The 55,722-nt window shown below is 72.3% G+C and carries 53 protein-coding genes and 1 pseudogene (2 of these 54 cut by a window edge); 26 read left to right on the top strand and 28 right to left on the bottom strand.

Features of this window, described 5'->3' with window-relative positions:
• A protein-coding gene (locus tag ACFY5B_RS28605; protein WP_389974489.1) for an aldehyde dehydrogenase family protein crosses the window boundary here: on the bottom strand, positions 1–165 show its 5' end (the start). 1,290 nt of this gene lie to the left of the window's left edge; 165 of the gene's 1,455 nt are visible here — the first part of the coding sequence; it begins with the start codon at positions 163–165; its stop codon lies off the left edge, out of view.
• Positions 166–277: 112 nt separating this feature from the next.
• Here ACFY5B_RS28605 and ACFY5B_RS28600 point away from each other — a divergent pair, with 112 nt between their 5' ends.
• The 4 genes from ACFY5B_RS28600 (at position 278) to ACFY5B_RS28585 (ending at position 2,857) form a co-directional block, all read left to right on the top strand.
• Positions 278–715: a MarR family winged helix-turn-helix transcriptional regulator gene (locus tag ACFY5B_RS28600; RefSeq protein ID WP_389974486.1), complete on the top strand. Its 438-nt coding sequence runs from the start codon at positions 278–280 to the stop codon at positions 713–715.
• Between the two features lie 227 nt (positions 716–942).
• Positions 943–1,320: an anti-sigma factor antagonist gene (locus tag ACFY5B_RS28595; protein WP_389974483.1), complete on the top strand. Its 378-nt coding sequence runs from the start codon at positions 943–945 to the stop codon at positions 1,318–1,320.
• Positions 1,321–1,425: 105 nt separating this feature from the next.
• Positions 1,426–2,088: a DUF4230 domain-containing protein gene (locus tag ACFY5B_RS28590; protein ID WP_389974480.1), complete on the top strand. Its 663-nt coding sequence runs from the start codon at positions 1,426–1,428 to the stop codon at positions 2,086–2,088.
• Positions 2,089–2,311: 223 nt separating this feature from the next.
• Positions 2,312–2,857, top strand: coding sequence for a VanZ family protein (locus ACFY5B_RS28585; protein WP_389974477.1), 546 nt, complete (start codon positions 2,312–2,314; stop codon positions 2,855–2,857).
• Between the two features lie 88 nt (positions 2,858–2,945).
• Here the strand turns inward: ACFY5B_RS28585 and ACFY5B_RS28580 are convergent, their stop codons facing one another.
• Both ACFY5B_RS28580 and ACFY5B_RS28575 read right to left on the bottom strand, forming a co-directional pair.
• Positions 2,946–3,182 carry a hypothetical protein gene (locus ACFY5B_RS28580; RefSeq protein WP_104784418.1) on the bottom strand — a complete coding sequence of 79 codons (237 nt, stop codon included), beginning with the start codon at positions 3,180–3,182 and terminating at the stop codon, positions 2,946–2,948.
• 65 nt (positions 3,183–3,247) lie between these two features.
• On the bottom strand, positions 3,248–4,057 hold the full coding sequence (locus ACFY5B_RS28575) for an SDR family oxidoreductase (protein ID WP_389974474.1): 810 nt from the start codon (positions 4,055–4,057) through the stop codon (positions 3,248–3,250).
• 122 nt (positions 4,058–4,179) lie between these two features.
• On the opposite strand from ACFY5B_RS28575, the gene ACFY5B_RS28570 reads away from it, so the two are divergent.
• The 3 genes from ACFY5B_RS28570 (at position 4,180) to ACFY5B_RS28560 (ending at position 7,273) form a co-directional block, all read left to right on the top strand.
• Entirely contained in the window at positions 4,180–5,220 is a 1,041-nt protein-coding gene (locus ACFY5B_RS28570; protein ID WP_389974470.1) for a PHP domain-containing protein, read from the top strand.
• Between the two features lie 39 nt (positions 5,221–5,259).
• Entirely contained in the window at positions 5,260–5,925 is a 666-nt protein-coding gene (locus tag ACFY5B_RS28565) for an HAD family hydrolase (RefSeq protein WP_389974466.1), read from the top strand.
• A 196-nt stretch (positions 5,926–6,121) separates the two neighbouring features.
• The gene (locus ACFY5B_RS28560) at positions 6,122–7,273 is read left to right on the top strand and encodes an aromatic acid exporter family protein (RefSeq protein WP_389974463.1); all 1,152 of its coding nucleotides are present in this window, start codon (positions 6,122–6,124) and stop codon (positions 7,271–7,273) included.
• A gap of 43 nt (positions 7,274–7,316) precedes the next feature.
• On the opposite strand, the gene ACFY5B_RS28555 is transcribed toward ACFY5B_RS28560, so the two are convergent.
• Positions 7,317–7,466, bottom strand: a complete 150-nt coding sequence (locus ACFY5B_RS28555) for a hypothetical protein (protein ID WP_389974460.1) — start codon at positions 7,464–7,466, stop codon at positions 7,317–7,319.
• A gap of 59 nt (positions 7,467–7,525) precedes the next feature.
• Between ACFY5B_RS28555 and ACFY5B_RS28550 the strand changes: the two genes are divergently transcribed.
• The gene (locus ACFY5B_RS28550; RefSeq protein WP_389974457.1) at positions 7,526–8,386 is read left to right on the top strand and encodes a MerR family transcriptional regulator; all 861 of its coding nucleotides are present in this window, start codon (positions 7,526–7,528) and stop codon (positions 8,384–8,386) included.
• 245 nt (positions 8,387–8,631) lie between these two features.
• Entirely contained in the window at positions 8,632–9,660 is a 1,029-nt protein-coding gene (locus ACFY5B_RS28545; protein WP_389974454.1) for an SDR family oxidoreductase, read from the top strand.
• A 228-nt stretch (positions 9,661–9,888) separates the two neighbouring features.
• Here the strand turns inward: ACFY5B_RS28545 and ACFY5B_RS28540 are convergent, their stop codons facing one another.
• The 4 genes from ACFY5B_RS28540 to ACFY5B_RS28525 form a co-directional block, all read right to left on the bottom strand.
• Entirely contained in the window at positions 9,889–10,164 is a 276-nt protein-coding gene (locus tag ACFY5B_RS28540) for a hypothetical protein (RefSeq protein WP_389974451.1), read from the bottom strand.
• Positions 10,165–10,225: 61 nt separating this feature from the next.
• Entirely contained in the window at positions 10,226–11,515 is a 1,290-nt protein-coding gene (locus ACFY5B_RS28535; RefSeq protein ID WP_389974449.1) for an ROK family protein, read from the bottom strand.
• 128 nt (positions 11,516–11,643) lie between these two features.
• Positions 11,644–12,606, bottom strand: a complete 963-nt coding sequence (locus ACFY5B_RS28530) for a phosphotransferase family protein (protein WP_389974446.1) — start codon at positions 12,604–12,606, stop codon at positions 11,644–11,646.
• Between the two features lie 30 nt (positions 12,607–12,636).
• Positions 12,637–15,819 (bottom strand): cytochrome P450, encoded by a 3,183-nt coding sequence (locus ACFY5B_RS28525; protein WP_389974443.1) that lies wholly within the window; start codon positions 15,817–15,819, stop codon positions 12,637–12,639.
• Between the two features lie 152 nt (positions 15,820–15,971).
• Here ACFY5B_RS28525 and ACFY5B_RS28520 point away from each other — a divergent pair, with 152 nt between their 5' ends.
• From ACFY5B_RS28520 to ACFY5B_RS28500, 5 genes are all read left to right on the top strand, one after another.
• Positions 15,972–16,619: a helix-turn-helix transcriptional regulator gene (locus ACFY5B_RS28520; RefSeq protein WP_389974705.1), complete on the top strand. Its 648-nt coding sequence runs from the start codon at positions 15,972–15,974 to the stop codon at positions 16,617–16,619.
• Positions 16,620–16,719: 100 nt separating this feature from the next.
• Complete coding sequence (locus ACFY5B_RS28515; protein WP_389974440.1) at positions 16,720–17,214, top strand: FBP domain-containing protein; 495 nt, start codon at positions 16,720–16,722, stop codon at positions 17,212–17,214.
• A gap of 111 nt (positions 17,215–17,325) precedes the next feature.
• Positions 17,326–18,579 (top strand): FUSC family protein, encoded by a 1,254-nt coding sequence (locus ACFY5B_RS28510; RefSeq protein WP_389974437.1) that lies wholly within the window; start codon positions 17,326–17,328, stop codon positions 18,577–18,579.
• 45 nt (positions 18,580–18,624) lie between these two features.
• A complete protein-coding gene (locus ACFY5B_RS28505) occupies positions 18,625–19,788 on the top strand; it encodes a hypothetical protein (protein WP_389974433.1) in 1,164 nt (387 codons plus the stop codon).
• A gap of 320 nt (positions 19,789–20,108) precedes the next feature.
• Positions 20,109–21,302 (top strand): lactonase family protein, encoded by a 1,194-nt coding sequence (locus ACFY5B_RS28500; protein ID WP_389974430.1) that lies wholly within the window; start codon positions 20,109–20,111, stop codon positions 21,300–21,302.
• Here the strand turns inward: ACFY5B_RS28500 and ACFY5B_RS28495 are convergent.
• Positions 21,270–21,998, bottom strand: a complete 729-nt coding sequence (locus ACFY5B_RS28495; RefSeq protein ID WP_389974427.1) for a DUF2470 domain-containing protein — start codon at positions 21,996–21,998, stop codon at positions 21,270–21,272. The two genes, ACFY5B_RS28500 and ACFY5B_RS28495, sit on opposite strands and share 33 nt — an antisense overlap.
• Positions 21,999–22,083: 85 nt before the next feature.
• Entirely contained in the window at positions 22,084–22,692 is a 609-nt protein-coding gene (locus ACFY5B_RS28490; protein WP_389974425.1) for a TetR/AcrR family transcriptional regulator, read from the bottom strand.
• A gap of 109 nt (positions 22,693–22,801) precedes the next feature.
• Between ACFY5B_RS28490 and ACFY5B_RS28485 the strand changes: the two genes are divergently transcribed.
• A complete protein-coding gene (locus tag ACFY5B_RS28485) occupies positions 22,802–24,298 on the top strand; it encodes a cytochrome P450 (RefSeq protein WP_389974422.1) in 1,497 nt (498 codons plus the stop codon).
• On the opposite strand, the gene ACFY5B_RS28480 is transcribed toward ACFY5B_RS28485, so the two are convergent.
• The 11 genes from ACFY5B_RS28480 to ACFY5B_RS28430 all read right to left on the bottom strand — a co-directional run bounded on the left by ACFY5B_RS28480 (position 24,260) and on the right by ACFY5B_RS28430 (position 35,896).
• Positions 24,260–25,102 (bottom strand): pentapeptide repeat-containing protein, encoded by an 843-nt coding sequence (locus ACFY5B_RS28480; RefSeq protein WP_389974419.1) that lies wholly within the window; start codon positions 25,100–25,102, stop codon positions 24,260–24,262. The two genes, ACFY5B_RS28485 and ACFY5B_RS28480, sit on opposite strands and share 39 nt — an antisense overlap.
• A 30-nt stretch (positions 25,103–25,132) precedes the next feature.
• On the bottom strand, positions 25,133–26,044 hold the full coding sequence (sigJ, locus tag ACFY5B_RS28475) for an RNA polymerase sigma factor SigJ (protein WP_389974416.1): 912 nt from the start codon (positions 26,042–26,044) through the stop codon (positions 25,133–25,135).
• A gap of 30 nt (positions 26,045–26,074) precedes the next feature.
• Positions 26,075–26,809, bottom strand: a complete 735-nt coding sequence (locus tag ACFY5B_RS28470; RefSeq protein ID WP_389974413.1) for a PIG-L deacetylase family protein — start codon at positions 26,807–26,809, stop codon at positions 26,075–26,077.
• An 81-nt stretch (positions 26,810–26,890) separates the two neighbouring features.
• On the bottom strand, positions 26,891–28,192 hold the full coding sequence (locus ACFY5B_RS28465; protein WP_389974410.1) for an alpha/beta fold hydrolase: 1,302 nt from the start codon (positions 28,190–28,192) through the stop codon (positions 26,891–26,893).
• A gap of 108 nt (positions 28,193–28,300) precedes the next feature.
• The gene (locus ACFY5B_RS28460) at positions 28,301–29,326 is read right to left on the bottom strand and encodes a LacI family DNA-binding transcriptional regulator (protein WP_389974407.1); all 1,026 of its coding nucleotides are present in this window, start codon (positions 29,324–29,326) and stop codon (positions 28,301–28,303) included.
• Between the two features lie 85 nt (positions 29,327–29,411).
• Positions 29,412–30,836 (bottom strand): BNR repeat-containing protein, encoded by a 1,425-nt coding sequence (locus ACFY5B_RS28455; RefSeq protein WP_389974404.1) that lies wholly within the window; start codon positions 30,834–30,836, stop codon positions 29,412–29,414.
• A 16-nt stretch (positions 30,837–30,852) separates the two neighbouring features.
• On the bottom strand, positions 30,853–31,173 hold the full coding sequence (locus ACFY5B_RS28450) for an L-rhamnose mutarotase (protein WP_062930800.1): 321 nt from the start codon (positions 31,171–31,173) through the stop codon (positions 30,853–30,855).
• A gap of 17 nt (positions 31,174–31,190) precedes the next feature.
• Positions 31,191–32,273 carry a rhamnose ABC transporter substrate-binding protein gene (rhaS, locus tag ACFY5B_RS28445; protein ID WP_359630442.1) on the bottom strand — a complete coding sequence of 361 codons (1,083 nt, stop codon included), beginning with the start codon at positions 32,271–32,273 and terminating at the stop codon, positions 31,191–31,193.
• Between the two features lie 83 nt (positions 32,274–32,356).
• Entirely contained in the window at positions 32,357–33,349 is a 993-nt protein-coding gene (locus ACFY5B_RS28440) for an ABC transporter permease (RefSeq protein ID WP_389974399.1), read from the bottom strand.
• Entirely contained in the window at positions 33,342–34,382 is a 1,041-nt protein-coding gene (locus tag ACFY5B_RS28435; protein ID WP_389974396.1) for an ABC transporter permease, read from the bottom strand. The genes ACFY5B_RS28440 and ACFY5B_RS28435 overlap by 8 nt, the downstream gene beginning before the upstream one ends.
• On the bottom strand, positions 34,379–35,896 hold the full coding sequence (locus tag ACFY5B_RS28430; RefSeq protein ID WP_389974393.1) for a sugar ABC transporter ATP-binding protein: 1,518 nt from the start codon (positions 35,894–35,896) through the stop codon (positions 34,379–34,381). The genes ACFY5B_RS28435 and ACFY5B_RS28430 overlap by 4 nt, the downstream gene beginning before the upstream one ends.
• A gap of 261 nt (positions 35,897–36,157) precedes the next feature.
• Here ACFY5B_RS28430 and rhaI point away from each other — a divergent pair, with 261 nt between their 5' ends.
• The 6 genes from rhaI (at position 36,158) to ACFY5B_RS28400 (ending at position 43,863) form a co-directional block, all read left to right on the top strand.
• Positions 36,158–37,318 (top strand): L-rhamnose isomerase, encoded by a 1,161-nt coding sequence (gene rhaI / locus ACFY5B_RS28425; protein ID WP_389974390.1) that lies wholly within the window; start codon positions 36,158–36,160, stop codon positions 37,316–37,318.
• Positions 37,319–37,430: 112 nt separating this feature from the next.
• Positions 37,431–39,470, top strand: a complete 2,040-nt coding sequence (locus tag ACFY5B_RS28420; RefSeq protein WP_389974387.1) for a bifunctional aldolase/short-chain dehydrogenase — start codon at positions 37,431–37,433, stop codon at positions 39,468–39,470.
• A complete protein-coding gene (locus ACFY5B_RS28415; RefSeq protein ID WP_389974384.1) occupies positions 39,467–40,930 on the top strand; it encodes a rhamnulokinase family protein in 1,464 nt (487 codons plus the stop codon). Before ACFY5B_RS28420 ends, ACFY5B_RS28415 begins: the two co-directional genes overlap by 4 nt.
• 70 nt (positions 40,931–41,000) lie before the next feature.
• A complete protein-coding gene (locus tag ACFY5B_RS28410; protein ID WP_389974382.1) occupies positions 41,001–41,756 on the top strand; it encodes a (Fe-S)-binding protein in 756 nt (251 codons plus the stop codon).
• Positions 41,753–43,231 (top strand): LutB/LldF family L-lactate oxidation iron-sulfur protein, encoded by a 1,479-nt coding sequence (locus ACFY5B_RS28405; protein ID WP_389974379.1) that lies wholly within the window; start codon positions 41,753–41,755, stop codon positions 43,229–43,231. Before ACFY5B_RS28410 ends, ACFY5B_RS28405 begins: the two co-directional genes overlap by 4 nt.
• Complete coding sequence (locus ACFY5B_RS28400; protein ID WP_389974377.1) at positions 43,228–43,863, top strand: lactate utilization protein C; 636 nt, start codon at positions 43,228–43,230, stop codon at positions 43,861–43,863. The genes ACFY5B_RS28405 and ACFY5B_RS28400 overlap by 4 nt, the downstream gene beginning before the upstream one ends.
• Positions 43,864–43,879: 16 nt before the next feature.
• On the opposite strand, the pseudogene ACFY5B_RS28395 reads toward ACFY5B_RS28400, so the two are convergent.
• A pseudogene (locus ACFY5B_RS28395) lies at positions 43,880–44,035 on the bottom strand (oxidoreductase); the annotation flags it as partial.
• Positions 44,036–44,133: 98 nt separating this feature from the next.
• On the opposite strand from ACFY5B_RS28395, the gene ACFY5B_RS28390 reads away from it, so the two are divergent.
• Together ACFY5B_RS28390 and ACFY5B_RS28385 are read left to right on the top strand one after the other, a co-directional pair.
• On the top strand, positions 44,134–44,991 hold the full coding sequence (locus tag ACFY5B_RS28390) for an AAA family ATPase (RefSeq protein ID WP_389974375.1): 858 nt from the start codon (positions 44,134–44,136) through the stop codon (positions 44,989–44,991).
• A complete protein-coding gene (locus tag ACFY5B_RS28385; protein WP_389974373.1) occupies positions 44,988–46,346 on the top strand; it encodes a VWA domain-containing protein in 1,359 nt (452 codons plus the stop codon). Before ACFY5B_RS28390 ends, ACFY5B_RS28385 begins: the two co-directional genes overlap by 4 nt.
• A gap of 107 nt (positions 46,347–46,453) precedes the next feature.
• On the opposite strand, the gene ACFY5B_RS28380 is transcribed toward ACFY5B_RS28385, so the two are convergent.
• Genes ACFY5B_RS28380 through ACFY5B_RS28370 form a run of 3 tightly spaced genes read right to left on the bottom strand, consistent with a single transcriptional unit; the run spans position 46,454 to position 48,531 of the window.
• Positions 46,454–46,813, bottom strand: a complete 360-nt coding sequence (locus ACFY5B_RS28380; RefSeq protein ID WP_389974371.1) for a cupin domain-containing protein — start codon at positions 46,811–46,813, stop codon at positions 46,454–46,456.
• 60 nt (positions 46,814–46,873) lie between these two features.
• Positions 46,874–47,851 (bottom strand): threo-3-hydroxy-L-aspartate ammonia-lyase, encoded by a 978-nt coding sequence (locus ACFY5B_RS28375; RefSeq protein WP_389974369.1) that lies wholly within the window; start codon positions 47,849–47,851, stop codon positions 46,874–46,876.
• On the bottom strand, positions 47,848–48,531 hold the full coding sequence (locus ACFY5B_RS28370) for a transcriptional regulator (RefSeq protein ID WP_389974367.1): 684 nt from the start codon (positions 48,529–48,531) through the stop codon (positions 47,848–47,850). The genes ACFY5B_RS28375 and ACFY5B_RS28370 overlap by 4 nt, the downstream gene beginning before the upstream one ends.
• Positions 48,532–48,716: 185 nt before the next feature.
• On the opposite strand from ACFY5B_RS28370, the gene ACFY5B_RS28365 reads away from it, so the two are divergent.
• The 3 genes from ACFY5B_RS28365 to ACFY5B_RS28355 are packed head-to-tail and all read left to right on the top strand — an operon-like array spanning position 48,717 to position 51,396.
• Positions 48,717–49,649 carry a metal ABC transporter solute-binding protein, Zn/Mn family gene (locus ACFY5B_RS28365; RefSeq protein ID WP_389974365.1) on the top strand — a complete coding sequence of 311 codons (933 nt, stop codon included), beginning with the start codon at positions 48,717–48,719 and terminating at the stop codon, positions 49,647–49,649.
• Positions 49,646–50,494: a metal ABC transporter ATP-binding protein gene (locus tag ACFY5B_RS28360; RefSeq protein WP_389974363.1), complete on the top strand. Its 849-nt coding sequence runs from the start codon at positions 49,646–49,648 to the stop codon at positions 50,492–50,494. The genes ACFY5B_RS28365 and ACFY5B_RS28360 overlap by 4 nt, the downstream gene beginning before the upstream one ends.
• On the top strand, positions 50,491–51,396 hold the full coding sequence (locus ACFY5B_RS28355; RefSeq protein ID WP_389974360.1) for a metal ABC transporter permease: 906 nt from the start codon (positions 50,491–50,493) through the stop codon (positions 51,394–51,396). The genes ACFY5B_RS28360 and ACFY5B_RS28355 overlap by 4 nt, the downstream gene beginning before the upstream one ends.
• 31 nt (positions 51,397–51,427) lie before the next feature.
• Here the strand turns inward: ACFY5B_RS28355 and ACFY5B_RS28350 are convergent, their stop codons facing one another.
• The 3 genes in view from ACFY5B_RS28350 to ACFY5B_RS28340 are tightly spaced (at most 29 nt apart) and all read right to left on the bottom strand, a layout consistent with a single transcriptional unit that may run on beyond the window.
• Positions 51,428–53,125 carry an amidohydrolase gene (locus ACFY5B_RS28350; protein WP_389974357.1) on the bottom strand — a complete coding sequence of 566 codons (1,698 nt, stop codon included), beginning with the start codon at positions 53,123–53,125 and terminating at the stop codon, positions 51,428–51,430.
• A 29-nt stretch (positions 53,126–53,154) separates the two neighbouring features.
• Complete coding sequence (locus tag ACFY5B_RS28345; RefSeq protein WP_389974354.1) at positions 53,155–54,141, bottom strand: ABC transporter permease; 987 nt, start codon at positions 54,139–54,141, stop codon at positions 53,155–53,157.
• Positions 54,138–55,722, bottom strand: partial view of a sugar ABC transporter ATP-binding protein gene (locus ACFY5B_RS28340; protein ID WP_389974351.1) — the 3' portion only. 11 nt of this gene lie beyond the right edge of the window; only the last 1,585 of its 1,596 coding nucleotides appear in the window; its start codon lies off the right edge, out of view; its stop codon occupies positions 54,138–54,140. Before ACFY5B_RS28340 ends, ACFY5B_RS28345 begins: the two co-directional genes overlap by 4 nt.

Genomic DNA, 55,722 nt, shown 5'->3' with positions numbered 1-55,722 from the left:
GGCGGCGCGTACGGCAGCGTCGACGTCGGCGGGGCCCGCCTCGGCGACGGTGGTGACGACCGTGCCCCGGGACGGGTCGATCACCTCGGCGCGTGCCCCGTCGGCGGCCTCGCGCCATCGGCCACCGATGAACAGCTGCCCGGGTGTGCTCTCGAAGGTGGTCATCGCCACTCCTCAGCGTCGTCGCCACGTTTTACTAAGTTTCAACAAACAGGATTCCTGTCTGTGCGCAGTCTCATGAGAGACAGGAATCCTGTCAATGCTCTAGCCTGCCTCCATGCTGGACGCACAGGTGACCAAGGCACCCCCCTCCCTGCTCTACATGGTCAAGCAGGTGGAGCTCGTCGTGCGCTCCCATCTGGACGAGCTGGTCAGACCCTCCGGGATCACCGCGCTTCAGTACACGGCACTGACCGTGCTGGAACGACACGACGGACTGTCCGCGGCCCAGCTGGCGCGCGACTCCTTCGTCACCGCCCAGTCCATCGCGGACCTGGTCCGCTCCCTCGAAGGCCGCGGACTGGTGCGCCGGGAGCGCAACCCGCGCAATCGCCGGGAGCTGCTGATCCTGCTCACCGACTCCGGCCGCGAACTGCTCGCCCGGCACTCCGGGCCGGTCCGGGAGCTGGAGGAGCGGATGGTGCGCGACCTCACCACGCGTCAGGCCGAGCAGTTCCGCCAGGCACTCACCCAGGCCTGGCACGCCCTGTCGTAGCCCCGCCGGGGCTTCGGGGCGCGCCCTGGAACCACGCCCGCGCACGCCCCCGGAACCACGCCCGCGCACGCCCCGGCGCGAACCTCGGCCAACTCGGCGGGAATTCGCAGACATATGTCAATCGAACATGCTCAAATTCACTCGTTGGAGGGTAACTTGCAGGGCGGGGAACGGTGTTGAGGCCGTAACCCCTCCCCACGCACGAGCAGGCTGGAGGCGATCTCGTCGTGCGGCAGGAACCTGCACCGCTCACCCGGCATCTGCGCGTGCGCCGGGAACGGGGACACACGGTGCTGGAGTTCCGCGGCGAGATCGATCTCGCCGCGGCCTCGGAGATCGCCCCGCACCTGGACCGGGAGACGGACCGCCCGGCCGCCCGGGTCGTCATCGACCTCAGCCAGATCGACTTCTTCGACTGTTCCGGACTGCGGCTGCTGTACCGCGCCCGCAGCCGGGTGCTCGAACGGCGGGGCCAGGTGCTCCTCGTCTGCGCGCACCCGCTGACGCTGCGGGTCCTGCGGATCACCGGCCTGTCCCGGCTCCTGCCTCCGCAGCCGACGCTGGACGCGGCGCTGGAGCAGCCGGGGGCGACGTCCCGCCCGTGACGGGTATGCGCCCCGCGTGCTTCGGCCTGGGTCGTCCCATCCTGAACTCGGCGGTCTGGCAGGGGGTGTGGCGGGCATCCGGTCAGTAGGAAGGAGGGCCGTCGCATGACGACTCCCGTCAAGCGCCTCCCCGGGCGCATGCCCGGATGGGCGAAGGTGGTGACCGCGCTCGTGCTGCTGCTCGTCGTGTTCTTCGCCGGGCTCCGGCTGAGCGTGATCCCGGGCCTGAAGGACCTGTTCGGCACCGAGACCCAGGACCGGTCCGGCCCCGCGCTGCTGAAGTCCATCCAGGACATCAGCCGCTACGACGCCGCCTCCGGCAACTTCCAGGTCGTCGTGGACCTGGAGAAGGACGCCAAGCTCCTGCCCGACGCGATCCGCGGCACCCGCACCCTGTACGTCGGCGCGGGCACCGTCGACGCCTACGTCGACCTGGGCAAGGTCGGCGAGAACGACGTGCAGGTCAACGGCGACCGCACATCCGCCAGGCTGCGGCTGCCCCACGCGCAGCTGGGCAGGCCCGCCCTCGACCCCGACCGCTCCTACGCGGTCTCCAAGCAACGCGGTCTCTTCGACCGCCTCGGCGACCTCTTCTCGGACAACCCCAACGGCGAACAGGCCGTACAGAGGCTGGCGGTGCGGCACATCGGCGACGCGGCGAAGGAGAGCGAGCTGACCGCACGCGCCGAGTCGAACACCACCGGCATGCTCGAAGGACTGCTGCGCTCCCTGGGCTTCAAGGAGGTGCGCGTCTCGTACGGGAACTGACCGGCTTGCCGGGCGCAGGGCCGGTGCGCCCGGCGGCGTCGCGCTCATCGGGGGCCACGAACGGTGGGAGTGCCCGGGCGCAACGCGGGGCAACCGAGGGTGGGAACGGTCCCGGGCGACACCGCCCGGGACCGTGGCCCGGAACGACCCCCCACGGCATCGTCGGCGCACCCGGGGGTAACCGCCTTGTCACGCAGGGAAATCGGAGAGTGGAGGACCCCCCATGGCCAGTGCTGCCTCACGTCCCCGGACCACCGGGCCCGGGAGCGAGCGACGCCCGCTCCCGTTGCCCGTACGGCTGCTGGCGATGCTGTGCGCGTTCATCTTCATGGTCGCCTTCGCCGTCGTGCTGGCCCGGCTGACCCTGCAGCCCTCGCCCGCCTCGGAGGCCCTGACCCATAGCAATCTGCAACCGGGCAGCTCCCTGAAGGCCTATCTCGACCAGCCCGAACTGCGGGACGCGTTCAAGCAGATCGGCGGCAACATCCTGCTCGGCATTCCCTTCGGCATCCTGGTGCCCGTGGTCGCCCCCCGCACCCGCGGCATCCTGCGCGTGCTGCTCCTGACCGCGATCGTGATGCTCCTGGTGGAGTTCGCCCAAGGGGCCCTCGTCACCGGCCGCGCCTTCGACATCGACGACGTCATCCTCAACACGACGGGCGCGCTCATCGGTTACCTGCTCCTGGGGCGCCGCCTCAGCCGGGCCGTCCACGCACGCAGGCCCCGCCCGGCCCGGGCGGAGCAGAAGCCGTCGGCCGGCAAGGTCTAGGCCTGTCCTTCGGATCGGGGCGCGGACGCGGGGCCTGGCACCCGCGTCCGCGGCGTCGCCGTCGGTCACCGACGCGCCGCTCGCGGCACTAGTGCACTGTCCAGGTGAACTTGTCTCCGCCCACCCAGCGCACCACGTCCGGATCGTCCATGTCGTGCACGGGGATGCCGAACGCGGCCGCGGCCGCCAGCACGTCGGTGACGGCCCGGGCCTCCCCGACCACCTGGCCGTCGATCTGCACGATCCGGAACGGCGGTGTGCCCGGCTGTACCCCGAGCACCAGGATCCGCGGGTGCGATATGTACGGGCTCGCGCTTTCGGTCATGCATCGAGCCTAGAACGCAACCGGCGCCGGCGCGGGTCCAGCCGCCCGCCGGGCCGTCCGGCCGCTCAGGGGCGGCGCCAGTCGTCGCCGGTCAGGTGAGATCCGGCCTGCGGGCCCATCCGCAGCATGCCGCCGTCGACGGTCCAGGACGCGCCGGTGACGTACGAGGCGTCCGGACCGGCGAGGAAGGCGATGACCGCGGCGACCTCCCGGGCGTCGCCGGGCCGGCCGAGCGGGATGCCGGGGCGGCTCTCGGTGTGCGGGTCGGTGTCCTCCTGCCCGGTCATGGGCGTGGAGATCTCGCCCGGGGCGACGGCGTTGACGGTGATGCGGTGCTCGGCCAGTTCGAGTGCCATGACCTGGGTGAGCAGCCCGAGACCGCCCTTGGCCGCGCAGTACGGGGCGGCACCCACCCGCGGCTGGTGCTCGTGGACGGACGTGACGTTGATGATCCGGCCGCCCTCGCCGTGCCCGATCATGTGCCGGGCCGCCTTCTGCCCGCACAGGAAGGGCCCCACGAGATCCACGTCGAGGACCTCACGCACGTCCGACAGCTCCAGGTCGAGGAAGGGTGTCATGGTGCCGGTGCCGGCGTTGTTGACCAGCACGTCGATGCGGCCCAGCCGCTCGCACAGCTCGTCGACGGTGTCGGCGGCGTCGGGCAGCCGGGTGAGGTCCATCCGGGCGACCTCGGCCCGCTGCCCGTGCGCACGCACCTCGTCGGCCGTCTCCTGCGCCCCCTTGCGGTCGGTGTGGTAGGTGATGCCGACGTCCATGCCCGCCTGCGCCAGGTGGACCGCGGTGGCGCGGCCGATGCCGGAGTCGGCGCCGGTGATCACGGCGACTTTGCTGGTGGGCGCGGTGGGGTCGGACATGACAGGTCTCCTCGTCGAGAGGCGGGGGCGAGGCACCGCAGTACCCGGGGGGCCACCGGGCAAACCCGCCGCCCGTCGTGCGGCCCGCCGGGCGCTGGGCAACCCTTGAGGTGGAGGTGGTGATGGATCCCGTCGAGGCACTGGACCGGATCGCCTTTCTGCTGGAGCGGTCCCTGGCGCCGACCTACCGCGTGCGCGCCTTCCGTACGGCGGCCCGCGTACTGAAGGACCTGGGCGGGGACGAGCTGCGCCGGCGGGCGGCGGACGGGTCGCTGGAGAAGCTCAAGGGCGTGGGCCCGAAGACCGCCCAGGTGGTGCGGGAGGCGCTGGCCGGTGAGGTCCCGGGCTATCTGGACAAGCTGGAGCGGGAGGCGGAAGAACAGCCTGCCGTGCGGGGCGGGGAGAAGTTGCGGGCGCTGTTGCGCGGGGACTGCCATCTGCACTCCGACTGGTCGGACGGCGGCAGCCCGATCGAGGAGATGGGGCGGGCCGCAGCGGAGCTGGGCCACGACTGGGCGGCGCTCACCGATCACTCGCCGCGCCTGACGGTGGCGCGCGGGCTGTCGCCCGAGCGGCTGCGGGAGCAGCTGGACGTGGTGGCGGAGCTGAACGAGACCTGGGCACCGTTCCGGCTGCTGACCGGCATCGAGTGCGACATCCTCGAGGACGGGACGCTCGACCAGGAACCGGAGCTGCTGGACCGGCTCGACGTGGTGGTGGTGTCGGTGCACTCCAAGCTGCGCATGGACGCCCGGTCGATGACCCGGCGGATGGTGGCCGCCGTACGCGATCCGCACTCGGACGTGCTCGGGCACTGCACGGGGCGGCTGGTGACCGGGCGGGGGCGGCCGGAGTCGGAGTTCGACGCGGACGAGGTGTTCGCCGCGCTCGCGGAGACGGGCACGGCCCTGGAGATCAACAGCAGGCCGGAGCGGCTGGATCCGCCGCGGCGGCTGCTGCGCCGTGCCGTGGACGCCGGGGTGCTGTTCTCCATCGACACCGACGCGCACGCGCCGGGGCAGCTGGACTGGCAGATCAACGGGTGCGCACGGGCGGAGGAGTGCGGGGTGCCGCCCGAGCGGGTGGTGACCACGTGGTCCCTCGACGAACTCCTGGCCTGGACCCGTGAGCGTCGGGTGCCGTCCGGCGTGGCGGGCGGCTGACGTGGTACCCGCGCGGTCGGAGAGAAAGGGACTGCACTCATGGGAAGCGCGGGACGGGCGGCCGTGTTCGACGTCGACGGCACGTTGGCCGACACCAACCATCTGCACGTCGTGACCTGGTGGGAGGCCTTCCGGCAGGCGGGCCACCAGGTGCCGATGCACGCCATCCACCGGGCCGTCGGCCTGCCGTCGACCGACCTGGTCGCCCATCTGCTGGGCGACGACCGGGACACCGACCAGGACGCCGACATCAGCGCCGGTCACAAGGCGCTGTACGGGCAGTACTTCGACCGGCTGCCCGCGCTGCCGGAGGCCGGAGCGCTGCTGCGGCGGCTGCACGGGGACGGCTGGACGGTCGTGCTGGCCACCTCGGCGGGCGGCGCGGAGCTGAGCGCGCTGCGCCGGGCGATCGACGCGGACGAGGCCATCGCCGCGACGGCGAGCGCCGACGACGTCGACGAGGGCAAGCCCGCCCCCGAGCCGGTCGAGCACGCCCTGGAACTGGCCGGGGTGCCGGCGGAGCGGGCGGTGTTCGTCGGCGACACCGTGTGGGACATGCGGGCGGGCAGCAGGGCCGGGGTGCGCTGTGTGGGCGTCCTGTGCGGCGGCATCCCGCGCGCCGACCTGGCGGAGCCCGGCGCGGACGCGGTCTACGCCGACCCGGCGCACCTGCTGTCGGCCCTGGGCGACAGCCCACTGGCATGAAGGAACGTGAAACCGCCGGTCAGGCGGATACCCGCAGCGCATGACGCGTGTGACGAGTGCGGTACGGCGGAGGGCGGGAGTCCTCCGGGGGCGGAGGAACATGAAAGCGGACACGGGGGAGGCCTCGGACGCACCGTCCGGGGGAGCACCCACGGCTCAGGGGCGGATCGAGAGTCTGCAGCAGAGAACGCGATCCGTGCGTCCGGTGGATGCCGTGCGGCGGGAGTCGCGGTCGGCCTGGGAGGCCGTGCGGGCGGCGTGGCGAGGGCCCGGGCGGGAGCGGGATCTGTTCGTCCAGTCGCTGAAGGCGGCCGGGGCGGCCGTGCTCGCCTGGCTGGTGGGTGGCGTCTGGATGGGCGATCCGCTGGCGCTGATGGCGCCCTGGGTGGCGCTGGTGCTGGTGCAGGCCACCGTCTTCAGCTCGGTGGTGCAGGGGGCGCGGCAGTTCGGGGCCATCTGCGTCGGCACCCTGCTGGCCTCGGGGGCCCAGGCGGTCACCGACGACACGACCGGCGCGCTCGCCCTGTCCGTGCCGGTGCTGATGCTGCTCGCGAACTGGCCCCGCTTCGGCGACCAGGGCATCTACGCGGCCACCACGGCCCTGTTCACCATCTCCTCGGGCATGGTGAGCCTGTCGGCCGTCGGGCACCGGGTGGAGCAGGCCGCGATCGGCGCCGTCATCGGCGTCGCCGTCAACGCGCTCGTCCTGCCCCCGATCCACCTGCGGGACGTACGGGAGAACCTGGCGGCACTCGCCCGGGAGACGGGAGAAGTGCTGCACACCGTCGCCGGCGATCTGCAAGAGGGCGAGTGGGACGCGCAGACCGCCGCCGGCTGGGTCAGTGCCTCGAACCGGCTGGACCACCGCCTGAAAGCGCTGCGTTCGGCGCGCCGGTGGAGCCAGGAGAGCCTGCGCCTGACCTACGCCCCGCTGCGCGCCCTGCACCGCGTACCGCACGACGGTGCGCTGCCGGCGGTGGACGAGGACGAGCGGCTCGGCCGGGTCACCGGGCACGTCGCCACGCTCACCCGGGCCCTGGCGGTGTCCGTGGACGACAACCGGTCTCCCGCCCCGCCGGAGGGCCCGGCCCTGCGCTCGTACGCGCGTCTGCTGGAGCTGGTCGGGGACGCCCTGTGCGCCGAGGCAGACGGTCTGCTCGACGGCGGCGTGACCGCCCAGCCGGACGAGGAGACCCAGAAGGCGATGCGGGAACTACAGGAGGAATTGCAGGAGAAGCTGCGCCGGCACGCCGGGGAGGGGGCCGCCCACACGGCGGTCCTGGGCACGCTGCTGCTCCAGGCGGAGAACCTCTGGGCGGAGACCGTCCCGGGCGACGAGGGGCAGTGAGCCCTCACCAACCTGAAACTGCGGGTAAAGGGACGGTGTGACGCTACTCCGAGATGCCCGTGCTGGTCATGGGCGGCTGTCCACGGCGCAGATCGTCTCCGCTCATCTGGGACGTCTTCGCTACCTGTGCAGCGGCCCGTACGACCTTGATGGTGCGGGAGTACGGGCGCGTCCACGGCAGAGGGGTTTGCATGTGCCGTAGCGGCATGTGGTCCAGTAGGCGGCGAGCACGACATCGAGAGGTTCCCTCGCATGCCCCTTCCTGCGATTCCCCGCCGGGTCAAGATCGGCGATGCCGCCGCGTTCGCCGGGACCACACCCCGCGCCATCCGCCACTACCACGCCATCGGGCTCCTCGCCGAACCGGAACGCGGCAGCGATGACCGCCGCCGCTACGGATACGACGACATGATCCGCCTGCTGTGGATCCGCAGGATGGCCGAAGCGGGTATCTCCCTGGATGACATCCACGCCGCCTTCGAGGGCGCCACCGGCATCGAGCAGTCCCTGGCCCGCCTGGAGGAGTCCCTCGCTTCCAAGGCGGCCGCCATCGAGGCCCAGCGGGCCGCCGTGAACCGTCTCCGCGAGGTGGGCAGCCCCCTGGGCCTGCTCTCACCGCTGGTCACTGGCCGCCTCCGTGATCTACCGCCCGGAGCCCTGCGCTCCGCCGACCTCGATACCCTCCTGGTCACGGAGCGCGTCTTCGGCCCTCTGGGCGCCGCTGTCCAGGCCGACCGGTTCATCGTCCTGGCCACCCACCCCGAGCTGCGGGCCGAGGAGGACCGTCTGGCCGAGGCCGAGGCGGCCCTGGACGACACCATGTCCCCCGACGACCCCCGCGTCGAAGACCTGGCCGCCCAGCGATGTGATCACGAGACCGCCCTTGCAGCCGCCATGGAAAGATCCGGCCTGGACGAGGCCCTCGACGTCCTCCTGGACCGGGAGGACGAGCACCCCGGCGAGGAAGGAGACGGGGCGAGGATGAGCGTGATGGAGGCCATCGGCACGATGCCGTACGACTTCTCCCCGGCCCGCGTCCGGTACGAGGAACGTGTCATCGAACTGTTTCACTCGGCCGATCAGGACGGCGACAGGGACCCACGGACCTGCTGACTGGCGTCGGCGCCCGAAGCGGGCCCGACAAGAGCGGCCCGGAGTCACCGGACAGGGGCCCGGGCTCGGAACACCCGGGGTTGGTTGCCCGTTGAACAGGGTGTGGGTCCGGACAGGATCCGCCCCTGAGCCGCCCCGGCCGTGATTCCCCCGTCCGGCCGGGGCTCTCCTCTCCCCACGTGCAATCCCCGCGTCCCGGGTACTCGGTCACCTCTCGTTGGACCAGCGGCGGAGAGGAGCACGAAGTGAGCAGCGGAACGGGTATGAGGGTCGTTGTCACGGGTGCCACCGGCAACGTCGGCACGAGCGTGGTGCGCCTGCTGTCGGAGGATCCGGAGGTCGCCTCGGTGCTGGGTCTGGCCCGGCGGATCCCCGACTGGTCGCCGCCGAAGACGGACTGGGCCGCCGTCGACCTGGCGTCCGAGCGGTCCGATCTGGTGGAGCGGTTCACGGACGCGGACGCGGTGGTCCATCTGGCATGGGCCTTCCAGCCGACGCACGACCCGGCCGCTACCTGGCGCACCAATGTGCTCGGCAGCATGCGGGTCTTCGAGGCGGTGGCCGCGGCGGGCGTGCCCGCGCTGGTGCACGCCTCGTCGGTCGGCGCGTACTCGCCCGGCCCCAAGGACGAGACGGTGGACGAGTCGTGGCCGACACACGGCTGGCCGGACGCCGCGTACTGCCGGGAGAAGGCCTATCTGGAGCGTGCGCTGGACACCTTCGAGCGCGACCACCCCCAGACGCGGGTGGTGCGGATGCGGCCCGCGTTCCTCTTCCAGCGGGAGTCCGCGAGCGAGCAGCGCCGCATCTTCGGCGGCCGGTTCCTGCCCGGCCCGCTGGCCCGCCCGGAGCTGCTGCCGTTCCTGCCGGACGTCCCGGGGCTGCGGATGCAGGCGCTGCACACGGACGACGCGGCGAACGCGTACCGGCTGGCGCTGCGCTCCGATGTCCGGGGCGCCTTCAACCTGGCGGCCGACCCGCCCGTCGACGTGCGGCTGCTGGGCGAGATGTTCGACGCGCGTCCGGTGCGGCTGCCGCGCAGCGCGGCCCGGTCGGCGATCGCCGCCGCCTGGGGCCTGCATCTGCTGCCCGCCTCCCCGCACCTGTTCGACGCGGTGCTGCGACTGCCGCTCATGGACTGCACCCGTGCGCGGACGGAGCTGGGCTGGCGGCCGGAGCACACGGCTCCCGAGGTGCTGGAGGAGTTCCTGCTGGGCCTGCAGCAGGGGGCGGGGGCGCCGACGGAGCCGCTGCGGGGACGCAAGGTGGGCTGATTCCGGCGAGCCGCGGTCGAGCCGTGCACGAGGTGCACGACCTGGCGAGCGGCCCTGACACCGTGACCTGCCTGTGCACCGCCCGGCGGGGGCCCTGGCCACACCGAGCCTTGGGCATGGCCGGGGCCTGCCTTGGGCATGCCGAGCTCCGCGCATGCCGAGGGAGACATGCGCGAGGGCCGCAGCCGACCCCCACAGCCGGCTGCGGCCCTCGGTGGGATGCCCTCCTCAGGCGGAGGGCTCGTCCGGCACCGGGTGCTCGGGGTGAACCGTTCCCGAGTGCGGTGCTCCCTGCCGGCCCGTCCCCGCTTCGTCCGTGTCGGGGACGTCACCGGTGGGCTCGTCGGTCTCGTCGTCGCTCTTCTGTTCGCCGTCCTTGCCGGTGCCCGTGAAGCGCGGGGCGACCTCCCACGGGTCCTCGCCGTCGTCGGCCTGCTGGTCCGGCATGTCCCGCGGGATGGGCTCACCGTTCTCGCCGGGTCCTTCGAGGCGGTGGTCGGTCACGGCGTGCTCCCTTCTGTGGTCCGGGCGCCACGCGAGTACCTCCGCGGTGATCGGCGAAACCTCAGCGCGGGGTCCGCTCCTGAAGTGCGGTGCGCCAGGCGGGGAGCGGATACTCCGGTGCCGGGTCGGGGCGCCGTCCGCCGCGTGCGAAGAAGTCGGCGAGCGGCAGGATCGCGGCGCCGACCGTGACCGCGTCGGGTCCGAGCCGTCCGAGGTCGACGGTCACCTTCCCGGCCGGGTGGCGCAGCGCGTACGACATGGCGTGACGGCGCACGGCCGGCAGGAAGCGCGAGCCTAGCGCCAGGCCCGCCCAGCCGCCGATGAGGATGCGCTCGGGCTGGAAGAGGTTGATCAGGTCGGACAGGCCGGCCCCGAGGTACTCGGCGGTCTCCTCCAGGACGGCCAGCGCGACGGGGTCGGCCGCACCGTCCTCGGGCGGGTAGGCCGCGGCGAGCATCGCCGTGAGGGCGGTCTCCTCGTCGGCGCCGTCCGGGACCCGGCCGCCCTCCTCCCGCCAGCGGGCCAGCAGCGACTCGGCTCCCGCGTACGCCTCCAGGCAGCCTAGTGCGCCGCACCGGCAGCGGCGGCCCCGGACCCGGACGGTCAGGTGCCCCCACTCGACCGCGCGGCCCTGCTCCACGTCCGGGGTGACGAGGCTCGCGCCGACGCCGGAGCCGAACAGCACGACGACGGCGTTGTGGGCGCCGCGTCCGGCGCCGAACCACATCTCGGCCTGACCCAGCGTCTTGGCGCCGTTGTCGATGAAGTACGGGACGGTGTCCGGCAGCGGGGATCCGGCGCGGAGCAGGGCCTCCAGCGGGACGGTGTCCCAGCCGATGGTCTGCCCGTGCACGAGCGCGCCACGGTCCGCGGTGCGCTCGACGATGCCGGGGACGCCGATGCCGACGCCGAGGAGCCGCTCGGGCGCGAGGCCGGCGGTGTCCAGCACTTCGGCGACGCCCTGGCGGATGTGGCCGACGATGGCCTCGACCTCGTAGCGCTGCGGCGCCAGCGGGTGCTCGGCGCGGGCGAGTTCGGTGAGGGTGAGGTCGAAGAGCTCGACCCGGACCCGGGTCTCGCCGACATCGACCCCGATCATGTGGCCGCTGCCGGGTGCGACGCGCAGCAGGATGCGGGGGCGGCCGCCGTCGGAGTCGACGCTGCCGGCCTCCTCGACCAGCCCGTCGGCGACCAGGTCCGCGACGACGTTGCTGACGGAACCCGAGCTCAGGCCGGTCGCCGGGCCGAGTTCGAAGCGGCTGAGCGGGCCGTCGAAGTAGATCCTCTGCAGCACGGCCGTACGGTTGGCCCGCCTGAGATCGCGCACCGTGCGCCCGTTCCGCGCAGCCATGTGGCTCCCCTCGCGTCCCCTGTCCGACCTGCAACATACCGTCGGGGACGGCCCGGTGCGACAGCCCGGTGCGACATTCCTCCAACCCTTATTTCATGGTGTGAGCCAACCGTGTCCGGTCGGCGGGTTCAGGTGGTCTCCTCGATCTCGTCAAGGGCCGCGACGAGTTCGGGGGCGACCGTCTCCCGCACCCAGCGCCGCTGCTCCTCGCCGGCCTCGCGGGGAATCGTCTCGGTGAGCATGATCAGGTACAGGTACGCCCGGTACAGGGCCAGTCGCAGACGGGCCGGGGCGTCGAAGCGGGCCCGGCCGCCGGCCTCCCGGTAGCCGGCCAGGAAGTCCTCGTCCTTCCTGATGTCCCCGAGCAGCGCCAAGGAGACGAAGTCGGCCAGGGGGTCGCCCCAGAACATGCGCTCCCCGTCGATGAGGCCGCCGATGCGGGCCCGACCGTCCGCACGGTCGACGAGGATGTTGCCCCGCCACAGATCGAAGTGGACGAGGCGGGGCTGGGTCACCTCGTCGAGCGCGCCGTACGCGGACGCTGCGGTCCGGGCCACGGAGTCGACGGGGCGGGGCAGCCGGGCCCCGTAGCGCCTGGCGTCGTCGAGGACGGCGTCGAACATCGCCGTGAACGCCGTCCGCCAGTCGGGGGCGAGCGGGCCGAGCGCGCCGGAGGGGTAGCCGTAGCCTGGGCCGGTCACCTCGTGCAGCCGGGCCACCTGGCGCCCCAGTTCCGTGCGCAGAGCGGTCTGTTCCGGATCGGTGAGCGTGCCGTCCCACGGGTCGCCCGGTACGGCCGTCATGAGGAGATAGTCCTCCCCCGCGCACACCTCCTGCGGCACGGGGACACCGACGCGGGCGGCCCGGCGGTAGAACTCGGCCTCCGAGACGAGCAGCCGCTTCTCGTGCCGCAGTCCGGGAACGGCCGCGGCGGGCGGGATCTTCAGCACGTAGCGGCTGCCGTCGGTGAGGCGGAGTTCCTCGACGGTGTTGTAGGTGCCGCCGGTCAGTGGGGCGAGGTGGGCGAGGCCGCCGGGGTCCAGGCCCGCTGCCGCCAAGACGTGCCGGGCCCGTTCCCAGGAGTCCACCACCGTGTGCCCACCCCTCCCCTGCCGCATCGGTCAGCCGGCCGCGTACACGTCCTCGACGTAACGCCCGTCCGCGACCAGTCCGTCGAGCCATTGCCCGGCGGCCGTCTCGTCGGCGCCCGGCGTGTGCTTCCGGTACAGGGTACGGAACGCCTCCCGCACCCCGGGGGCCATCCGGGAACCGTCACCGCAGACGTACACCCGCGCTCCGGAGTCCAGCAGGCTCCAGACCTCCTCGGCCTCGGCGGCGATCCGGTGCTGCACGAACCGCACCTCGCCCTCGGGCGTCTCGCTGAAGGCGGGGCGCAGGGAGACGGCGCCGGCGGTCTCGGCGGCGCGCAGTTCCTCGGCGTGCAGGAAGTCCGCGTCGGGGGCGTCGCAGCCGAAGTAGCAGAGGGCCGGGGCGAGTTCGGTGCCGGCCGTGAGGGCGGCCGTACGGTCGGCGATGGTGCCGCGGAACGGGGCGAGGCCGGTGCCCGCCGCGACCATGACGACTGGTGCCGCGTCACCGGTGACGTCGATCCGGAAGGCCTCCCGGCAGGGCTGCACGCGCGCGTACACCGTGTCGCCGGGCTCGACGGTGGCGAGGTGGCCGGAGCCGGTACCCCGGTAGACGCCCTTGCCGGAGCGGGCGGGTGCCTCCAGCAGCGACACCATCAGGTCCACGTGGCCGGGGTCGAGGGCCGGCGAGGAGGAGATGGAGTAGTGGCGCGGGCGCAGCGGGGTGAGGAGGCCGAGGAGCTGCGGCCAGTCCAGGGCGCCGCGCAGGGCCGGGTGGTCCTCCAGGATCTCCACGAGGGTGCGCGGGTCGTCGGTGAGGGCGGCCAGGGCGATGCGCTCCGGCGGGCACGGGTTGGCGGCGGCGAGCGCGGCCAGCTGCCCGGCGCTCGGCCGCTCCTGCAGCTCCACGTGGTGGGTGAGGAGCTGCCGTACCGTCACGGGGCGGTCCACGGCGATGCCGTCGCGGCGCGGGCGGGTGGCGCGGATGTCCAGGACGGTGTCGAGGTCGGCGCCGAGCGCGGTGGCCGCCCGCGTGACGAGGTCCGGGGCGTTGGCGGGGAGCACGGTGAGGTGGTCGGCCGTGCGGTAGGTGACGCCGTCCGGCAGGGCGACGCGGAGGAACCGCTTGCGCCGGGCGTAGCCGGGGGCGGTGAGGTCGCGCGCCTCGGTGACGCGCATGGGGACGAGGCCGTGCCGTTCGGCGAGGGCGTCCAGCGGTCCGCCGGTCAGGGTGCGGACCTCGTAGGCGCTCAGGGGCTCGGGGCCCGGCGTCGTGGCGTCCGGGTCGCCGTAGCGCTCCAGGAGGGCGGTGCGCAGGGACGCGGTGAAGGCGCGGACGGTGCCGGTGAGGTCGCCGGAGGCGTCGGCGGCGGCGCGCTCCACCAGCCGGGCGGCGCCGGACTCGGCGAGCCGCTCGTCGATGCGGGTGGGGACGTGCTGGTAGGTGGCGGCCCAGTTGCGGTCGCCGACGCCGAGGACGGCGTAGGCCACGCCCGACAGGTCGTGGGTCTCCTCCAGCCGGGCGGCGAAGGCGGTGGCGTCGTCGGTGGGGCGGCCGTTGTAGGAGGCGGCGGTGATGACGACGGGCCGGTCGGTGGGCAGGCCGCCCGCGTAGGCGTCGAGGGGGGCCACCTCGGTGGCGCACCCGATGGCGGCGGCCTCGTCGGCGAGCTGGGCCGCGAACTCACGGCAGGTGCCGTAGTTGCTGCCGTGCAGGAAGAGGGCGGCGGTGCCGGGACGGACGCGGGCAGGCAGGTCCTGCGGCTCGGCCGAGGCGGTCTCCCGTGCCGGGGCGGCTCCGGGCAGCGGGCTGTGAACGCGGTCGGCGGACGTGCGCGGCTTCAGGGCGAGGGTGAAGCCCTCGGGCTTGAGGGTGAGGGTCTCCTTGACGTCGAGCCGGTAGTCGGCGTGGTCGCTCAGCCGGTAGCGGTGGACGAGCATCGCCAGCAGCATCGTCGCCTCGTGCAGCGCGAACTGCCGTCCGATGCAGGCGCGCTCGCCGGTGCCGAACGGCTTGAAGGCGTGCACCGGCCGGCCGGCCTCCGCCTCGGCCGTGAAGCGGGAGGGGTCGAACAGCTCGGGGTTGTCGCCCCACACGGGCTGCCGGTGCAGCATCGGCGTGAGGACCAGGACGCCCTGCCCGGCGCGCAGCGGGATGCGGCCGCCGAGCAGGGTGTCCTCGCGGGCCTCCCGGGAGAACACGGCGGCGGTGGGCCACAGCCGGAGCGCCTCGTTGAGGACCTGGCGGGTGTAGGTCAGCCGGCCGACCTCGTCGAAGGTCGGCTCGACGTCGGTCCGGTCGCCCCACAGCGCGTCGACCTCGCGCTGCACCAGCTGGAGCGCGGCGGGGTGCTTGGCCAGGTAGTACAGCGCGAAGGACATCGCGCCGGAGGTGGTCTCGTGGCCGGCGATCAGGAACGTGATGACCTGGTTGCGGATGTTGGCGGTGTCGAGCGTGGTGCCGTCGGCCGGGTGCCGGGCGGTGAGCATCAGGCCGAGGAGGTCGTCGGAGTCGCTCTGGTCGATGCCGGTGCGGGCGGCGATGACGTCGTCGACGACCCGGGCGAGGTAGGCGGAGTCCTCCCGGAAGGCGGCGTCCTGCTCCGTGTAGTCCTGGCCCGGCACGCGTGCCAGTCGGGTCATGCTCCACTCCAGGCAGCGGACCATCGACTGGACGAAGGGGTGCGGCTCGGCCCGTTCGAAGGAACCGAAGTCGTAGCCGAAGCCGGCGAGTCCGATGGTGTCGAGCGTCATGCGGGTCATGTCGTCGGGCACGTTCACCGGCTGCCCGGCGCGGGCGTCGCGGTCCCAGGACGCGATGAGCCGGCGGGCCACCTCCAGCATCACGGGGTGGTAGGTGCGCATCGAGCCGAGCGCGAAGGCGGGCATGAGGATGTCGTGCGCCTTGGCCCAGTTGGGCTCGTCGTTGTACGCGGTGAACAGGCCGTCGGCGGCGAACTCGCGGACATTGCCCAGACCGGGCCCGATGTGCTTGGCGAACCGCTGCTCGTCGGCGAGTTCGGCCACGAGGTCCAGGTCACTCACGAACAGGGTGTCCCGCCCGTACAGCCGCCGCAGCAGCACCGGCCCGTGCTCGCGCATCAGGTCCATGACCTGCTGGATGGGCGCACCGCCGGGTCCGGTGGCGGAGATGTCGGCGACGGGGACGCCGGGGAGGTCGTCGGCGGTCAGGGGAGTCTGTCCGGTGGGGGGCATGACGCGGCAACTGCCTTTCGCGGTACGGAAGTACTGCGATCCAGCGTGATCCACGGCGCCCGGGAGGCGGCGCCTCGGCCCTACATGATTGTGTAGTGCGAGCAGATGCGCCGCTCTTGCGCGGGAGCGGCCCGGCATGGCAGGAGAAGCTCGTGGACCTGGCCCGGCAGGAGGCCGTGACGTGGCGCAACCGCGCGCTGCTGCTGTTCGACCGGGTCGCGATGCCGGTCGCGGTGTGTGACGTGTACGGGGCGGTGCTGCTGGCCAATCCGGCGATGGCGGCGGAGTGCGGCAGGACACCGGGGCAGCTGCGCGGACGCGACGTGCTGGACCTGTTCAGCCCACGGGAGGCGACGCAGGTGGAGCGCATCGCCGAGGCATTGCGCCTGCGGCACCGCTCGCGCTACCAGGTGTCGGTGCGCTGGCGGGCACCGGGCGGCGCTGAGCGCAGCGGTGAACTGACGGCGGATCCGGTCAGCGACACGGCGGAGGACACCCCGGCCCTGCTGGTGATGCTCCGGGTGGACCCCGAACGTGCCCCTTCCCCCGCCGCCCCCGCAGAACAGGCGCGGGTCACCCCGACGGAGGCCCGCATCCTGAGCCTCCTGGCCGTCGGCGCCACCACGGCCCGGGCGTCCCGGGAGACCGGCCTCACCACCGACGGCGTGACCTACCACCTGCGCCGCCTGTCGTCCCGCTGGGGCGCGTCCAACCGCACGGAACTGGTGGCCCGGGCCTATGCGCTGGGGGTGCTGACCCCCGGGGTGTGGCCGCCGGAGGTCTCGGGAACCGAGGCCTGACGGAAATCCGGTCGCCCCTCGCGCCGCGACTGTCTAATCTGATCTCGCCCACAAAACCTAGGACCCCTAGGTTTGCGAAAGACAACTCCCAGGAGCTCCCATGCAGCCGCTCACCGAGCAGGACATCCGCGCCTCCTTCGTCAACTGCTCGAAGGGCGAGGCCAAGCGGCTCGCCGTGCCCAGGGATCTCGACGGGCGGCCCTGGGACGATCTCGACTTCCTCGGGTGGCGGGATCCGGGAGCGCCGGACCGGAGCTATCTGGTGGCCGAGCGGGACGGGCGGCTCGTGGGGCTGGCGATGCGCTTCCAGGCCGGGCAGCGCGGGTTCCTGCACCGCAGCATGTGTTCGCTGTGCCTGACGACGCACCCGCGGGGCGGGGTATCGCTGATGACCGCGCGCAAGGCCGGGCCGGCCGGGCGTGAGGGCAACTCCGTCGGGGCGTACATGTGCACCGACCTCGCCTGCTCCCTGTACGTGCGGGGGAAGAAGGCGCCGGAGGCGGGGTCCCGGTTCGAGGAGAGCCTCACCCTGGAGGAGCAGATCGCGCGGACCACGGGCCATCTGGCCGCCTTCCTCGACAAGGTGTACGCCTGAGCCCCTCGGTCGCCCGCGGTTTGCCCCGGCATTAACGTCCTTCATGAGCGTCCTTCATGGATGTGTTCGACGGATGCGTTCGATGCGCCGGGGAAGGGGAACAGCCCGAGGATGCGAGAGGTACGTGAGTGGACGGCGCACGCCGAGCGGATCGTGAGGAAGCGTCGTGATCCGGTGGTCGTGCAGACGCTGCGGTCCGCGACGGCGGCGACGATCGCGTACGTCATCGCCCTGCGGCTTAGCCCCGAGCCGGCCCCCCTCACCGCTCCCCTGACGGCACTGCTGGTCGTCCAGGTGACGCTGTACGCCACCATCACCAACGGCTTCCGGCGGGTGAACGCCGTGGTGACGGGCGTGCTCGTCGCCATCGCGTTCAGCCTGCTGGTGGGCCTGACCTGGTGGAGCCTCGCGCTGCTCCTGGTGGCCTCACTGGCCGTGGGACGGCTGGTCCGGGTGGAGGAGTACGTACCCGAGGTCGCGATCAGCGCAATGCTCGTCCTCGGCGTCACCACCGTCGGGGACACCGCCTGGGCCCGGGTGGTGGAGACGCTGATCGGCGCGATCGTCGGACTCGCCTGCAACCTGCTGCTCGCCCCGCCGGTGTGGGTGGAGGAGGCGGGCGAGTCGATCGAGGGCCTGGCGCGTCGGTTGCGGCAGCTGATGCTGCGCATGGGCGAGGAGGCCGCCGGCGGCACGCCCGTGCACCGCGCGGAGAAGCAACTGCACGAGGCGCGCCGCCTGGATCACGACATCGTCGAGGTGGACGCGGCGCTGCGGCAGGCCGAGGACAGTCTGCGGCTCAATCCGCGCGTGCAGGACAGCGTGCTGCACCGGGTCGTGATGCGCACCGGCCTGGACACGCTGGAGATCTGCACGGTCGTCCTGCGCGTACTGGCCCGCTCCCTCACCGACCTCGCGAAGGAGCGCGAGCCCGAGCCGCAGTTCGAGGCGGAGACCGGCGCCGCCCTGGCGCAGCTGCTGTCCGAGATCGCCGACGCCGTGGTGAGCTTCGCGGTGCTGGTCACCACGCACCTGAGCGCGAGCGCCGAGTCGGCGGAGGAACGGCTCGCCGCGGAACTGCGCACCGCCGCGGGCACCCGCGACAAACTGGCCCTGCTGCTGCGCGAGGAGGCCGAGCGCGACCCGCGGCACTGGCAGCTTCCGGGAGCGGTCCTCACGGAGGTCAACCGCATCCTCGACGAGCTCGACACCGAGCACCGTACCCGCCGCCTGTTCGAGGAACTGGACCGCGTGTCGCGCGAGCAGCGGGCGCGGATGCCTCGTCTGACGCGGCTGCGGGAGCGGCTGGGCGTCACGGAGCAGATGTGGCGGAACCGCGCGGGGTTCGACGGGCGTTCTCGCTGAGGGGAACGCCGGCAGGGGGCCGGCATCCGAGGCGAGGAGCGGGCCATGGCCGACACGACCGTGCGGATCGACGGGAACACACTGCGGCTGCCGGGCGGGGTGGCCGTGCGGTTCATCCGCACTCTGCGCCTGCCGGAGACGGGTACGCACCCGCTGCCCCCGGGCCTCGGCGAGTTCCCGGTCCGGCGCATCGCGGACTACGCGGACCGGGTCCCCGAGGAGTGGCGGGCACGCGGCGGTGTGATGCTGCCGGTGTATCTGCGCGAAGCGATGTGGCTGAGCTTCGCGGGCACCTCGGAGCCGGCCGCGCTCCAGGTCGGCGTCGGCAAGGTGTGCGCGGTCTCGGGCGGGCCCTGGAGCGACCGGCCGGCCCGCGGCCCGCAGAATTACGTGGTGCTCCCCCGTCAGCCCTGGCTGGACGGCATCAACTCCGGCACGGGCACGGTCCGGCAGTTCGTCGCCGTCCCGCTCGGTCTGGGCGCCACCGTCGAGGGGCAGGTCACGGGCGAGGAGGTGTGGGGCGGCGTACAGCTGCAGTCCTTCGCGCTGAACGACCGGGCGCTGGCGCTGTGGCGTGAGGAGGAGCGGCGGCGGCAGGTGCCCCCGGCGCCCGCGCCGCCGGGCGGCTACGGCGCCGCGATGCCGGCCGCGTTCGGCAGCCCTGCCGCCGGTGGTTACGGTGCGCCCGCCGCTGGCGGCTACGGCGCCCCGATGCCGATGGCGGCCCCGTCGGCCCCGGGCGCCGTCCCGGCACGGGCCGCGACCGGTGCGGCCCGGCCGGCCCCCGGTGCCGCTCCCGCGGCACCGGCGAGCGCTCCGCGCGCGGCCGCAGCCATGGGGCTGGGCGTCGGCGGCTCCATGCGGCAGGAGGTCTACCAGGACGACCGGCCGCTCTCGGACTGGTCGGAGAAGCCGGCGGGGCGGGTGTTCGTGCACCTGGTGACGCCGCCGGAGTGGCGCCGCATCACCGGCGAGGCCGCACCGCCGTCGCCGGTGGACCGGACCGCCTACACCCGGGCGGGCCTGCCCTGGTTCGACTACTTCGACCAGGACGCGGAGGATCTCGCCCCCACGGACACACTCCGGTCCGTCAAGCCGGTCGGCGACTGGCTCGGCGACGACCACGAGCCCTGGCAGCCGCCCACCCCGGGGCAGACGCAGCAGCTCAAGGACGCCCCGGGCCAACCGGTCGCGGACGGGGACTGGTAGTCGGCCGGGGGCGTCGCGGACGGGGACTGGTAGTCGGCCGGGGGCGTCGCGGACGGGGACTGGTAGTCGGCCGGGGGCGTCGCGGACGGGGTCGGCAGTCGGCCGGGGGACGTCTCGGGCGGAGGCTGATGGCAGACGGGGCGCGTCGAGAACGGGAACTGATGGCCTGCGGGGCGCGTCGAGGACGGGGAGCGTCGACCCCCTCCCCTTCAGGGTGCGTTGCGCCGTACGCAACACCCGCCGCCGTTTGTTGCACCCGAGGGCCGGCAGACGCCAAGGTGGCAGTCACGACGGGGACGAGTGACGACTTGAGGGGCGACATGGGCAGTGGTGGCTGGAGCAGGCGTCGGTTCGTCGGCGCCCTGACGGGCGGGGCCGCCGCGGCGGCGCTGCCGTCCTGCGACAACGCGCCCGCGCCCCCGTCGGCCCCGGCCGCGACGCCCGAGGCGGGTACGAGCCCGTCCCGCGAGGCCCGGCGCCCCTCCGGACCCCGCCCGCTGTACCTCGGCACCTACACGTCCGCCGAGGGCGGCGGCAAGGGCATCGGCCTGGCCACGTACGACGCGGCGACGGGTGAGATCACCGGCGGCGGCACGATCGGCGACGTCGGCGACCCGTCGTACCTCGCGGTCCACCCGGACCGCCATACGCTGTACGCGGTGGACGAGCGTGCGGACGGTGCCGTGACCGCCGTCCGGCTGTCCGACCGGAAGGTGCTGGGCAGCCGCGGTACCGGCGGTGCGGCCCCCTGCCATCTGTCGGTGCATCCGGGCGGCCGCTGGCTGCTCAGCGCGAACTACGGCACGGGCAGCGTCGCCGTGCATCCCATCGACGCCACGGGCGCCCTCGGCGAACGCACCGCCCTCGTCCGGCACTCCACTCCCCCGCCCGGCCCGGGCCAGGAGGGCCCGCACGCCCACCAGGTCGTCACGAGCCCGGACGGGGGCCATGTGCTCGCCGTCGACCTGGGGACGGACACCGTCTACACGTACCGGCTGGACGAGAAGGCGGGCACGCTCAGCGAGATGGCACAGGCGCACACCCGGCCGGGCGCCGGACCGCGCCATCTCACGTTCCACCCGGGCGGCCGGTACGCGTACCTCGCCAACGAGGCCGACAACACGGTGGCGGTCTGCTCCTACGACAAGGCCTCCGGCCGGCTGACCGTCGGCGAGGCGCAGTCCACGGGCACGGGTTCGGGCACGAACTACCCGGCGCAGATCCTGGTGACCCCCGACGGCCGGTACGCCTATCTCGCCAACCGCGGCCACAACAGCCTCACGCGCTACGCCGTCGAGGCGGACGGCGCCCGGCTCAGGCTGCTCGGCACGGTCCCGGTGGGCGGCGACTTCCCCCGGCAGATCGCGTTCTCACCGGAGGGCACGCTGCTCTTCGCCGCGAACCAGAAGTCCTCCACCGTCACCGTCTTCCACGTGGACGAGGGCAACGGCGCACTGCGGCGCGCGGGCGGGTCGTTCCCCTCACCCGTCGCCGTCTGTGCGCTGCCGCTGTAGGGCCCGCGGGCAGGACGCGGCGGTGGCCCGGCCGAGCAGGACGTGCATGCGCTCGGTGAGCTGCGCGACGTCGTCGGCGGGCGCGTGGAAGGCGAGGCGTACGTCGCCGTGGGCACGGACCCGTTCGATGCGCAGCGTCAGTCCATGCCGGTCGACGGCGAGCGGCTGGACGCGCACCGCGCCGTGCAGGCTGTCGGAGTCGACGAGCCGCGTGAGGCGTTCGACGGCGTCGGCGTGGCAGTCGGCGAGGTGGGTCAGCAGCCGCGCCTCGGCCGTGGTGAGCGGGTCGGGCACGGCGGCGGCGAACTCGGCGAGGTCCACGACCACGGAGCCGGAGGGCTGCCGCAGCACGACACGCGTGGGCGTGAAGGCGAGCCTCTCCCCCTCGACGGCGAACCAGCCCGCGAGCCACAGCCGGGCGCGGATCCGGTTGCGGACCGGGACGGGCGCGACATCGGCGAACTCCAGCACCGCGGACGGCTCGCCGCGGGGCGCGCAGATCGCGGCGGCGAGCAGGGCGCTGTCCTCGGGCACTTCCACGAGCACCCGGCCGTCCTCGTCCACGCTGTGCGCGCCGACCAGTTCCTCCCGTGTGCCCTCCGCGGTCACGGAGCAGGACCACGCGGCGGCGAGCACCGAGCGTGCCCGCTCCGCGGCGGCAGGAGCCGCCGTCCAGCTGTGGCTGTCGTCACCCATCCCAGACCTCCTTAGGTAAGCCTCACCTAACCTATCGAAGATCGGGGTGTACGCCAACCGCGTCACACGACCTTTGCGAGACCTGTCAGGGCGTGAGAACGCCCAGCAGGGCGCGTGCGCACAGCTCGCGCACCTGCTCGCGGCCCGACTCCGTGCCGCGCAGCCACTCCAGGCAGACGGCCGTGGTGAACGCCAGCCAGCCGCGCACGGCCAGCCGGACCTCCGGCCGCCCCTCGACGGCGGGGCCGAACTCGGGATCCGCGGCGAGCGCGGCGAGGATCTGCCGCTCCTGCGCCGCCAGGGCACGCTGATAGACCCGCCGCACCGCCTGGTCCCCGGCCGCGTCGGCGCGATGGAAGGCGCGATAGCCGTGCGCGTGCGCCTGGACGTACTCCAGGAACGTCTCCAGGCCCGCCCCGAGTTGCTCGCGGACCGGGACGCCGGGCACCGCCGCCGTCATGCGCAGCATGCGCTCGCTCTCGCGCTCGACCACCGCCGCGAAGAAGTCCCGCTTGGTCGGGAAGTAGTGGTACAGCAGCCCGCGCGACACTCCGGCGATCTCGGCGACCTGCTCGATCCACACGTCGTCGTAGGGGCTCTCCGAGAACAGCCGCGCACCGACCGACAGAAGCTGCTCCCGGCGCTCCTCGGTGCTGAGCCGGCGGCGCGTGCGCCCGCCCTGGTTCGCAGCCATGCCCGCACTTTACTTGACGCCGGTTCAACAACGGGACCACACTGAACCGCGCTATTGAACCCATGTACAACACCTGCGAACCCGCCGTCGGATCAAGGGAGATCGCGTCATGCCTCAGGCGCCGACACGGACCGGGGAGCCCAAGGGTTTCCGGAGTGCCGAGCTGGGCTGGCCGGAGCTGGACCGCATTCCGCATCCGCCGCGCCGGATCCCGCTGCTCGGTGACGTGGTGGGGGTGAACCGGCGCACTCCTCTGCAGGACTCGCTGCGCTACGCCCGCGAACTGGGGCCGGTGTTCCGGCGGAAGGCGTTCGGCAAGGAGTTCGTGTTCGTGTGGGGCGCCCGGCACGCGGCCGACCTCGCGGACGAGTCGCGGTTCGCCAAGCACGTGGGGCTCGGCGTGGCCAACCTGCGGCCGGTCGCCGGGGACGGTTTGTTCACGGCGTACAACCACGAACCCAACTGGCAGCTGGCCCACGACGTGCTCGCGCCGGGGTTCAGCCGCGACGCCATGGCGGGTTACCACCCGATGATGCTGTCGGTCGCGCAGCGGCTGACGGAGCACTGGGACCGGGCCGCGGCCACGGGCCGGGCGGTGGACGTGCCCGGCGACATGACCAAGCTGACGCTGGAGACGATCGCGCGCACCGGCTTCGGGCACGACTTCGGTTCGTTCGAACGCTCCCGGCCGCATCCCTTCGTCACCGCGATGGTGGGCACGCTGACCTACGCCCAGCGGCTCAACACCGTGCCCTTCCCGCTGGCGCCCCTGCTGCTGCGCGGCGCGAGCCGCCGCAACGCGGCCGACATCGCCCACCTCGACGAGACGGTCGACGAACTGGTGCGGGCCCGGCGCGCCAACGGCGGCGGTGACGGCGATCTGCTCGACCGCATGCTGGAGACGGCCCATCCCGACACCGGGGAGCGGCTGGCGCCGCAGAACGTCCGCCGCCAGGTCATCACGTTTCTCGTCGCGGGCCACGAGACGACGTCGGGCGCGCTCTCCTTCGCCCTGCACTACCTCGCCCGCCACCCCGAGATCGCCGCCCGGGCCCGCGCCGAGGTGGACCGGGTGTGGGGGGACACGGCGGAACCCGCCTACGAGCAGGTGGCCCGGCTGCGCTACGTCCGCCGGGTGCTGGACGAGTCGCTGCGGCTGTGGCCCACCGCGCCCGCGTTCTCCCGGGAGGCCAGGGAGGACACGGTGCTGGCCGGGGAACATCCCATGCGGCGCGGGGCCTGGGCACTGGTGCTGACGCCGATGCTGCACCGGGACCCCGAGGTCTGGGGAGCGGACGCCGAACGGTTCGACCCCGACCGCTTCGACGCCGGCGCCGTACGGTCCCGGCCCCCGCACACCTTCAAGCCGTTCGGGACGGGCGCGCGGGCGTGCATCGGGCGGCAGTTCGCGCTGCACGAGGCCACGCTGGTGCTCGGGCTGCTGCTGCGGCGCTACGACCTGCGGGCCGACCCGGCCTACCGGCTGCGCGTGACGGAACGGCTGACGCTGATGCCGGAGGGCCTGCGGCTGCACCCGGAGCGCCGCCCGGCGGTGCGGGAGCCGGCCTCAGACCTGCGCTGTCCAGTGCCCGGGGCGGGTGACTGACCGCGGCAGCCGGGTACCGGCGCTTCCCCGGGCCGCGTTCAGCTGTGGCTGGGTGAGGAAGAACGCCCCGGTCAGATCGGCGTCGGTGAGGTCCGCGTCGCGCAGGTCGGCACCGATCAGGTCGGCTCCCCGCAGGTCCGCTCCGGTGAGGTCGGCGGCGATGAGGTAGGCGCCGCGGAGGCAGGCACCGCGCAGGTCGGCGCCCTTGAGACGGGCGCCCATGAGGTCCGCGCCCCGGCGGTCCTTCTTGCGGCCCTTGATGCCGGCCCTGGCCAGCTCGCTCGTCCTCAGCAGCAGGACGTTGACGTCCTGGCGGTGCGCCGCCACATCCAGCGCGGCGAGTTCCTCGGATGTCCCGCCGGTCAGTTCTTCGGTCTTCTCCAGTGCCTTGCGCAGTTCGGGGTGGACGGGACGGGCCGCCGGCAGGGCGAGCGCCTCGGTCAGGTACCACAGCAGCTCGTGCAGCTGCCGGACCACCGGGAACACGTCGAACATGCGACGGGCCCGCTCCGGCGGACCGGTCCGCCAGTCCTGTCCGCCGAAGGTGATCTGCGAGACCTGCTGCCCGGCGCCGAAGCAGTCGTAGACCGTGCAGCCGGTGAATCCCTTCTGCCGGAGCCTGGCGTGGATGCCGCAGCGGTGGTCCTCCCGGAGGTTGCGGCAGGGCGTGCCGGCGGCCTTGTCGACCGCGAAGTCGGCCGAGGCGGCGAAGGGCAGGGCGACGCAGCACAACCCGAAGCACCGCTCGCAGTCGCCACGCAGTTCCGCCCGCTCGGTGTGGTGTTCTCGCACGCCGTTCAGCATACGAAACGACAACTGACGGGCGCGTTCCGGTCACGCCGACGGTCCGGGCATCTCCAGACGCTCCAGCCGCTCGGGGTCGGCCAGGATGTACATGTCCGTGATGCGGCCGTCGACGATCGTGACGCCCATGACCGACTGGACGCGACCTCCGTGCGCGTTGACCATTCCGACCGAGCCGTTGACCAGGACCAGCTCCGCGGCCTGTGTGAACGGGGCGAACATGAGCGCCTGCTCCGCCACCGCCTTCGCGCCCTGCACCAGCTTGGAGGCGGCCGCGCCCCGAACGAGCGCACCCGAGTCGGCCCGCAGCAGCACATCCGGGTGCAGTACGGCCACCAGCGCCTCGAAGTCACCGGCGCGCGAGGCGGCCAGGAAGGCGTCGAGCACCTGCTTCTGCCTGCCGAGGTCCGGCTCGGCCGACGGGGTGGCACCGCGCACCCGGCGCCGGGCGCGGCTCGCGAGCTGCCGGGTCGCGGCCGGGTTGCGCTCCACGATCGGCGCGATGTCGTCGAACGGCACGGCGAACATGTCGTGCAGCACGAACGTGAGCCGCTCGTCGGGCGTCAGGTTCTCCAGCACGACGAGCAGGGCCAGGCCCACGGAGTCGGCCTGGAGCACCTCCTCGGCCGGATCGATGTGGGACAGGGGCCGGAGCACCGGATCCGGGACGTAGGCCCGCGCGGTGTCCTGGGTGTCGCCCACCGGCTCCTCGCGGCGGGCGGTGCGCGAGCGCAGCATGTCCAGGCAGACGCGACCGGTCACCGTGGTCAGCCAGCCGCCGAGGTTCTGGATGTCGTCCGTGTCGGTGCGGCTGAGCTTGAGCCAGGCCTCCTGGACGGCGTCCTCCGCCTCGGAGAGCGATCCGAGCATGCGGTAGGCCACCGCCTTGAGGTGTCCGCGGTGTTCCTCGAACCGGTGCGCCAGTTCCTCGTCGCCTGTCATGGTCTCCCCCGTCCGCCGGTCAAGCGCTGATCATCTGCTGAACAGTTCGAACGCCACCGCGGGGCGGCCACCGAACCGCTCCCCCGTCCTCTCCGCGTGCTGGGTCAGGAAGCCGCGCACGTACGTCTCCGGGTCCTCGCTGGTCAACACCTCGATGTAGGTGCGGTGTTCCAGCAGTGAGCGCACAGCCCGTTCCATCCCGGCTGTCGCGTCGACCGCGTGCGTGGGCGTGCTGGAACCCGCGACCGCGACCCAGCGCACGCCGTCCCAGGGGTCGAGGCCCTGCTCGACGAGCTCGGGGAAGATCCACCGGTTGCCGGCGTCGCCGGCCGCGTCGAGCGTGGCACGGCCGACGGCCACGTGGTCCGGGGTGTTCCAGGCGACACCGCCCCAGGTGTCGCGGTGGTTGAGCGTGAGGACCAGCTCGGGCTTGTGGCGGCGGATGGCGGCGGCGATGTCGCGGCGCAGGGCGGTGCCGTACTCGATGACACCGTCCTTGTGGTCGAGGAACTCCACCTCCGACACGCCGACGACCGCCGCGCTCGCCCGCTGCTCACGCTCGCGCAGCGGCCCGCACCGCTCGGGCTCCAGCGTGTCGATGCCGGCCTCGCCGCGGGTCGCGAGGACGTAGGCGACCTCGCGGCCTTCGTCGGTCCAGGCCGCGATCGCCGCCGAGCAGCCGTACTCGAGGTCGTCCGGGTGCGCCACGACCGCGAGGGCACGCCGCCAGTCGCCGGGCATGGGCTGCAGTTGAGTGGTCGTCATGTCCGCAGATTAGTCCGATGAGCGGTCGTCATGTCCGCAAACCGGCCCGCGTCACCGACATCACCGGGCGTACGGACGGCATCACGCCTCGCCCCGCACGAGCGCCAGCAACCGGTCGAGGACGCGTGGGCCGCCGGTGCGGATGCCGTCGTGCTCGAACTCGTCCGTGATCCAGGTGCGCAGCCCCCGGATCGTACGGGCGGTGCGCAGGGAGTGGGCCGTGTCGACGTACATGTCGTCGTGGTAGACGGCCGCCACCACCGGCACCGTGTTGGCGGCGAGGCGGGCCGGGTCGTACAGGGGCGTCCAGTCGGTGCGGGCGGCGAGCAGGTCGGCGGTCTCGTGCAGCGGGCGCAGGGCCGGGTCGCAGTCGAACATCCAGGGGTGAATCGATTCTCCGGTGAACAGCAGGGGCTCGTCACCGGCGAGGGCCTTGGCCGCGTCGAACTGCGGGAACTCGGCGCGGACCCGCTCGGCGGACCAGGCCGTGGGCCGGGCGCCCTGGCCGTAGATCGACTCGTGGACCAGGGCGTACAGCGGGTGGCGGGCGTAGGAGAGCATGGCCTGCGCCTGCTCCTGGAACGCGTCCGAGAGCGTGGCGCCCTGCGGGGTGCGGACGAAGGCGTTCTCCAGGAGGTAGTGCAGGCGGTGGGTGCCATCGCCGGTGCCGAGGACGATGCCGAGGGACTGGAAGGCCTCGACGGTGAGCCGGTAGCCGTTCGGCAGGACCACGTCGTGGTGCAGCAGGTGCTCGGCGATGCGGCGGGCGCGCTCGGCGTCCAGCGGGTAGCGGGCGTAGTGGGCGGCGACCTTGCGTTCGACGCGCGGGAACGCGGCCCGGTAGACGTCGTCGGCGTGGGCGTCCAGGGAGGGCAGACCGCCGGTGATCACGGCGGTGGCCAGGCCTTCGGGGGCCAGCGACAGGTAGGTGGTCACACAGAAGCCGCCGAAGCTCTGGCCGAGGACGGTCCAGGGCTTGCCGCCGGTGAGCTCCGCGCGGACGGCCTCGCAGTCGCGGACGATCGAGTCGGCGCGGAAGTGCCTGAGGTAGTCGGCCTGCTCGGCCGGGCCGCCGCGCAGCGGGAGCGTCTGGCGGTTGGCGGGGGTGCTGTGGCCGGTGCCGCGCTGGTCGAGGAGGAGGACGCGGTACTCCTTCAGGGCCCTGCCGAGCCAGCCCGGCCGGCCGACGGACCGGTCGGCACCGAAGCCGGGTCCGCCCTGGAGGTAGAGCAGCCACGGCAGGTCCTTGGATGCCTTGTCGCTCGCCACGACCTCGCGGGCGTACAGCTCGATCGTCTCGCCCTCGGGACGGCCGTGGTCGAGGGGGACGGTGAAGCGGCGGTCGGTGAGGAGGACTCCGGGCTGGCGGTAGCTGACGGTCAACAGGGCTCCCGGGACGGACGGATTTTCAGGCCGCGTCCCAGTTCATCACAAGGATCGCCCGTGAGTGAGTCCCTCGATCATGAAACCTTGCTGAACGGCCGTTCAGGCTCAGCGGGCGGAAAGGCTGGAGCGGCGGACCACCAGCTCGGGCTGGAGGACGACCCTGCGGTGCTCGTGTGCCCGCCCCGTGCCCTCCTCCTCCGTCTCCTCCAGGAGCAGGTCGGCGGCCATGGCGCCCATGGTGACGGCGGGCTGCCGCACCGAGGTGAGCGGGACGGCCGCGGCGGCGGCGAACTCGATGTCGTCGTAGCCGACGATGGCGAGGTCGTCGGGGACGCCGACCCCGGCCGCGTACATCGCCTGCAGGACGCCGAGGGCGAGCAGGTCGTTGGCGCAGAACACGGCGGTGGGCCGGTCGGCGAGGCCGAGCAGGCGGGCCCCGGCGTCGCGGCCGGCGGCGACGTCCAGCCGTTCGGTGGGCAGTTCGCGCAGGGCGTCGGGGCCGAGCCCGGCCTCGGCGAGCGCTTCGAGGGCGCCGGTGCGGCGGTCGCGGACCTGGTTGAGGCCGGGTGGGCCGCTGACGTAGGCGAGGGAGCGGTGCCCGGCGTCGACGAGGTGGCGTACCGCGAGGGCGCCGCCCGCCACGTCGTCGACGGAGACGGAACACTCGGTGGTGCCCTCGGCGACCCGGTCGACCAGGACGAACGGGATGTTGTGCCGGCGGAACGCCTCGATGTTGCGGCCGGTCGCGTCGGCCGGGGTGAGCAGCACGCCACGCACCCGCTGCTCGGCGAAGAGCGACAGGTACTCGGCTTCCTCACCCGGGTTCTGGGCGCTGTTGCAGACCATCACACCGAGTCCGGCCTGCCGGGCGGCGCGCTCGGCTCCGCGCGCGACGTCGACGAAGAAGGGGTTGCCCATGTCGAGGACGAGCAGCCCCATGATGCGGCTGCGGCCTGCGCGCAGCTGGCGCGCGGACTCGCTGCGGACGTACCCGAGCCGGTCTATCGCGGACAGCACCCGGGCCCGGGTCTCGGTCGCGACCGTGTCCGGGCGGTTGATCACGTTCGAGACCGTGCCGACGGAGACTCCGGCGACGCGGGCGACGTCCTTGATACCCACCGACTGGGCCATCGGGCAGGGACCTCCAGGGGGAGACGGGGGGCGGCGTCCGGGGCGGCTTCACATTACCGGCACGCCGCCCCGGAAACCGATGCGGTCAGGCGGGCAGGCGGAAGTCGGTCACGTGCAGCGCCGAGGGCGTCGTACCGCTGGATTTCTCCTGGTACATGAACGAGAGCACCCCGTCCTGCGCGACCCGTGTCTCGTCGATGACGACCTCGCCGAAGGCGTTGAGGCCGCTGCCGTCGAAGAGGATCTTCCAGTCGGTGTACCCGGAGGCGGCGGAGGCCCCGGCGATCCGGCCGAAGGGGAAGACCGCGTACGCGTTGTCGTACTTGTCCAGGATCAGCTTGGTGCGCTGGCTGGAGTTCAGCGGGACCGGTATCTCGGTCTTCTGCCAGGTGCCGGAGGCGTTCCTGCGGACGTGGAAGGCACGGCCGTTCGCGGTCCGGTTCGCGACGTAGTTCGTGGTGCACTGGCCGAAGCGGCCGGGGACGTAGGAGATGATCGCGTGCGGGCGGCCCGCGGAGTCGGTGAACTGGCTCTCCTGGTTCATCAGGGAGTGGTCCGGGTTGAGCGGGTCGACGACCAGGCCGGGGTCGGTCACGGACACCTTGTCGGAGCCGCCGGTGACGCCGACGACGGTGCCGGCGTTGTTGCGCCAGGTGCGGCCGCGGTCGTCGGAGTAGACGTAACCGGTGTCGTGGTTGGTGATGCCGCCGCTGCTGCACATCACGGCGCCGTTCTGCTCGCGCCAGGTGAAGAAGGAGTGCAGCCGGCCGTTCCGGTCGTAGTCGATGCCGTGCAGGTACATGTTGCGGGCCGTCGAGGAGCCGTGCTCGCTGGTGTACGTGCCCGTGGAGCTGGACCACTCGCCGAGGTTGGTCCACTTCGTGCCGTCGTACTCGGCGAGGGCGTTGCGGCCGTTGCCGGAGACGGCGACGCGGTAGCTCAGCTGGAGCTTGCCGTCCGGGGTGGAGACGAACTGCGGGTAGGTGAACTGCGAGGTCAGCGCCAGACCGTCGAGCGTCGACTGGGGCGCGCCGAAGCGGCTCGCGGTCCAGCTCAGCCCTGCGGGGTTGTCCATCAGTCCCGCGGCGGACTTGACGTAGGTGAAGCCGTCGCTGTGGGAGTCCATGTTGAGGTGCAGCCGGCCGTCGACCTTGGAGACGCCCATGGAGATGACGTTGTGGGAGTCGTTGTAGCGCAGCGTGTGCCCGACCTTCACGGTCGACCAGGTGCTCGCGCCGAGGGCGCGGCGGCCGACGACGGCGTTGCGGTCGGCGGTGTACCAGACGGCGTACTGGTAGCCCTTGTAGGTCAGCAGGCCGTTCTTCTGGAACGCGTTGTTGTTGACCAGTCCGTCGTAGGACACGAAGAAGAGGGCCTGGGCGTCGAGCGTGGTGGTGCCGGTCCGGGTGACCGAGGGGCCGGGATCGGCGGCCCGTGCCGTGCCGGAGGCGAAGGCGGGGGTCACCACTGCGCCCGCGAGGGCGGCGGCCAGCAACGTACGTCTGTGCATCTCGTGGACTCCATCGTCATGCGAGGTGGAACACTTCGGTGAGCGGTTTCATGGCCTCGTCGGGCCGGGCGCCGTCCAGCGACTCGAAGAACGGCGCCATCTCCGCCTGCCAGCGGGCGTTGACGTCGGTGGCTTCCATGCCGGCCTGGGCGGCCGCGAAGTCCTCGGTCTCCAGGTAGCCGACGAGCAGTCCGTCCTCGCGCAGGAAGAGCGAGTAGTTGTGCCAGCCGGTCTCCGAGAGCGCCTGGAGCATCTCGGGCCATACCGCGGCGTGCCGCTCGCGGTACTCGTCGAGGCGCTCCGCCCTGACCTTCAGCAGGAAGCACACGCGCTGCATCAACGACCTCCCAGGGTCTAGAAGTTGAACTGGTCGATGTTCTTGGCGTCGAACACGGTCGGCTTGCCGAGGCTGATCACGCCGTCCTTGCCGATGGTGTACTCGCCCATGGAGCCGGCCTTGAAGGTCTCGCCCTCCTTGCCGGTGATCTGCCCGGAGGACAGGGCGACGGCGGTGCGGGCGGCCAGCTCGCCGAGCTTGGCCGGGTCCCACAGCTCGAACGCCTCGACGGTGCCGTTCTTGACGTACTTGCGCATGTCGTTCGGGGTGCCGAGGCCGGTCAGCTTGACCTTGCCCTTGTACTTGGAGCCCGACAGGTACTGGGCGGCGGCCTTGATGCCGACGGTGGTCGGGGAGATGATCCCCTTCAGGTTCGGGTACTCCTGGAGCAGGCCCTGGGTCTGCTGGAAGGACTGCTGGGCGTCGTCGTTGCCGTACGCGGTCTTCACCAGCTTCATGTTCTTGTACTCGGGCTTCTTCAGCTCGTCCTTCATGAAGTCGATCCAGGTGTTCTGGTTCGTCGCCGTCTGCGCGGCGGACAGGATCGCGATCTCGCCCTTGTAGCCGATCTGCTTGGCGAGCAGCTGCACCTCGGTGCGGCCCAGGTCCTCGGCGGAGGCCTGGGAGACGAAGGCGTTGCGACAGTCGGGCGTGGTGTCGGAGTCGTAGGTGACGACCTTGATGTCGTTCTTCATGGCCTGCTTGAGGGCGGTGCACAGCGCGCCGGGGTCCTGGGCGGACACGGCCATGGCGTCGACCTGCTGCTGGGTGAGCGTGTTGACGTAGGAGACCTGCCCGGCGGTGTCGGTCGCGCTGGACGGGCCGACCTCCTTGTAACTGGAGCCCAGCTCCTTGAGCGCCTTCTCGCCGCCCTTGTCGGCGCTGGTGAAGTACGGGTTGTTGACCTGCTTGGGCAGGAACCCGACGGTGAGGCCCTTCTTGGTGGCCGCGTTCGGGTCGGCCTTGCCGGCGGTGGCGGCGGAGGCGCCCTCGTTCGCGACGTCCTTCTTGGTGGTGCCGCCGCAGGCGGTGAGCGCGAGCGCGAGAGAGGTGGCGGTGGCGAGGGCCGCGCAGCTGCGGCGGAGAGTTGACTTACGCATGGCTTGTCCTTTGAACGAGGTTGAGGGGAACGCCCTTGCTTTCAGGGGCGCGGGGAACTGCGCGACCAGCCACGGACGGCCGGTCAGCCGGACGATTGAGCACGCAACACGGCGATCTGCCGAGCCACCCGCGGCCCTAGAACGGACAGCACGAGCAACACACCTGTCACGACGATCTGCGACTGCGCCGAGACATCCTGGAGGCTCATCACGTTCTGCAGCGCGCCGAGGAGGAACACCCCGGCGATCGCACCGCCCAACGTGCCCTTGCCGCCGTCGAAGTCGATGCCGCCCAGCAACACGGCCGCCACGACCGACAGTTCGAGGCCGGTGGCGTTGTCGTAGCGGGCGCTGGCGTAGTGCAGCGCCCAGAAGATCCCGGTCAGCGAGGCCATCAGCCCGGTCAGCGTGAAGAGGATCAGCTTCTGCCGCTTGACCCGGATGCCGGCGAACCGCGCGGCCTCCTCGCTCGCGCCGATCGCGAACAGCGACCGTCCGAACGGCGTGGCGTGCAGAGCGACCACGGCGATGGCGAGCAGGACGAGGAACGGCAGGAAGGCGTAGGGGATGAAGGTGTCACCGATGCGACCGGCGGCGAAGTCCAGGTACTGCGTCGGGAAGTCGGTCACCGCGTCGGAGCCGAGCACGATCTGCGCGATACCCCGGTAGGCGGCCAGCGTGCCGATGGTGACGGCGAGGGACGGCAGTCCCAGCCTGGTCACCAGCAGCCCGTTGACCAGCCCGCACACGACACCCAGCAGCAGGCAGATCGGGATGATCGTCTCGATGGTCATGCCCTGGTTCCACAGGGCGCCCATCACGGCACCGGACAGTCCGGCCGTGGAGGCGACCGACAGGTCGATCTCCCCGGAGACGACCAGCAGGGTCATCGGCAGGGCGATCAGCGCGATCGGCAGCGTGTTGCCGATCAGGAACGACAGGTCGAGCGCGTTGCCGAATCCGTCGACGAAGCCGAAGGAGAACAGCAGGACCACGACGAGCAGGGCGCCGACGGCGGAGTCCCACCTCTTCAGGCCGGACCAGCCGGCCGCTCGGCTCAGGGAGATGTCAGCCATGGCGGGCGTTCCTCTTCTTCAGGGCGGAGGCCACGCGCAGCGCGACGATCCGGTCGACCGCGATCGCGAGGATGAGCAGGATGCCGTTGATCGCGAGCACCCACACGGAGCTGACGCCTAGGGCGGGCAGCACGCTGTTGATGGAGGTCAGCAGCAGTGCGCCGAGGGCCGCGCCGTAGACGCTGCCGGAGCCGCCGGTGAAGACGACGCCGCCGACCACGACCGCGCTGACGACGGTGAGTTCGTAGCCGTTGCCGGTGCCGGAGTCGACGTTGCCGAAGCGGGCGAGGTACATCGCGCCGGCGAGTCCGGCGAGGGCGCCACAGAAGGTGTAGGCGGCGAGGATCCGCTTGCGGACGGGGATGCCGGCGAGGCGGGCGGCCTCGGGGTTGGAGCCGAGCGCGTACAGTTCGCGGCCGCTGGCGTAGTGCTTGAGGTAGTAGGCGGTGGCGACGAGGACCACCAGCGCGATCAGCGCCAGGTACGGCACCGCGGAGATGCCGCCGGAGCCGAAGTCGACGAATCCGCCGGGCAGATCGGCCGCGGTGATCTGCCGGGAGCCGACCCAGATGGAGTCGATGCCGCGGATGATGTACAGCGTGCCGAGGGTGACCACCAGCGCGGGCACCTGGCCGAGGCTGACGAGCAGTCCGTTGAGCAGTCCGAAGCCGATGCCGAGCAGCACGGCCAGCGCGATCGCCACGACGGGGTTTCCGCCGCCCTGGAGGTACGTTCCGGCGGCGAACGCGCTGATGCCGAGCGTGGATCCGACGGACAGGTCGACGTTGCGGGTGATGACCACCAGGGACTGGCCGGTGGCGACCAGGACCAGGATCGTCGCGTTCAGCAGCAGGTCCTTGACGCCCTGCTCGGACAGGAACTCGCTGTTGCCGGCCTGGGTGACGCCGATCATCACCAGGAAGACGACCAGGATGGCGAGTTCGCGCATCTTGAAGACACGCTCGACCAGCCGGGTGCCACTCGACCTGGGCACGTCGGCCACGGGGGCCTCTTGCGGGGTCACGACCGTCATGCGGCGGCCCTCCCGGTGGCTGCGGCCATCACGGTTTCCTCGGTGGCGTCGGAGCGCGGGATCTCGGCGGTGAGGCGGCCCTCGTGCATGACCAGCACGCGGTCGGCCATGCCGAGGATCTCGGGCAGGTCGGAGGAGATCATCAGGACGGCCACGCCGTCGGCGGCCAGTTGCGACAGCAGCCGGTGCACCTCGGCCTTGGTGCCGACGTCGATGCCGCGGGTCGGCTCGTCGACGATCAGCACCTTGGGGCCGGTGGCCAGCCACTTGGCGAGGACCACCTTCTGCTGGTTGCCGCCGGAGAGCGTGTTGACCGTGTCGGCGATCCGGGCGTACTTGACCTGGAGCTTGACGGCCCAGTCGAGGGAGCGGCTGCGCTCGGCGCCGCGGTCCACCAGTCCGGCCTTCACCGTCGTACGCAGTCCCGTCAGTCCGATGTTCCGCTCGATGGACATGTCCATCACCAGGCCCTGGGCGCGCCGGTCCTCCGGGACCAGGGCGAGCCCGGCGGCCATGGCGGCCGAGGGCGCGCCGTTGGCGAGGGCCTTGCCGTGGACGGAGACCTCGCCGGCGTCCCAGCGGTCGATGCCGAAGACGGCCCGGGCGACCTCGGTGCGCCCGGCGCCGACGAGTCCGGCCAGGCCGACGATCTCGCCGTGCCGGACCTCGAAGGAGACGTCGGTGAAGACCCCCTCGCGGGTCAGCCGGCGCACGCTCAGGGCGACCTCACCCGGCGTCACGTCCTGCTTGGGGTAGAGCTCGTCCAGGTCGCGGCCGACCATCCGGCGCACGAGGTCGTCCTCGGTCATGCCGTCCAGGGGCTCGCTGGCGATCCAGGCGCCGTCGCGCAGGGTGGTGACCCGTCGGCAGATCTCGAAGATCTCCTCCAGCCGGTGGGAGATGAAGAGCACGGCGGCGCCCTGGTCGCGCAGGGTGCGGACGACGCCGAAGAGGCGGGCGACCTCGCTGCCGGTGAGGGCGGCGGTCGGCTCGTCCATGATCAGGACGCGGGCGTCGAAGGAGAGGGCCTTGGCGATCTCGACGATCTGCTGGTCGGCGATGGACAGGCCGCGGGCGGGCCGGTCGGGGTCGAGTTCGACTCCGAGGCGCTTCATCAGGGCGGCGGTCGCGTTGTGTGTGGCCTTGTGGTCGATCCGGCCGAGGGCGCGGCGCGGCCTGCGCCCCATGTAGATGTTCTCGGCGATCGACAGGTCGGGGAAGAGCGTGGGTTCCTGATAGATCACGGCGATGCCGGCGTCGCGGGCGTCGCCGGGTCCGTGGAAGGCCACGGGCGTGCCGTCGAGCAGCACCTGGCCGGCGTCCGGCCGGTGCACTCCGGCGAGCGTCTTGATGAGGGTCGACTTGCCGGCACCGTTCTCACCGGCGAGGGCGTGCACCTCCCCGGGGAACAGCTCCAGGGAGACGTCCCGCAGGGCGCGGACCGCGCCGAAGGACTTGGACACGTCCTTCAGTGCCAGAACCGGGGCCGGACCCGTGGTGGACGGGTGGGTCATGGGGGCTCCTCGACGACGCCGGCGGGTCGGCCCTCTCGGCGTCGTGAAAGGTTTCAACTGGGTTGCCGGGACGTTAGGCGGGCCGCGCATGTCACGTCAATGGGTTCCGGTCGAAAAACTTTCGAGGACAGAAGGTCACGCATGAGTCACGGGAAGCCGCGTCGGTCGGAGGGGTTGACACCCCTACGGGAGGCCCATAGCTTCGCGTCCTGAATCGTTTCATTCAGTGGTCGTCATGACCCGATGTCACAGGAGCCTGACGTGACCGAGCTCGCCGCGGCGAAGGCCGCTCTCAAGACACAGGCCGTCGAGACGCCGTCGTGGGCGTACGGGAACTCGGGCACGCGGTTCAAGGTCTTCGCGCAGGAGGGAGTGCCGCGCACCCCCTTCGAGAAGCTGGACGACGCGGCGAAGGTGCACGAGTTCACCGGGGTCGCCCCGACGGTGGCCCTGCACATTCCGTGGGACAAGGTCGACGACTACGCGGCGCTGGCGAAGCATGCCGAGCAGCGGGGCGTGAAGCTCGGGGCGATCAACTCGAACACGTTCCAGGACGACGACTACAAGCTCGGGAGCATCTGTCATCCGGAGGCCTCCGTGCGGCGGAAGGCCGTCGATCATCTGCTGGAGTGCGTCGACATCATGGACGCGACGGGCTCGACGGATCTGAAGCTGTGGTTCGCCGACGGGACGAACTATCCCGGCCAGGACGACATCCGGGGACGGCAGGACCGGCTGGCCGAGGGGCTGGCGGAGGTCTACGAGCGGCTCGGGGACGGGCAGCGGATGCTGCTGGAGTACAAGTTCTTCGAGCCGGCGTTCTACACGACGGATGTGCCGGACTGGGGTACCGCCTACGCCCACTGCCTGAAGCTCGGGCCCAAGGCACAGGTCGTCGTCGACACGGGGCATCACGCGCCCGGGACCAACATCGAGTTCATCGTGGCGACGCTGCTGCGGGAGGGGAAGCTCGGCGGGTTCGACTTCAACTCACGGTTCTACGCGGACGACGACCTGATGGTCGGGGCGGCGGATCCGTTCCAGCTGTTCCGAATCATGTACGAGGTCGTGCGGGGCGGTGGGTTCTCGCCCGAGGTCGCGTTCATGCTCGACCAGTGCCACAACATCGAGGCGAAGATCCCGGCGATCATCCGGTCGGTGATGAACGTGCAGGAGGCGACGGCGAAGGCACTGCTGGTCGACGGTGACGCGCTGGCCGCGGCGCAGCGGGCGGGGGACGTGCTGGAGGCCAATGCCGTGGTGATGGATGCGTACAACACCGATGTGCGGCCGCTGCTGCGGGAGGTGCGGGAGGAGATGGGGTTGGATCCCGAGCCTCTTGCCGCGTACCGGCGGTCCGGGTGGGGTGAGCGGATCGTCGCCGAGCGGGTCGGTGGGCAGCAGGCGGGATGGGGTGCGTAAGCGTCTGCCGAGATCTGTTGATTGCGGAGTGCGGGTTGTCTGTGGTTGATCGCGCAGTTCCCCGCGCCCCCAAAAGCGAGCCCCCCCTCCTCTCTCTTGAAAAGGAACTGGCATGTCCGTTCATCCCGAAGCTGCCGCTCTCCTCGCCCGGTCGCACCGGCTCGGGGCCGATCCCCGGAACACGAACTACGCGGGCGGCAACGCCTCCGCCAAGGGCACCGAGACCGACCCCGTCACCGGTGGGGACGTCGAGCTGATGTGGGTCAAGGGGTCCGGCGGTGACCTCGGGACGCTGACCGAGGCCGGGCTGGCCGTACTGCGGCTCGACCGGATGCGGGCGCTCGTCGACGTCTACCCGGGCGTGGAGCACGAGGACGAGATGGTCGCCGCCTTCGACTACTGCCTGCACGGCAAGGGCGGGGCCGCTCCCTCCATCGACACCGCCATGCACGGACTGGTCGAGGCCCCGCACGTCGATCATCTCCACCCGGACTCGGGAATCGCGCTCGCCTGCGCCGCCGACGGGGAGAAGCTGACCGCCGAGTGCTTCGGGGACAGCGTGGTGTGGGTGCCGTGGCGGCGGCCCGGTTTCCAGCTCGGGCTGGACATCGCCGCCGTGAAGAAGGCCAACCCGCAGGCCATCGGGTGCGTTCTCGGCGGACACGGGATCACCGCCTGGGGTGACACCTCCGAGGAGTGCGAGCGGAACTCGCTGCACATCATCCGGACCGCCGAGCAGTTCCTCGCCGAGCGGGGCAAGCCCGACCCCTTCGGGCCGGTGATCGAGGGGTACGCCGCGCTGGCCGCCGCGGAGCGTCGGGAGCGGGCCGCCGCGCTCGCCCCGTACATCCGCGCCATCGCCTCCCAGGACCGGCCGCAGGTCGGCCACTTCGACGACTCCGAGGTCGTGCTCGACTTCCTCGCGAGCGCGGAGCACCCGCGGCTCGCCGCGCTCGGGACGTCCTGCCCGGACCACTTCCTGCGCACCAAGGTCCGGCCTCTGGTGCTGGACCTCCCGCCGAGCGCCCCCCTCGACGAGGCGATCGCGCGGCTGGCGGAGCTGCACGCCGAGTACCGCGAGGAGTACGCCGCCTACTACCGGCGGCACGCCCTGCCCGACTCCCCCGCCATGCGCGGCGCCGACCCGGCCATCGTGCTCGTGCCCGGGGTGGGCATGTTCTCGTTCGGCAAGGACAAGCAGACCGCCCGTGTGGCCGGCGAGTTCTACGTCAACGCCATCAATGTGATGCGCGGGGCCGAGGCCGTGTCCACCTACGCGCCGATCGAGGAGTCCGAGAAGTTCCGGATCGAGTACTGGGCGCTGGAGGAGGCCAAGCTCCAGCGAATGCCGAAGCCCAAGGCGCTCGCGACCCGGGTCGCGCTCGTGACCGGTGCCGGAAGCGGCATCGGTAAGGCCATCGCGCACCGGCTCGCGGCCGAGGGCGCGTGTGTGGTCGTCGCCGATCTCGACGCGGACAACGCCGAAGCCGTCGCCGGGGAACTGGGCGGGTCCGACAAGGCTGTCGCCGTGACGGTGGACGTCACCTCCGAGGAGCAGATCGCCGAGGCGTTCCGGACGGCCGTGCTGGCCTTCGGCGGAGTCGACCTCGTCGTCAACAACGCGGGCATCTCGATCTCCAAGCCGCTGCTGGAGACCTCCGCCAAGGACTGGGACCTCCAGCACGACATCATGGCCCGCGGCTCCTTCCTGGTGTCGCGGGAGGCGGCCCGGGTGATGATCGCCCAGAAGCTCGGCGGCGACATCGTCTACATCGCCTCGAAGAACGCCGTGTTCGCCGGGCCCAACAACATCGCCTACTCCGCCACCAAAGCCGACCAGGCCCATCAGGTGCGGCTGCTCGCGGCCGAGCTGGGTGAGCACGGCATCCGCGTCAACGGCGTCAACCCCGACGGCGTGGTGCGTGGCTCGGGGATCTTCGCCGGCGGGTGGGGCGCCCAGCGGGCCGCCGTGTACGGGGTGGAGGAGGAGAAGCTGGGCGAGTTCTACGCCCAGCGGACCATCCTCAAGCGCGAGGTGCTCCCCGAGCACGTGGCCAACGCCGTGTTCGCGCTGACCGGCGGGGACCTCACCCACACGACCGGCCTGCACATCCCCGTCGACGCCGGCGTCGCGGCCGCCTTCCTGCGATGAGCGCGACCGTGAAGTCGTACGCCGCGGTCGACCTCGGCGCGTCCAGCGGGCGCGTGATGGTCGGCCGCGTCGACCCCGACTCGCTGGAGCTGAGTGAGGCGCACCGCTTCCCCAACCGGCCCGTCCGGGTCCCCGAGGGGCTGCGCTGGGACGTGCTCGGGCTGTACGCCGGGGTGCTGGACGGGCTGCGGGCGGCGGGTGCCCACTGCGGTGGACGACTCGACTCCGTCGGCATCGACAGCTGGGCCGTGGACTACGGGCTGCTGGACGCCGACGGGGCGCTGCTCGGCAACCCCGTGCACTACCGGGACCCGCGGACCGATGGGGTCGCGGAGAAGGTGTGGGCGACCGTGCCCGCCGAGGAGCTGTACGCCGCGACCGGGTTGCAGTACGCGCCCTTCAACACCCTGTACCAGCTCACCGCAGCCCGCTCCACGGCCCAGCTCGACGGGGCCCGGCGGCTGTTGCTGATGCCGGACCTGCTGACGTACTGGCTGACCGGCGAGCAGGGCACGGAACTCACCAACGCCTCCACGACCCAGCTGATCGACCCGCGCACCCGTGACTGGGCGTACGGCGTCGCGGAGCGCCTGGGTATCGACCTCGGGCTGTTCGCTCCCCTGCGGCAGCCCGGTGATCCGGCGGGGGTGCTGCGGCAGGAGGTGCTGGAGGAGACGGGGCTGACCGGTCCCGTGCCGGTGACGGCCGTCGGGTCGCACGACACCGCGTCGGCGGTCGCCGCCGTACCCGCGTCGGGTGAGCGGTTCGCCTACATCTGCACCGGCACCTGGTCGCTGGCCGGTCTGGAGCTGGACGCGCCGGTGCTGACCGAGGAGAGCCGGGCCGCGAATTTCACCAACGAGCTGGGGCTGGACGGCACCGTCCGCTATCTGCGGAACATCATGGGGCTGTGGCTGCTCCAGGAGTGCGTACGGGCCTGGGGCGACCCGGATCTCGGCGCGCTGCTGCTGGAGGCGTCCAAGGTGCCGGCACTGCGGTCGGTCGTGGACGCGGGCGACGCGGCGTTCCTCGCCCCCGGGCGGATGCCGGAGCGGATCGCCGAGGCGTGCCGGGTCTCGGGGCAGCCGGTGCCGCAGTCGCCGGCCGAGGTGACGCGCTGCATCCTCGACTCCCTCGCTCTCGCCCACCGCAGGGCGGTCCAGGACGCCCAGCGGCTCGCCGGGCACGCGGTCGACGTCGTCCATGTGGTCGGCGGCGGTACGCGCAACGCCCTGCTGTGCCAGCTGACCGCCGACGCGTGCGGGCTGCCGGTGGTGGCCGGGCCCACCGAGGCTGCGGCGCTGGGGAACGTCCTGGTGCAGGCGCGGGCGGACGGGCTGGTCGGTGACCTCGCCGGGATGCGGCGGCTGCTCGTGAACACGCAGCCGCTCACCCGGTACGAGCCGCGCGGCGGGACCGAGCGGTGGCACGCCGCGCAGGCTCGGCTCACCGCGCGTTGATGGGGTCTCCCGGCGACCCCGCGCCCGGACTAGGCTGCACTCATCCGATGACCGACCACGAGGAGCCGCGATGCGTGTCGCCCTGTTCCTGACCTGTGTCAACGACACGCTGTATCCGGACACCGGGCGCTCCGTGGTGAAACTGCTGACCAGGCTGGGTGTCGACGTCGACTTTCCGATGGCGCAGACCTGCTGCGGGCAGGCTCACTACAACACCGGATACCGCCGTGAGGCCGAGCCGCTCGCCCGGCATTTCTCCGATGTATTCGGCGAGTACGAGGCGATCGTGACACCGTCCGGGTCGTGCGGGGCGATGGTGCGGGAGCTGTATCCGCGGATGGGCGAACGGGCCCGGGCGGAGGGACGCGGGGACACTCTCGCGGCCACACTGGCGCCGGTGGTGCCGAAGACGTACGAGCTGACGGAGTTCCTGGTCGACGTGCTGGGCGTGACCGATGTCGGGGCGTACTACCCGCACAGGGTGACCTACCACCCGACCTGCCACGGGCTGCGCGGACTCGGGCTCGGCGACCGGCCCCGGCGGCTGCTGCGGTCGGTGAAGGGGCTGGAGCTCGTCGAGCTGCCGGGTGCGGACGAGTGCTGCGGGTTCGGCGGCACCTTCGCCCTGAAGAACTCCGACGTCTCGGCGGCGATGGGCGCCGACAAGGTGCGCAACGCCGAGTCGACGGGCGCCGAGGTGCTGTGCGCGGCGGACAACTCCTGCCTGATGCACATCGGCGGGACGATGGCCCGGCTGCGGACCGGCATGCGGCCGGTGCACATCGCGGAGATCCTGGCGAGCACGGAGGAGGAACCGGCCGTATGAGCGGGACGTATCTCGGCATGCCGGCGTTTCCGGAGGCCGCGCGGGAGGCCGTGGCGAACACGACCCTGCGCGGCAATCTGCGGCACGCCACGCACACCATCCGCGCCAAGCGGGCCAAGGCCGTGACGGAGGTGTCCGACTGGGCGGAGCTGCGCGAGGCGGGCAAGCGCATCAAGGACCACACGCTGCGCCATCTCGACCGCTACCTCGTGCAGTTGGAGGAGTCGGTCACCGCCGCGGGCGGCGTCGTGCACTGGGCCGCCGACGCGGCCGAGGCCAACGAGATCGTCACCCGGCTCGTGAAGACGACCGGCGAGTCGGAGGTCGTCAAGGTCAAGTCGATGGCCACGCAGGAGATCGGGCTCAACGAGGCGCTGGAGGCCGAGGGCATCCGCGCCTACGAGACCGACCTCGCCGAGCTGATCGTGCAGTTGGGCAAGGACCGGCCCTCGCACATCCTGGTCCCGGCCATCCACCGCAACCGGGGTGAGATCCGGGACATCTTCGCCCGCGAGATGAGCGAGTGGGGCCGCCCCGCGCCCGAGGGCCTGACCGACTCACCGGCCGAACTCGCCGAGGCCGCCCGTCTGCACCTGCGGGAGAAGTTCCTGCGGGCCAAGGTCGGCATCTCCGGCGCCAACTTCATGGTCGCCGAGACGGGCACCCTGGTGGTCGTGGAGTCCGAGGGCAACGGCCGGATGTGCCTGACCCTGCCCGAGACGCTGATCTCGGTCGTCGGCATCGAGAAGATCGTGCCGACGTGGCAGGACCTGGAGGTCTTCCTGCAGACACTCCCCCGCTCCTCGACCGCGGAGCGCATGAACCCCTACACGTCGACATGGACCGGCACGACCGATCAGGACGGGCCGGGCACCTTCCATCTGGTGCTGCTGGACAACGGCCGAACCGACACCCTCGCCGACGAGGTCGGCCGGCAGGCACTGCGCTGCATCCGCTGTTCGGCCTGCCTCAACGTGTGCCCCGTCTACGAGCGGGCCGGCGGCCACGCCTACGGCTCGGTGTACCCGGGACCGATCGGCGCGATCCTCAGTCCTCAGCTGCGGGGGACGGGCAGCGAGATCGACGCCTCGCTGCCGTACGCCTCGTCGCTCTGCGGGGCGTGCTACGAGGTGTGCCCGGTGGCCATCGACATCCCGGAGGTGCTGGTGCATCTGCGCGAGCGGGTGGTGCAGGGCGGCGAGGTCACGCGGGAGGGCAACAAGGTGGTACTGCGGCCCGCGAAGGGGCATGCCGCCGAGCGGGCGGCGATGCGCGCGGCACGCTGGGCGTTCACGCACGCGGGGGCGCTGCGCACCGGCCAGCGCGTCGCCTCCCGGACGCGTCGCTTCCATCCCCGGACGCTGCCCGGCCCGGGCAGGGCCTGGAGCGGGACCCGGGACCTGCCGCCGGTGCCCGCCGAACCGTTCCGGGACTGGTGGCAGCGGACTCGTGGTGGGAAGGACGGGGACAGGTGAACAGCAGGGAACGGATCCTGGGGCGGGTGCGGCGCGCGCTGGCGGACGCACCGGCCGACGAGACGCCGATCGTTCGCGGCTACCTGCGCGAGCACGGGCGGCTGACCGTCGCGCAGACGGTGGAGCTGCTCGCCGAGAACCTGGCGGACTACCGGGCACTCGTGCACCGCACGGACGCCGCGGGACTGCCCGTTCTGATCGCGGGGCTGCTGGACAAACGCGGAGCGGCTTCGGTGCTGGTGCCGCCCGGGCTGGACGAGGAGTGGCTGGCGGCGACCGGGGTGACGCGGGTGGCGGACCGGGCCGAGGACACTCCGTTCGAACTGGACCGGGTGGACAGTGTGGTGACGGCCTGTGCGGTCGCGATCGCGGAGACCGGCACCATCGTGCTGGACGGCTCGCCCGATCAGGGCCGCCGCCGGATCACCCTCGTCCCGGACCACCACATCTGTGTGGTGCGGGTGCCCGGCCAGGTCGTGTCGTCCGTGCCGCAGGGGCTCGAACGCCTCGACCCGGCACGCCCGTCGACGTGGATCTCCGGGCCGTCGGCGACCAGTGACATCGAACTGGACCGCGTCGAGGGGGTGCACGGTCCGCGCACGCTGGAGGTGATCCTCGTCGGCGAGGACTGACCCCCGCCGCCGGGGCTCAGGGCAGGAGCGGGTCGACGTAGCCCCCGTCGACCCGCAGAGCACCGCCCGTGGTCGCCGAGGCGTGGCCGGAGGCGCGGTGGACGGCCATGCCGGCGATCTCCTCCGGCGCGATCAGCCGCTGCGGGAGGGACTGCGGCCGGTGCTCCCGCATGACGAACCCCGTGACAGCGTGGGTGAACAAGCGCTTAGATAGTGCGCTGAGACAGTGCCCTGCCCGTCAGTCCCACGCCGCCGCACTGGAGGCCACCGTTGTTCACATCCGTCGACGACGTCTCCGCACGCCTCGCCGAGACCGGCTACCTCGCCTCCCCCGCCGTCGCGACAACCGTCTTCCTCGCCGACCGCCTCGGCAAGCCGCTCCTGGTGGAGGGCCCGGCCGGCGTCGGCAAGACCGAGCTCGCCAAGGCCGTCGCCGAGGTGGCCGGAGCGCGGCTGGTGCGCCTGCAGTGTTACGAGGGGGTCGACGAGTCCCGGGCGCTGTACGAGTGGAACCACGCCAAGCAGCTCCTGCGCATCAGCGCGGGCCGCGACGAGACGTGGGACGAGGCCCGCACGGACATCTTCAGCGAGGAGTTCCTGCTCACCCGGCCGCTGCTGACGGCGATCCGGGGCGACGACCCGAAGGTGCTGCTGATCGACGAGACCGACAAGGCCGACGTCGAGGTGGAGGGCCTGCTGCTGGAGGTGCTCAGCGACTTCCAGGTGACCGTCCCCGAACTGGGCACCATCACCGCGACGCGCCGGCCCTTCGTCGTCCTCACCTCCAACGCGAGCCGGGAGCTGTCCGAGGCGCTGCGCCGCCGCTGCCTCTTCCTGCACATCGGCTTCCCCGACGACGAGCTGGAGCGCAGGATCGTACGGCTGAGGGTGCCGGGGCTCGACGAGACGCTGATCCGTTCGGTCGTCCGGGTCGTGGGCGCCCTGCGGGCGATGGATCTGCGCAAGGCGCCGTCGGTCGCCGAGACCGTCGACTGGGCGCACACCCTGCTCGCGCTCGGCGCCGAGTCGCTGGACGAGACGGTCGTGAAGGCCACGCTCGGCGTGCTCCTCAAGCATCAGGACGACGTCCTCAAGGCGTCCGCCAAGCTCGACCTGGACGCACTGTGACCACGCCGGCGGGCGTCGCCGAGCGGCTGACGTCACTGGTCGGGGCGTTGCGCGCGCACGGTGTGCGGATCGGCACCGGCGAGACGGTCGACGCGGCACGGGCGGTCGAGGAACTCGGCCTGGCGGACCGGGAGCTGCTGCGTGCGGGGCTCGCGGCGACGCTGCTGCACGGGCCCGCGCAGCGGCAGGTGTTCGACCCGGTCTTCGACCTGTACTTCCCGCGCGGAGTCGGCGGCCCCGAGCAGCGGGCGGCGGGACGCGAGGACCTGCGGGACCGGCTGGCCGACGCCCTGGCCGCGGACGACCGGGAGATGCTGGGCCGGCTGGCGATCGAGGCGGTCGACGGTTTCGGCGGCTACGGTTCCTCGCCGGAGTCGGACGGCTGGTCGTCATACCAGGCACTCGAACGGCTGCGGCCGCAGACCCTGCTGGCCCGGGTGCGTGACACCGTCCGGGGGCAGGGCGGGGGGCAGGGGTTCGCGGACCGGCTGCTGGAGGACGAGATCCGGCGGCGCATCGACGCCTTTCGCGCCCTGGTGGCCGCGGAGGCACGGCGGCGGGTCGCCGAGCGGCGCGGCCGGGACGAGATCGCCCGGCGGGCGGTGGCCCCGACAGCGGACCGGGTGGACTTCCTGTTCGCCGGGCAGGACCGGCTGGCCGAGCTGCGCAGAACGGTGCAGCCGCTGGCCCGCAAGCTCGCGACCCGGTTGGCGGCCCGGCGCCGTCGCGCCTCCCGGGGCACGATCGATCTGCGGCGGACCCTGCGCGGTTCGCTGTCGACGGGCGGAGTGCCGATGAAGCCGGTGCTGCGCGCACGGCGTCCCGCCCGCCCTGAACTGGTGCTGCTGTGCGACGTCTCGGGGTCGGTCTCCGGCTTCTCCGATTTCACGATGCTGCTGGTGCAGGCGCTGCACGACCAGTTCAGCAAGGTGCGCGTGTTCGCCTTCGTCAACCGGATCGACGAGGTGACCGGGCTGCTGGAGCACGGGCGGGCCGATCCGGCGGGGCTGGGCACCCGCATCCAGGCGGAGGCGGCCGTCACGGGCTATCACGGCAGCAGTGACTACGGCATGGCCCTGGGCGAGTTCGCCGAGCGGTACGCGGACGCGGCCGGTCCCCGCGCGACCGTGTTCGTCCTCGGTGACGCCCGTACGAACCGGAGCGACCCCAATCTGCCCGCCCTGCGGCAGATCGCCGAGCGCGCCCGACGCGTCCACTGGCTGAACCCCGAGCAGCGCTCCCGCTGGGGCACGGGCGACTCCGTCGCGCCCGCCTACGCCGAGCTGGTCGAGATGCACGAGTGCCGCAACGCCCGGCAGTTGAGCGCACTGGTGGCCCGGCTGCTGCCGGTGTGATCGGACGGCGGCGAGCCGCGGGCAGAGGAGGCCTCGGAGGCGCCGCAGGACGGTTTCCGAGAGCGAGGGAAGGCCGCGTGGCCGGTTGAAGGAGGTGAGCGGCCGCGCTAGTGCTTCTTGGCGTACTCCTTGGCCATGCTGCCCGCGAAGTCGTACACCACGCACTGCTCGTCGCCGACGACCCAGGCGTCATGGCCGGGCGCGCAGACGAACACGTCGCCGGGTCCCACCTCGGTCTCCGCGCCGTCGTCCATGCGGATGTGCATACGGCCCGAGACGACATAGCCGTTGTGGTGGATCCGGCAGCTGTCCGTCCCCGCGATCGGGGCCACGGACTCGGACCAGCGCCAGCCCGGCTCGAAGGTGGCCACGGCGAAGTCCAGTCCCGTCATGTGGACGGCTTCCAGGTGGCCTCGGGGGTAGTCGCGCCGCTCGTCCGGCTTGTCGAGCGTCTTCACTTCAAGCATGACGCTCCTCCTCGGTGAGGGTGTGCTTCCATCGTCCGTCCGCCCTCCGGGCGGCGCCATTCAGGGGGTGGCGCCGCCGCAGAGCTCGGCGAAGCGTCCGGCGTCGATGTTGCCGCCGGAGATGACGACACCGACGCGCGGGGGAAGGGCGCCCGCCCGGCCGGTGAGCAGCGCGGCCAGCGGGGTGGCGCCGCTCGGCTCGACGACGATCTTCAGACGCTCGAAGGCGAACCGCATCGCGTCCCGGATCTCGTCGTCGGTGACCAGGACGACCTCGTCGAGAAGCCGCGTGTTGACCGAGAACGTCAGCTCTCCCGGGGTGTGCAGGGCCTGGCCGTCGGCGATGGTGCGCGGGACCGGGATGCTGACGCGCCGGCCTGCTGCCAGCGAGCGCTTCGTGTCGTCCCCGGCCTCAGGCTCGACACCGACGGTCCGGATGCCGGGGTGCAGCCCCTTGGCCGCCGTGGCGCTGCCGGCCATCAGCCCGCCGCCGCCGACCGGCGTCAGCAGCGCGTCCAGCTCCCCCACCTCCTCGAGGAGTTCCAGGGCGGCCGTGCCCTGCCCGGCCATGACGTGCGGATGCTCGTAGGGCGGGATGAGGGCGAGGCCGCGCTCGGCGGCGAGGGCCTCGCCGATGGCGACGCGGTCTTCGGTGTAGCGGTCGTACGTGACGATCTCGGCACCGTAGCCGGCGGTGGCGGCGCGCTTCGAGGGCGGGGCGTCCTCCGGCATGACGATGACGGCGGTGGTGCCCAGCTCCCGGGCGGCCAGGGCGACGGCCTGGGCGTGGTTGCCGGAGGAGTAGGCGGCGACGCCCCGGGACAGTTGCTCGGGGGTGAGGCGGGAGGCGGCGTTGTAGGCGCCGCGGAACTTGAAGGCGCCCACGCGCTGGAAGTTCTCGCACTTGAGGAAGATTTCGGCTCCGGCGAGCGCGTCCAGGGTCCGGGAGCGCAGCACGGGCGTGCGGTGGGCGACGCCCTTGAGCCGGGCGGCGGCGTCCCGGACGTCGTCGAGGGTGACCGGTGGGGTGGTCGTCACGCGGATCCTCCGCTGGAAGTGTCGTGGGCGGCCCGGGCCCGGGACAGGTAGTTGTAGGCGGAGGCACGGGAGATGCCGAGCCGGGCGGCGACCTGTTCGACGGCGCCGCGCACGGCGAAGACCCCGCGGGTGTCCAGCCCGCCGAACAGTTCCACGCGCTCCGCCCGGTCGAGCTCCGCCCAGCTGCCCCGCTGCCGGGACCGGTGGGCTTCGACGAGGGCGTCGACCACGGAGTCGATGTCGTTGCCGAAGGTGGTCGTCGGGAGCTCCGCGTGAGCGGCGGCACCGACTCCGGCGAGCGCGCCGAGCAGGTCGTGGACCTGGGTGACCGCGCCGACGTCCACGTTGACGCAGAGGGCGCCGAACACGGCTCCCGTGGAGTCCCGCAGCACCATGGTGGAGGACTTCACGAGCGTGCCGTCGCGGGTGCGGGTGACGTAGTTCAGTTCGTCGGACGCCTCGTCGCCGCCGGCGAGGACGCGCATGCCGATCTCGCTCATCGCGCCGCCGACCGTGCGCCCGGTCACCGCTCCGGCCACCGCGACCACCGAGTGCTTCGGGTTCCGGTAGTCGTGCAGCACGACGTCGCAGACCGGCCCGAAGGTCGCGGCGATCCCGTCCACGACCGGCTTGAGCGCGGCGAGGATCGCGTCCCGCTCAACGTTCAGAGCGTCGCCCATGTCCGCCTCCTCTCACCCTCATCACTTTAGACCAGAAGTCCAACGCTTGGATAGACAGTCCAGAGAATCCCCAACAGTTGGCAATGGTTTTCACATGACTTCGGCCGTAAGCCGCTTCTGACATTCATTGCCATCTAGCGTGACGTCTGCCGATGACCCTCGTGCAAGCCCGTCCTGGAGGAGCCATGCCCCTGTCCACGTCCCGCCGCATCGCGCTGCTGACCAGCGCGTCACTGGCCCTGCTCGCGGGCTGCGGCAGCTCGTCGGACTCCGGGTCGGGCTCCGGCGGCGGCAAGAGCACACCGGCCCGCGTGGCCGTGGTCGCCTCCACGAACGTCTGGGGCGACATCGCCCAGCGCATAGGCGGCGACCGGGTCGACGTCACATCGGTCATCAGCGACCCCGACCAGGACCCGCACTCCTACGAGGCCGACCCCCAGAACCAGCTGGCCCTGTCCAAGGCGAAGGTCGTCGTCGAAAACGGCGGCGGCTACGACGACTTCGTCGACCACATGCTCAAGGGCGGGCACAACGACTCCGTCGAGGTGATCAACGCGGTCGACGTGTCCGGCAGGACCGCGCCCGAGGGCGGCGAACTCAACGAGCACGTCTGGTACGACTTCCCCACCGTCGCCAAGGTCGCCGACCGGATCTCCGCCGCCCTCGCGAAGGCCGACCCGGGCGGCGCCACCGCCTTCTCGAAGAACGCCGCCGCCTTCAAGGCGAAGCTCGCGCCGCTGGAGGCCGAGGAGGCGCAGATCAAGAAGGCGCACGGCGGTGAGGGCATCGCCATCACCGAGCCGGTGCCGCTGTACATGACCGAGGCGAGCGGCCTGGTGAACCGTACGCCCGCGCAGTTCAGCGAGGCGATAGAAGAGGGCGACGACGTCTCCCCGCGCGTCCTCCAGCAGAGCCTCGCGCTGTTCACCGGCAAGAAGGTGAAGGCCCTCGTCTACAACGAGCAGACCTCCGGTCCCCAGACCGAGAAGGCCGAGGCGGCGGCCAAAGCGGCCGGCATCCCCGTCGTGCCCGTGACCGAGACCCTGCCCAAGGGCGAGAACTATCTCAGCTGGATGACCTCCAACCTCGACGCGCTCGCGAGCGCGCTCGCCAAGTGACCCCGATACCCCGACAGGACGGCACGCCGGTCATCGCCCTGCGCGCGGCCGCCCTGTCGTACGGCGACCGCGAGGTGTGGAGCGGCCTCGATCTCGACGTGCGGCCCGGGGAGTTCCTGGCCGTGCTGGGCCCCAACGGCGCGGGCAAGACCAGTTTCGTCCGGGCGCTGCTGGGCCGCCGGCCGCTGTCCGCCGGCACGCTGACCGTCCTCGGCCGGCCGGCGCGCGAGGCCGCCCGGCACATCGGCTACGTCCCGCAGCAGGCGGCGCTGTCCGCGCAGGCCATGCTGCGCGCCCGGGACCTCGTCCGGTTCGGCATCGACGGCCACCGCTTCGGGCCGCGGCTGCGCACCGGCGGCATCCGCCGCAGGGTGGACGACATCCTCGAGTCGGTGGGCGCATCGGCCTACGCCGACGTCCCGCTCGGGATGCTCTCCGGCGGCGAACGGCAGCGCGTGCGCATCGGGCAGGCCCTGGCGACCGACCCCCGTCTCCTGCTGTGCGACGAGCCGCTGCTGTCGCTCGACCTGCACCACCAGCGGGCCGTCACCGAGCTGATCGACGCCCGGCGCCGCTCCCACGGCACGGCCGTGGTGTTCGTGACGCACGAGATCAACCCGGTTCTGGGCATGGCCGACCGGGTGCTGTACCTGGCCCCCGGCGGCCACCAGGCCGGGACGCCGGACGAGGTGCTGACGTCGGAGTCGCTGTCCCGCCTCTACGGCACGCAGGTCGACGTGCTCCGCGTCCGGGGCCGGGTGGTGGTCGCGGGGGCTCCCGACGAGACGGCCGGCCCGCCGCACCACCCCGAGCAGGCCCACGAGACGGACGGAGTGCGCGCATGACACTCGCCGACGGGATCTGGCACCAGATCTTCGACTTCACCGACTACGGCGAACTGCTCGCCCTGGTCCGCAACTCCCTCGTCGCCGGCGTGGCACTGGGCCTGGTGGGCGGGCTCGCCGGGGTGTTCGTCCTGATGCGGGATCTGCCGTTCGCGGTGCACGGCATCAGTGAGCTGTCGTTCGCGGGCGCTTCGGCGGCCCTGCTGCTCGACGCGAACATCGTGGTCGGCTCGATCGCCGGTTCGCTCCTGGCCGCCGGTGCCATCGGCATCCTGGGATCCCGGGCCCGGGACCGCAACTCGGTGATAGGCATCATCATGCCGTTCGGCCTGGGGCTCGGCGTGCTCTTCCTCGCCCTGTACAAGGGCCGGGCGGCCAACAAGTTCGGGCTGCTCACCGGGCAGATCGTCGCCGTGGACACCCCGCAGATGTCGTGGCTGCTGGGCACGTCCGTCCTGGTGCTGGTGGCCTTGGCGGTCATGTGGCGTCCGCTGGCCTTCGCCAGCACGGATCCGGACGTGGCGGAGGCCCGCGGGGTGCCGGTGCGTGCGCTGTCCTTCGCGTTCATGCTGGTGCTCGGGCTCGCTGTCGCCCTGTCGGTGCAGATCGTCGGCGCGCTGCTGGTGCTGTCCCTGGTCGTCACCCCGGCCGCGGCGGCCGCCCGTGTCACCGCGTCGCCGGTGCTGCTGCCCGTGCTGAGCGTGGTGTTCGCCGTGGTCTCCATCGAGGGCGGCATCCTGCTCGCCCTGGGCAGCAGCATCCCCATCAGCCCCTACGTCACCACGATCTCGTTCAGCGTCTACGCGGTGTGCCGGGTGGCCGGACGGCACCGCACCCGGCGGTGGGGGGCGCGGCGCACGGCGGTGCGGGCGGCCCGGGCGGGTGTCCCCGCTGGAACCTGAGTGGTCTCACGGCTTGCACCCGCGGGGCTTCTCACCGCTCGAAGACCACCTGCCCGTCGAACACGGTGAGATCCACCTGCGCCTGAGTGATCTCGTGCGGGTCGAGGTCCAGCAGCGGCCGGTCCAGGACGCACAGGTCGGCGGCCCGGCCCGCTTCGAGGGTGCCCTTCCAGTCGTCGGCGAAGTCCTGCCAGGCGGCGGTGGAGGTGTAGGCGCGCAGGGCGTCGGCGAGCGGGACGCACTGCTCGGGACCGCTGGTACGGCCGCTGGCCTTGGACTCGCGCAGCATCATGGCGGCCACGCCCTGGCGCCAGTCGGGCTCGGTGATGGGGGCGTCGGAGCTCGCGCAGACCTTCACGCCGGCGTCCAGCGCGGAGCGCACCGGCCACTGGTAGGCGGAGCGTTCGGGGCCGACGAGCTCGTCCATCAGGTCGGAGATGGTCCACTTGATGGCGGGGTTCATGTTGACGCCGTAGCCGTGCGCGGCGAGCTCGGCCAGGCTGTCCGGGCTGATGAAGTCGCCGTGGATGACGTAGTGGCGGGCGTCGGGGCGGGGTGCGGCCGTGTTCGCGGCGACGAAGGCGTCCACCACGAGGTCGATGGCCCGGTCCCCGGTGACGTGCACGCCGAGCTGGAAGCCGGCCTCGTGCCCGAGCCGGATCATCTCGCGCAGTTCGTGCACCTGGAGTGCGGGCGTGTCGCCGTGCACGCACAGGGCGCCGTGACCACCGTCCGGGTACGGCTCGCTCATCCACGCCGTGCGGTTCGGCGGGACGCCGTCGGCGAAGATCTTGACGCCGATGGCCCGCAGGAGGCGGGGGTCGGCAGACTCGGGGCGGCGCAGTTCGGCCAGCCCCTGGCGGACGTCGGCGGCGGAGCCGCCCATGGGGGCGGGCAGGAGCAGGACGCTGACGCGGGCCCTGAGTTCGCCGCTCGCGGCGAGGTCTGCGTAGGCGTTCCAGTTGTCGGTGCTCAGGCCGCCGAAGAGGGAGTCGGCGCCGCCGGGGCCAAGGCCGGGCTCGGTGTAGCTGGTGATGCCGCGGGAGTGCAGTTCGCGGATCACGCCCTGGATGGCTCGGCGGCGCTGGGCCGGGGTCGGGGCGGGCAGTTCGGCCTGGACGAGCCGCCCGGCGGACTCGCGCAGGATGCCGGTGGGCCGGCCGTCGGGGTCGTGGTCGATGACACCGCCGGGCGGGGCCGGGGTCTGAGCGTCGACGCCGCAGCGCCGCAGAGCTTCGGAGTTGACCCACACCATGTGCGAGGAGAAGTCGGTCAGGCAGACCGGGTGGCGGGGGGCCACCACGTCGAGGTCCCGCCGGTGCGGGAAGCGGCCCGGGTCGGCGACGCACTCGGCGAGGTAGCCGGGGTCCCAGCCCAGGCCGATGATCCAGTCGCCCTCCGGGGTCTCGTGTGCCGCCCGGCCGACGACCGCCGCGATGTCGGCGATGGAACCGACCGACGGGTGGCCCACGTCGAGGGCGAACGGCGGTTTCGTCATGCCGTACGCGGCCCCGTGCAGATGCGAGTCGTTGATGCCGGGCAGCACGGTGCGGCCGTCCAGTTCGACGATCCGGGTGCCGGGCCCGGCCAGGGCGCGCATCTCCGCGTCGCCGCCGACGGCCAGGATGTCCCGGCCGCACACGGCCACGCCCTCGGCGACGGAGAACCCGGCGTCGACGGTGAGGACCTGACCGCCGGTCAGGACGAGGGTGGGAGCGGTGTCGCTCACGGATGACCTCATTTCAGGGGGAGGGTGGGTCAGCGCCCGCTGCGGGGCGCGAAGTACGCCAGGGCCGCGCCGGCCACCAGCGCGGTGCCCTGGGCCATCTGCTGCCAGAACGTCGGCACGTCGAGCAGGGTCAGGCCGTTCTGCAGGCCGCCGAGGAAGAGCACGCCGAGCAGGACGCCGAGGACGGAGCCGGAGCCGCCGGTGAGGGCGACGCCGCCGAGCAGCACCGCGGTGAGCACGGTCAGTTCGAACCCGGCGCCGGAGGTGCCGGCCACCGCGCTGTCGAGCACCGACGCCTTGATGGCCCCGGCCAGGGCGGCGGCCACACCGGTGGCGACGAACAGCGCGAACGGGGTGCGGCGAATGTGGATACCGGAGAGGTGGGCGGCCTCACGGTTGACGCCGATGGCGAAGACGTGCCGGCCGGCCGGGGTGATGGCGAGGAACAGGGCACCCGCGGCCAGCACGAGCGCCGCGATGACGACCGGCGCGGCGATCCCGGCGACGCGGGCCCCGCCGATCCAGGCGAAGCCGGAGCCGAAGCCGCTCAGCGGCAGCGGGAACAGTTGCTGCGCCAGGCCGCGTACGGCGGTCAGCATGCCGAGGGTGACGATGAACGCGGACAGGCCGAAATAACAGCACAGGACGCCGTTCACCGCGCCGACCAGTGCCCCGGCCGCGAGCGCCCCGAGCAGGGCGACGGCGGGCGACTGGTGGTGCTGCCCCGCCAGCCAGCCCCCGACCAGCCCGCCGAGGGCGAGCGTGGAGCCGACCGACAGGTCGAGGTAGCCGCTGATGACGAGCAGGGCCAGCGGGACGGCGACGATGGCGAGGGTCGCGGCGTCGGTGGCGATGCCGCTGAGGTTGGCCGGGTCGAGGAAGCTGCCCGTGGTCAGCTGGAAGACCAGCACCATCGCGACGAGCACGACGAGGAGCGGGTTGCGGCGTACTGCGGCGAGCCCGCCCGCGGTGATCGGGCGGGGCCGCCTCGGGAGGGCCGGGTCGGCGGTGGTCATGCTGCTCCTTCGGCGGTCCGGGGGCCGTGAACGGCCGTTAGGGGGTCGTGAACAGCTGACAGGGGGTCGTGAACGGCCGACAGGGGGTCGTGAACGGCCGACAGGGGGTCGTGAACGGCCGACAGCAGGGCCTGTTCGGTGAGTTCGGCTCCGGAGAGTTCGCCGACGACCCGTCCCCGCGCGACGATCAGGCAGCGGTCGGCCAGCGCCACGATCTCCTCGGGGTCGCCGGAGGCGAACAGCACGGCGGTGCCGCCTTCTTCGGCCAGGGTGGACACGACCCGGTAGATCTCCTGCCGGGCCCCCACGTCGACGCCTTGGGTCGGCTCGTCCAGCAGCAGCACGTCCACGTGCCGGGCCTCGTTGATCCACCGGCCGAGGACGAGCTTTTGCTGGTTGCCGCCGGAGAACGCGCCCGCCGGCAGCCCGGGCCGGACCGGTCGCAGCCCGACCGCGTCGGCCAGTGCGCCGAACACCCGCCGCTCGGAGCGCAACGCCCGCAGCCCGTGGCGGGACAGGGGCTTGACGGAGGGCAGCAGTGCGTTGTCCTGCGCGGTCATCGAGGGGAACAGGCCCTGGGCCCGCCGGTCGGCGGGGACGAGCGCGATCCCGGCGGCGAGCGCGTCGGCCGGACGGACGGGGGTGACGGCGCGGTCGCCGACGCGGATCGTCCCGGCGGTGGCGCGGCGCCTGCCGTAGAGGGTCTCCAGGAGGCGCGTGCGGCCCGAGCCGATGAGCCCGAACAGACCGACGCGTTCGCCCGCGGCGACGGTGAGGTCGACGGGCCCGAAGCCGGGTCCGTGCAGCGCTTCGACGACGAGACGGGGTGGGGTGGGAGATCGACGACGCGCCTTCCGTACGGCCTCTGCCGGGCTCCCCGCGATCGCCTCCACCAGCTCGCGCCGCGTCCGCCCCGCCACCGTCGCGTGGTGGGCCACCCGGCCGTCCCGCAGCACGGTCACGGCGTCCGCGAGCCGTTCGACCTCCCCCAGGAGGTGGGTGACGTAGACGATGGCGAGTCCCTGGGTGCGCAGGTCCTCGACGCGTTCCGCGAGGGCATCGGTCTCGGCGCCGGACAAGGCGGCCGTCGGTTCGTCGAGCACCAGGACGGCGGCGCTGCGGCTGAGGGCCTTGGCGATCTCCACCAACTGGCGCTGTCCCATGGGCAGATCACCCACCCGGTCGCGTGGGGAGCACTTCGCGGCCACGCGCTCCAGCAGCCCGGCGGCGACCTCCTCCTGGGCGCGCCGGTCGATGCGGCCGTGCCGGGTCCACTCCTGGCCGAGGAAGATGTTCTCCGCCACGGTGAGAGCGTCGACCACGCTGAGCGTCTGGAAGATGATCGCCACGCCGGACGCGATGGACTCGCGGGGGGTGAGCCGGGTGTACGACGTCCCGCAGACCTCGATGGTGCCGGCGTCGGGCGGGTAGGCGCCGCCCAGGCACTTGATGAGGGTGGACTTGCCGGCGCCGTTGTGTCCGAGCAGGGCGTGCACCTGGCCGGCGGGGACGGTGAGGTCGACACCGTCGAGGGCCCGGACGCCGCCGAAGGACTTCGTCAGGCCGCTGATGAGGAGGTTC

The sequence above is a fragment of the Streptomyces sp. NPDC013187 genome, from assembly GCF_042899705.1.
Lineage (GTDB): Bacteria > Actinomycetota > Actinomycetes > Streptomycetales > Streptomycetaceae > Streptomyces > Streptomyces hawaiiensis_A.
Note: the sequence above shows the minus strand (reverse complement) of the source record. Positions and strands in the feature narration are given on the sequence as shown.

Bases quoted from the DNA above. Each gene is read 5' to 3' on its own strand.
- ACFY5B_RS28470 (WP_389974413.1), bottom strand. From the start codon at position 26,809: ATGACGACCACTCAACTGCAGCCCATGCCCGGCGACTGGCGGCGTGCC.
- ACFY5B_RS28485 (WP_389974422.1), top strand. From the start codon at position 22,802: ATGCCTCAGGCGCCGACACGGACCGGGGAGCCCAAGGGTTTCCGGAGT.
- ACFY5B_RS28495 (WP_389974427.1), bottom strand. From the start codon at position 21,998: ATGGGTGACGACAGCCACAGCTGGACGGCGGCTCCTGCCGCCGCGGAG.
- ACFY5B_RS28590 (WP_389974480.1), top strand. From the start codon at position 1,426: ATGACGACTCCCGTCAAGCGCCTCCCCGGGCGCATGCCCGGATGGGCG.
- rhaS (WP_359630442.1), bottom strand. From the start codon at position 32,273: ATGCGTAAGTCAACTCTCCGCCGCAGCTGCGCGGCCCTCGCCACCGCC.
- ACFY5B_RS28420 (WP_389974387.1), top strand. From the start codon at position 37,431: ATGTCCGTTCATCCCGAAGCTGCCGCTCTCCTCGCCCGGTCGCACCGG.
- ACFY5B_RS28575 (WP_389974474.1), bottom strand. From the start codon at position 4,057: ATGTCCGACCCCACCGCGCCCACCAGCAAAGTCGCCGTGATCACCGGC.
- ACFY5B_RS28525 (WP_389974443.1), bottom strand. From the start codon at position 15,819: ATGCCCCCCACCGGACAGACTCCCCTGACCGCCGACGACCTCCCCGGC.
- ACFY5B_RS28500 (WP_389974430.1), top strand. From the start codon at position 20,109: ATGGGCAGTGGTGGCTGGAGCAGGCGTCGGTTCGTCGGCGCCCTGACG.
- ACFY5B_RS28550 (WP_389974457.1), top strand. From the start codon at position 7,526: ATGCCCCTTCCTGCGATTCCCCGCCGGGTCAAGATCGGCGATGCCGCC.
- ACFY5B_RS28490 (WP_389974425.1), bottom strand. From the start codon at position 22,692: ATGGCTGCGAACCAGGGCGGGCGCACGCGCCGCCGGCTCAGCACCGAG.
- ACFY5B_RS28600 (WP_389974486.1), top strand. From the start codon at position 278: ATGCTGGACGCACAGGTGACCAAGGCACCCCCCTCCCTGCTCTACATG.
- ACFY5B_RS28440 (WP_389974399.1), bottom strand. From the start codon at position 33,349: ATGGCTGACATCTCCCTGAGCCGAGCGGCCGGCTGGTCCGGCCTGAAG.
- ACFY5B_RS28585 (WP_389974477.1), top strand. From the start codon at position 2,312: ATGGCCAGTGCTGCCTCACGTCCCCGGACCACCGGGCCCGGGAGCGAG.
- ACFY5B_RS28555 (WP_389974460.1), bottom strand. From the start codon at position 7,466: ATGCAAACCCCTCTGCCGTGGACGCGCCCGTACTCCCGCACCATCAAG.
- ACFY5B_RS28365 (WP_389974365.1), top strand. From the start codon at position 48,717: ATGCCCCTGTCCACGTCCCGCCGCATCGCGCTGCTGACCAGCGCGTCA.
- ACFY5B_RS28580 (WP_104784418.1), bottom strand. From the start codon at position 3,182: ATGACCGAAAGCGCGAGCCCGTACATATCGCACCCGCGGATCCTGGTG.
- ACFY5B_RS28450 (WP_062930800.1), bottom strand. From the start codon at position 31,173: ATGCAGCGCGTGTGCTTCCTGCTGAAGGTCAGGGCGGAGCGCCTCGAC.
- ACFY5B_RS28370 (WP_389974367.1), bottom strand. From the start codon at position 48,531: ATGGGCGACGCTCTGAACGTTGAGCGGGACGCGATCCTCGCCGCGCTC.
- ACFY5B_RS28480 (WP_389974419.1), bottom strand. From the start codon at position 25,102: ATGCTGAACGGCGTGCGAGAACACCACACCGAGCGGGCGGAACTGCGT.
- ACFY5B_RS28535 (WP_389974449.1), bottom strand. From the start codon at position 11,515: ATGGCTGCGCGGAACGGGCGCACGGTGCGCGATCTCAGGCGGGCCAAC.
- ACFY5B_RS28565 (WP_389974466.1), top strand. From the start codon at position 5,260: ATGGGAAGCGCGGGACGGGCGGCCGTGTTCGACGTCGACGGCACGTTG.
- ACFY5B_RS28460 (WP_389974407.1), bottom strand. From the start codon at position 29,326: ATGGCCCAGTCGGTGGGTATCAAGGACGTCGCCCGCGTCGCCGGAGTC.
- ACFY5B_RS28570 (WP_389974470.1), top strand. From the start codon at position 4,180: ATGGATCCCGTCGAGGCACTGGACCGGATCGCCTTTCTGCTGGAGCGG.
- ACFY5B_RS28380 (WP_389974371.1), bottom strand. From the start codon at position 46,813: ATGCTTGAAGTGAAGACGCTCGACAAGCCGGACGAGCGGCGCGACTAC.
- ACFY5B_RS28435 (WP_389974396.1), bottom strand. From the start codon at position 34,382: ATGACGGTCGTGACCCCGCAAGAGGCCCCCGTGGCCGACGTGCCCAGG.
- ACFY5B_RS28415 (WP_389974384.1), top strand. From the start codon at position 39,467: ATGAGCGCGACCGTGAAGTCGTACGCCGCGGTCGACCTCGGCGCGTCC.
- sigJ (WP_389974416.1), bottom strand. From the start codon at position 26,044: ATGACAGGCGACGAGGAACTGGCGCACCGGTTCGAGGAACACCGCGGA.
- ACFY5B_RS28455 (WP_389974404.1), bottom strand. From the start codon at position 30,836: ATGCACAGACGTACGTTGCTGGCCGCCGCCCTCGCGGGCGCAGTGGTG.
- ACFY5B_RS28505 (WP_389974433.1), top strand. From the start codon at position 18,625: ATGGCCGACACGACCGTGCGGATCGACGGGAACACACTGCGGCTGCCG.
- ACFY5B_RS28355 (WP_389974360.1), top strand. From the start codon at position 50,491: ATGACACTCGCCGACGGGATCTGGCACCAGATCTTCGACTTCACCGAC.
- ACFY5B_RS28345 (WP_389974354.1), bottom strand. From the start codon at position 54,141: ATGACCACCGCCGACCCGGCCCTCCCGAGGCGGCCCCGCCCGATCACC.
- ACFY5B_RS28405 (WP_389974379.1), top strand. From the start codon at position 41,753: ATGAGCGGGACGTATCTCGGCATGCCGGCGTTTCCGGAGGCCGCGCGG.
- ACFY5B_RS28410 (WP_389974382.1), top strand. From the start codon at position 41,001: ATGCGTGTCGCCCTGTTCCTGACCTGTGTCAACGACACGCTGTATCCG.
- ACFY5B_RS28430 (WP_389974393.1), bottom strand. From the start codon at position 35,896: ATGACCCACCCGTCCACCACGGGTCCGGCCCCGGTTCTGGCACTGAAG.
- ACFY5B_RS28510 (WP_389974437.1), top strand. From the start codon at position 17,326: ATGCGAGAGGTACGTGAGTGGACGGCGCACGCCGAGCGGATCGTGAGG.
- ACFY5B_RS28515 (WP_389974440.1), top strand. From the start codon at position 16,720: ATGCAGCCGCTCACCGAGCAGGACATCCGCGCCTCCTTCGTCAACTGC.